Origin of the sequence: Acinetobacter sp. 809848 (assembly GCF_000581275.1) — a bacterium.
In the GTDB taxonomy this organism is placed as follows: Bacteria; Pseudomonadota; Gammaproteobacteria; order Pseudomonadales; family Moraxellaceae; genus Acinetobacter; species Acinetobacter pittii.
Map to the genome: position 1 here is coordinate 57,672 of NZ_JEXG01000005.1, position 57,671 is coordinate 115,342.

52 protein-coding genes (2 of these 52 cut by a window edge) are annotated in these 57,671 nt (G+C 39.6%); 23 read left to right on the forward strand and 29 right to left on the reverse strand.

Going from position 1 to position 57,671, the window contains the following annotated elements; translation table 11 throughout:
• The 3 genes in view from J536_RS08905 to J536_RS08915 are tightly spaced (at most 2 nt apart) and all read right to left on the reverse strand, a layout consistent with a single transcriptional unit that may run on beyond the window.
• Nucleotides 1-625 carry the 5' portion of an amino acid ABC transporter ATP-binding protein gene (locus J536_RS08905; protein WP_001130360.1) on the reverse strand. Its footprint begins 107 nt before the window's first position, so 625 of the gene's 732 nt are visible here — the first part of the coding sequence; its start codon is at nt 623-625; the stop codon falls past the left edge of the window.
• Between the two features lie 2 nt (nt 626-627).
• On the reverse strand, nt 628-1,293 hold the full coding sequence (locus J536_RS08910; protein WP_000418072.1) for an amino acid ABC transporter permease: 666 nt from the start codon (nt 1,291-1,293) through the stop codon (nt 628-630).
• Nucleotides 1,283-1,942: an amino acid ABC transporter permease gene (locus tag J536_RS08915; RefSeq protein ID WP_002114214.1), complete on the reverse strand. Its 660-nt coding sequence runs from the start codon at nt 1,940-1,942 to the stop codon at nt 1,283-1,285. Before J536_RS08915 ends, J536_RS08910 begins: the two co-directional genes overlap by 11 nt.
• A 63-nt stretch (nt 1,943-2,005) precedes the next feature.
• Here J536_RS08915 and J536_RS25010 point away from each other — a divergent pair, with 63 nt between their 5' ends.
• Entirely contained in the window at nt 2,006-2,119 is a 114-nt protein-coding gene (locus J536_RS25010; protein ID WP_080759637.1) for a hypothetical protein, read from the forward strand.
• Nucleotides 2,120-2,214: 95 nt separating this feature from the next.
• On the opposite strand, the gene J536_RS08920 is transcribed toward J536_RS25010, so the two are convergent.
• From J536_RS08920 to J536_RS08930, 3 genes are all read right to left on the reverse strand, one after another.
• A complete protein-coding gene (locus tag J536_RS08920; RefSeq protein WP_005069864.1) occupies nt 2,215-2,499 on the reverse strand; it encodes a GNAT family N-acetyltransferase in 285 nt (94 codons plus the stop codon).
• Between the two features lie 142 nt (nt 2,500-2,641).
• On the reverse strand, nt 2,642-3,601 hold the full coding sequence (locus tag J536_RS08925; protein WP_032062677.1) for a response regulator transcription factor: 960 nt from the start codon (nt 3,599-3,601) through the stop codon (nt 2,642-2,644).
• Complete coding sequence (locus tag J536_RS08930) at nt 3,601-7,053, reverse strand: ATP-binding protein (protein ID WP_032062679.1); 3,453 nt, start codon at nt 7,051-7,053, stop codon at nt 3,601-3,603. The genes J536_RS08925 and J536_RS08930 overlap by 1 nt, the downstream gene beginning before the upstream one ends.
• A gap of 204 nt (nt 7,054-7,257) precedes the next feature.
• Between J536_RS08930 and J536_RS08935 the strand changes: the two genes are divergently transcribed.
• The gene (locus J536_RS08935) at nt 7,258-8,874 is read left to right on the forward strand and encodes a purine-cytosine permease family protein (RefSeq protein WP_032062680.1); all 1,617 of its coding nucleotides are present in this window, start codon (nt 7,258-7,260) and stop codon (nt 8,872-8,874) included.
• A 56-nt stretch (nt 8,875-8,930) separates the two neighbouring features.
• On the opposite strand, the gene J536_RS08940 is transcribed toward J536_RS08935, so the two are convergent.
• Entirely contained in the window at nt 8,931-9,386 is a 456-nt protein-coding gene (locus J536_RS08940; protein WP_000376211.1) for an Lrp/AsnC family transcriptional regulator, read from the reverse strand.
• A 156-nt stretch (nt 9,387-9,542) separates the two neighbouring features.
• Here J536_RS08940 and J536_RS08945 point away from each other — a divergent pair, with 156 nt between their 5' ends.
• The gene (locus J536_RS08945; protein WP_032056392.1) at nt 9,543-10,154 is read left to right on the forward strand and encodes a LysE family translocator; all 612 of its coding nucleotides are present in this window, start codon (nt 9,543-9,545) and stop codon (nt 10,152-10,154) included.
• A gap of 70 nt (nt 10,155-10,224) precedes the next feature.
• Here the strand turns inward: J536_RS08945 and J536_RS08950 are convergent, their stop codons facing one another.
• The gene (locus tag J536_RS08950) at nt 10,225-10,836 is read right to left on the reverse strand and encodes a LexA family protein (protein WP_005069871.1); all 612 of its coding nucleotides are present in this window, start codon (nt 10,834-10,836) and stop codon (nt 10,225-10,227) included.
• Nucleotides 10,837-11,123: 287 nt separating this feature from the next.
• On the opposite strand from J536_RS08950, the gene J536_RS08955 reads away from it, so the two are divergent.
• Nucleotides 11,124-11,357, forward strand: a complete 234-nt coding sequence (locus J536_RS08955) for a hypothetical protein (RefSeq protein WP_002114518.1) — start codon at nt 11,124-11,126, stop codon at nt 11,355-11,357.
• Nucleotides 11,358-11,419: 62 nt separating this feature from the next.
• Here the strand turns inward: J536_RS08955 and J536_RS08960 are convergent, their stop codons facing one another.
• Entirely contained in the window at nt 11,420-12,418 is a 999-nt protein-coding gene (locus tag J536_RS08960; protein ID WP_032062681.1) for a KGG domain-containing protein, read from the reverse strand.
• A gap of 474 nt (nt 12,419-12,892) precedes the next feature.
• On the opposite strand from J536_RS08960, the gene J536_RS08965 reads away from it, so the two are divergent.
• The gene (locus J536_RS08965; protein ID WP_032062682.1) at nt 12,893-13,294 is read left to right on the forward strand and encodes a DUF6367 family protein; all 402 of its coding nucleotides are present in this window, start codon (nt 12,893-12,895) and stop codon (nt 13,292-13,294) included.
• Between the two features lie 139 nt (nt 13,295-13,433).
• Nucleotides 13,434-14,312 (forward strand): SDR family oxidoreductase, encoded by an 879-nt coding sequence (locus J536_RS08970; protein WP_032062683.1) that lies wholly within the window; start codon nt 13,434-13,436, stop codon nt 14,310-14,312.
• 54 nt (nt 14,313-14,366) lie between these two features.
• Here J536_RS08970 and katE read toward each other — a convergent pair whose 3' ends face one another.
• Nucleotides 14,367-16,511 carry a catalase HPII gene (gene katE, locus J536_RS08975; protein ID WP_081404106.1) on the reverse strand — a complete coding sequence of 715 codons (2,145 nt, stop codon included), beginning with the start codon at nt 16,509-16,511 and terminating at the stop codon, nt 14,367-14,369.
• Between the two features lie 41 nt (nt 16,512-16,552).
• On the reverse strand, nt 16,553-17,971 hold the full coding sequence (locus J536_RS08980; protein WP_032034636.1) for an iron-containing redox enzyme family protein: 1,419 nt from the start codon (nt 17,969-17,971) through the stop codon (nt 16,553-16,555).
• A 316-nt stretch (nt 17,972-18,287) separates the two neighbouring features.
• Between J536_RS08980 and J536_RS08985 the strand changes: the two genes are divergently transcribed.
• From J536_RS08985 to surA1, 3 genes are all read left to right on the forward strand, one after another.
• Entirely contained in the window at nt 18,288-18,764 is a 477-nt protein-coding gene (locus J536_RS08985; RefSeq protein WP_032062686.1) for a CinA family protein, read from the forward strand.
• Between the two features lie 279 nt (nt 18,765-19,043).
• Nucleotides 19,044-19,271 carry a hypothetical protein gene (locus tag J536_RS08990; protein WP_032062687.1) on the forward strand — a complete coding sequence of 76 codons (228 nt, stop codon included), beginning with the start codon at nt 19,044-19,046 and terminating at the stop codon, nt 19,269-19,271.
• 115 nt (nt 19,272-19,386) lie between these two features.
• Nucleotides 19,387-19,704, forward strand: a complete 318-nt coding sequence (surA1, locus tag J536_RS08995; protein WP_002114287.1) for a surface antigen protein 1 — start codon at nt 19,387-19,389, stop codon at nt 19,702-19,704.
• An 84-nt stretch (nt 19,705-19,788) separates the two neighbouring features.
• On the opposite strand, the gene J536_RS09000 is transcribed toward surA1, so the two are convergent.
• From J536_RS09000 to J536_RS25850, 3 genes are all read right to left on the reverse strand, one after another.
• Nucleotides 19,789-20,010 carry a hypothetical protein gene (locus tag J536_RS09000; protein WP_002114549.1) on the reverse strand — a complete coding sequence of 74 codons (222 nt, stop codon included), beginning with the start codon at nt 20,008-20,010 and terminating at the stop codon, nt 19,789-19,791.
• A gap of 95 nt (nt 20,011-20,105) precedes the next feature.
• Complete coding sequence (locus J536_RS09005; RefSeq protein WP_005076565.1) at nt 20,106-20,534, reverse strand: hypothetical protein; 429 nt, start codon at nt 20,532-20,534, stop codon at nt 20,106-20,108.
• 265 nt (nt 20,535-20,799) lie between these two features.
• The gene (locus tag J536_RS25850; RefSeq protein ID WP_002114459.1) at nt 20,800-20,946 is read right to left on the reverse strand and encodes a hypothetical protein; all 147 of its coding nucleotides are present in this window, start codon (nt 20,944-20,946) and stop codon (nt 20,800-20,802) included.
• A 905-nt stretch (nt 20,947-21,851) separates the two neighbouring features.
• Here J536_RS25850 and J536_RS26125 point away from each other — a divergent pair.
• The gene (locus J536_RS26125; RefSeq protein WP_016806122.1) at nt 21,852-22,154 is read left to right on the forward strand and encodes a hypothetical protein; all 303 of its coding nucleotides are present in this window, start codon (nt 21,852-21,854) and stop codon (nt 22,152-22,154) included.
• On the opposite strand, the gene J536_RS09015 is transcribed toward J536_RS26125, so the two are convergent.
• Nucleotides 22,147-23,052, reverse strand: coding sequence for a LysR family transcriptional regulator (locus tag J536_RS09015; RefSeq protein WP_032062688.1), 906 nt, complete (start codon nt 23,050-23,052; stop codon nt 22,147-22,149). The genes J536_RS26125 and J536_RS09015 overlap by 8 nt on opposite strands.
• Nucleotides 23,053-23,163: 111 nt before the next feature.
• On the opposite strand from J536_RS09015, the gene J536_RS09020 reads away from it, so the two are divergent.
• Nucleotides 23,164-24,402, forward strand: a complete 1,239-nt coding sequence (locus J536_RS09020) for an SGNH/GDSL hydrolase family protein (RefSeq protein WP_032062689.1) — start codon at nt 23,164-23,166, stop codon at nt 24,400-24,402.
• A 47-nt stretch (nt 24,403-24,449) separates the two neighbouring features.
• Here the strand turns inward: J536_RS09020 and J536_RS09025 are convergent, their stop codons facing one another.
• From J536_RS09025 to J536_RS09045, 5 genes are all read right to left on the reverse strand, one after another.
• Nucleotides 24,450-25,805 (reverse strand): MFS transporter, encoded by a 1,356-nt coding sequence (locus J536_RS09025; protein WP_005802478.1) that lies wholly within the window; start codon nt 25,803-25,805, stop codon nt 24,450-24,452.
• Nucleotides 25,806-25,905: 100 nt separating this feature from the next.
• A complete protein-coding gene (locus tag J536_RS09030; RefSeq protein WP_081404109.1) occupies nt 25,906-27,189 on the reverse strand; it encodes a DcaP family trimeric outer membrane transporter in 1,284 nt (427 codons plus the stop codon).
• A gap of 276 nt (nt 27,190-27,465) precedes the next feature.
• On the reverse strand, nt 27,466-28,137 hold the full coding sequence (locus J536_RS09035) for a class I SAM-dependent methyltransferase (RefSeq protein ID WP_032062693.1): 672 nt from the start codon (nt 28,135-28,137) through the stop codon (nt 27,466-27,468).
• A gap of 71 nt (nt 28,138-28,208) precedes the next feature.
• Nucleotides 28,209-29,903, reverse strand: coding sequence for an AMP-binding protein (locus tag J536_RS09040; RefSeq protein ID WP_032062694.1), 1,695 nt, complete (start codon nt 29,901-29,903; stop codon nt 28,209-28,211).
• A 108-nt stretch (nt 29,904-30,011) separates the two neighbouring features.
• Nucleotides 30,012-30,629: a TetR/AcrR family transcriptional regulator gene (locus J536_RS09045; RefSeq protein WP_002114305.1), complete on the reverse strand. Its 618-nt coding sequence runs from the start codon at nt 30,627-30,629 to the stop codon at nt 30,012-30,014.
• A gap of 144 nt (nt 30,630-30,773) precedes the next feature.
• Between J536_RS09045 and J536_RS09050 the strand changes: the two genes are divergently transcribed.
• The 5 genes from J536_RS09050 to J536_RS09070 are packed head-to-tail and all read left to right on the forward strand — an operon-like array spanning nt 30,774 to nt 37,287.
• On the forward strand, nt 30,774-31,946 hold the full coding sequence (locus tag J536_RS09050) for an isovaleryl-CoA dehydrogenase (protein ID WP_032062695.1): 1,173 nt from the start codon (nt 30,774-30,776) through the stop codon (nt 31,944-31,946).
• A 24-nt stretch (nt 31,947-31,970) separates the two neighbouring features.
• On the forward strand, nt 31,971-33,572 hold the full coding sequence (locus J536_RS09055; RefSeq protein WP_017481557.1) for a carboxyl transferase domain-containing protein: 1,602 nt from the start codon (nt 31,971-31,973) through the stop codon (nt 33,570-33,572).
• A 9-nt stretch (nt 33,573-33,581) separates the two neighbouring features.
• Nucleotides 33,582-34,385: an enoyl-CoA hydratase/isomerase family protein gene (locus J536_RS09060; protein ID WP_032062696.1), complete on the forward strand. Its 804-nt coding sequence runs from the start codon at nt 33,582-33,584 to the stop codon at nt 34,383-34,385.
• An 11-nt stretch (nt 34,386-34,396) separates the two neighbouring features.
• Nucleotides 34,397-36,388 carry an acetyl/propionyl/methylcrotonyl-CoA carboxylase subunit alpha gene (locus J536_RS09065; RefSeq protein ID WP_032062698.1) on the forward strand — a complete coding sequence of 664 codons (1,992 nt, stop codon included), beginning with the start codon at nt 34,397-34,399 and terminating at the stop codon, nt 36,386-36,388.
• Nucleotides 36,385-37,287, forward strand: a complete 903-nt coding sequence (locus J536_RS09070; RefSeq protein ID WP_032062700.1) for a hydroxymethylglutaryl-CoA lyase — start codon at nt 36,385-36,387, stop codon at nt 37,285-37,287. The genes J536_RS09065 and J536_RS09070 overlap by 4 nt, the downstream gene beginning before the upstream one ends.
• Before the next feature lie 249 nt (nt 37,288-37,536).
• On the opposite strand, the gene J536_RS09075 is transcribed toward J536_RS09070, so the two are convergent.
• Complete coding sequence (locus tag J536_RS09075; protein ID WP_005069913.1) at nt 37,537-38,478, reverse strand: LysR family transcriptional regulator; 942 nt, start codon at nt 38,476-38,478, stop codon at nt 37,537-37,539.
• Nucleotides 38,479-38,682: 204 nt separating this feature from the next.
• On the opposite strand from J536_RS09075, the gene J536_RS09080 reads away from it, so the two are divergent.
• Complete coding sequence (locus J536_RS09080) at nt 38,683-42,165, forward strand: indolepyruvate ferredoxin oxidoreductase family protein (protein WP_032062702.1); 3,483 nt, start codon at nt 38,683-38,685, stop codon at nt 42,163-42,165.
• A 60-nt stretch (nt 42,166-42,225) separates the two neighbouring features.
• On the opposite strand, the gene J536_RS09085 is transcribed toward J536_RS09080, so the two are convergent.
• Nucleotides 42,226-43,029 (reverse strand): thioesterase family protein, encoded by an 804-nt coding sequence (locus J536_RS09085; RefSeq protein ID WP_016138545.1) that lies wholly within the window; start codon nt 43,027-43,029, stop codon nt 42,226-42,228.
• A 196-nt stretch (nt 43,030-43,225) separates the two neighbouring features.
• A complete protein-coding gene (locus J536_RS09090; RefSeq protein ID WP_032062703.1) occupies nt 43,226-45,028 on the reverse strand; it encodes an acyl-CoA dehydrogenase C-terminal domain-containing protein in 1,803 nt (600 codons plus the stop codon).
• 305 nt (nt 45,029-45,333) lie between these two features.
• Here J536_RS09090 and J536_RS09095 point away from each other — a divergent pair, with 305 nt between their 5' ends.
• A complete protein-coding gene (locus J536_RS09095) occupies nt 45,334-45,783 on the forward strand; it encodes a PaaI family thioesterase (RefSeq protein WP_081404107.1) in 450 nt (149 codons plus the stop codon).
• A gap of 20 nt (nt 45,784-45,803) precedes the next feature.
• Here J536_RS09095 and J536_RS09100 read toward each other — a convergent pair whose 3' ends face one another.
• From J536_RS09100 to J536_RS09125, 6 genes are read right to left on the reverse strand one after another with little or no spacing between them, the layout of a single operon-like run.
• The gene (locus J536_RS09100; protein ID WP_032062707.1) at nt 45,804-47,021 is read right to left on the reverse strand and encodes an MFS transporter; all 1,218 of its coding nucleotides are present in this window, start codon (nt 47,019-47,021) and stop codon (nt 45,804-45,806) included.
• Between the two features lie 18 nt (nt 47,022-47,039).
• A complete protein-coding gene (gene dcaP / locus J536_RS09105; RefSeq protein ID WP_032062709.1) occupies nt 47,040-48,356 on the reverse strand; it encodes an outer membrane trimeric porin-like protein DcaP in 1,317 nt (438 codons plus the stop codon).
• Nucleotides 48,357-48,392: 36 nt separating this feature from the next.
• Complete coding sequence (locus J536_RS09110; protein ID WP_032062710.1) at nt 48,393-49,046, reverse strand: 3-oxoacid CoA-transferase subunit B; 654 nt, start codon at nt 49,044-49,046, stop codon at nt 48,393-48,395.
• Nucleotides 49,046-49,714: a 3-oxoacid CoA-transferase subunit A gene (locus tag J536_RS09115; RefSeq protein ID WP_000608704.1), complete on the reverse strand. Its 669-nt coding sequence runs from the start codon at nt 49,712-49,714 to the stop codon at nt 49,046-49,048. The genes J536_RS09110 and J536_RS09115 overlap by 1 nt, the downstream gene beginning before the upstream one ends.
• 47 nt (nt 49,715-49,761) lie before the next feature.
• Nucleotides 49,762-51,045, reverse strand: a complete 1,284-nt coding sequence (locus J536_RS09120; protein ID WP_212750230.1) for an MFS transporter — start codon at nt 51,043-51,045, stop codon at nt 49,762-49,764.
• 57 nt (nt 51,046-51,102) lie between these two features.
• Nucleotides 51,103-52,257 (reverse strand): acyl-CoA dehydrogenase family protein, encoded by a 1,155-nt coding sequence (locus J536_RS09125; protein WP_000617391.1) that lies wholly within the window; start codon nt 52,255-52,257, stop codon nt 51,103-51,105.
• 311 nt (nt 52,258-52,568) lie between these two features.
• On the opposite strand from J536_RS09125, the gene J536_RS09130 reads away from it, so the two are divergent.
• The 5 genes from J536_RS09130 to J536_RS09150 form a co-directional block, all read left to right on the forward strand.
• Nucleotides 52,569-53,357, forward strand: a complete 789-nt coding sequence (locus J536_RS09130; RefSeq protein ID WP_032062713.1) for an enoyl-CoA hydratase — start codon at nt 52,569-52,571, stop codon at nt 53,355-53,357.
• A 29-nt stretch (nt 53,358-53,386) separates the two neighbouring features.
• Nucleotides 53,387-54,148, forward strand: a complete 762-nt coding sequence (locus J536_RS09135) for an SDR family oxidoreductase (protein WP_032062715.1) — start codon at nt 53,387-53,389, stop codon at nt 54,146-54,148.
• A gap of 61 nt (nt 54,149-54,209) precedes the next feature.
• A complete protein-coding gene (locus tag J536_RS09140) occupies nt 54,210-55,733 on the forward strand; it encodes a 3-hydroxyacyl-CoA dehydrogenase (protein ID WP_032062717.1) in 1,524 nt (507 codons plus the stop codon).
• Nucleotides 55,734-55,747: 14 nt separating this feature from the next.
• Complete coding sequence (locus J536_RS09145; protein ID WP_032062719.1) at nt 55,748-56,953, forward strand: 3-oxoadipyl-CoA thiolase; 1,206 nt, start codon at nt 55,748-55,750, stop codon at nt 56,951-56,953.
• A 108-nt stretch (nt 56,954-57,061) separates the two neighbouring features.
• Nucleotides 57,062-57,671, forward strand: the 5' portion of a protein-coding gene (locus J536_RS09150) for an IclR family transcriptional regulator (protein WP_009391028.1). The gene runs 233 nt beyond the window's last position; the window shows 610 of its 843 coding nt (coding positions 1-610); the start codon lies at nt 57,062-57,064; its stop codon lies beyond the right edge, outside the window.

The following is a 57,671-nucleotide window of genomic DNA, read 5'->3' on the forward strand; positions in this document are numbered from 1 at the left end:
TAATGCGGTCAGCAACCTTGCGGGCAAAGGACATCTCATGTGTCACAATCAACATGGTCATTCCTTCATTCGCCAATTTGAGTACGACATCGAGCACTTCTCTGACCATTTCTGGGTCAAGCGCAGCGGTAATTTCATCAAGTAAAATGACTTTAGGTTGCATAACTAGCGAACGCACAATAGCGATACGTTGTTTTTGTCCACCTGAAAGCTGGCGTGGATAATCAAGTTTTCGCTCAAATAGCCCCACTCGCTTTAACAACTCATCTGCTACTTGTTCAGCTTCATCACGATGACGTTTTTGTACTTTGAGGGGTCCAAGCAAAATATTGTCAATGACATTCATATGCCCAAATAACTCATAGTTCTGAAAAACCATGCCAATTTTTTGACGAGCGTTAGTCCAGTCCACATCTTTACCGAGTACACCTGAGCCAGTTAAACGAATTTCACCACCCTGAATCGGTTCTAAGCCGTTAATACAGCGCAATAAGGTACTTTTCCCACAGCCCGATGGACCTAAAATAACAACCACCTCTCCTTGTTCTACATCCAGATCAATGCCCTGTAAAATATGACTTTGTGCAAATGATTTCTGTAATTGTTGTATCGATAACAAAGGCATAATTACTCCCAGACCTTTTCTAAATGTGCCGCCAAACGAGATAAGGGATAGCAAATCAGAAAATACAAAATAAAAATAAAGCCATAAATCCAAAGAGAAGCGCTCGGCACGGTCAACAGCGAATTTTCAATAATTTGCTGGCCAACTTTAATGACCTCAACCACACCAATCAGGACTGCCAAAGAGCTGGTTTTCACCATTCGGGTAAATAAGTTAATCGCGCCTGGTGTTACTCGTTTTAGACTTTGCGGAAAAATGACATAGATCAAAGCTTGAACATGAGTTAGTCCGAGCGCATAGGCCGAATCGCGTTGATGTTGGTCAATTGAAGTAATGGCTGCACGAACCAAATCGCCCATTTCTGCCGTACCCCATAAAACAAACACAACAACACACACCCACATTGCTGAAAACTGCCAGTTAAACCATGTCGCAAAGCCGAAATAAAACACGAACAGCAAAACTAAAATTGGAATGATTCGAATGGCTTCTAGATACAGGCGGCACAGCGATTTAACGACTATGTTTTTAGAAGTCATAATGACGCCGAAAACTGTGCCAAAAATTGCAGAGAAAAACACTGAAATAAATGCAATTTTTGCAGTTGCCCAAAGTCCCCACATTAAACGTTCGAGATGACTCGCTTGAAATAGATAATCAAGTTCCATGGCTCACCTTCCGACTTCTGTGCTCCAGATAACTGGTTAAAATAGACACGGGTAATAAAATAATCAGATAAGCCATGATGAGTAAAAACAAAGCTTCTGTGGTTTTATAGTCCATGCCAATTAAGTCTTTGGTGACAAAAAGCAGTTCAACGACAGCAATTGCACTGACCACAGAACTTTCTTTAATTAGAAATAGGCAATTTGCCCCTATTGCCGGAATTGAAATAGCCAGTGCTTGAGGAAAAATGACATATCTAAAAATTTGAATCGGTTGCAGACCAATACTTTTTGCAGAGTCAATCTGCCCTTTAGCAACAGACTGCAAACCTGCTCGGAAGGCTTCAGCCATATAGCTTCCACCTAAAAAGGTCAGTCCGATCACACCACAAGCAAAACCATCGATTTTGATGCCAAGCTTTGGCAAACCGTAATACAAAAAGAACAGTTGAATTAATAAAGGGGTATTTCGAGATAACTCAATATAGAACTGGGCAATTCTATTTAGCACCCGCACGCGATATGTGATTAAAATGCTGCAAATTAGTCCTACAATAATTGCCAAAATAATACTGATAATTGAGATTTTCAGCGTGGTCAAAGTTGCAGAGAAAAATTGCGGCAACACACTATGGATATACTGCCAGTTCAAGGAAAATTCCAAAAATAATATTAAAACGCTATAAATATTTAGCTTTCATCAGCCATTAAATATTTGTGTAACGAGTTTATTTTTTTCCCAATTGGTCTAAAACTATTTTTATTAGATAAGCTTTTCTATAAGTTTGATAAATTCGATCTGGCAATCGAAAACCTTAAAATCAGTTGAAGACAACCGCTTAAAACATATTCACTAAAACAAAGATGAATAAAAAAATCGGACACTAACGCCCGATTCCTATTAAATGATTTTTAATCTATTGCTTACTTTCTAAGTACATCACCAATGCTTGGGTCTTTATCAAAAACCGATTTAGCATATGGGCAAAGCGGAATTACTTTTACGTCTTTTTCACGAACAAAAGCCACCAAAGCATCAAGTAATTGGCGACCTACGCCTTGTCCCCGATAATTTTCATTTACATCTGTAGCGTCAATAATCAGCATGCCTTCGCCTGCCCATGTATAAGTCATTTCACCCGCAACGGTTTCACCATCAAGTAAGCTAAAGCTGCCGTGTTTTGCATCATCTTTTTGTTGAATATTCACAATGAATTCCTCGTATTATGGCTCAAATTTATTTAAAAATGACTTTATATATCTTTATCTATAAGAACAAATTTAAGTGTAAAAAAATAGCCTGTTTTTAGCAGCGAGTCTGTATGCTTTTTAAATACAATCTTCAATTAACTCAATGAAACTCTTGTACCAGACTATTAATATGCGCCACCGCAGCAGTTCGGTTTTCAACACAAAGTTTTTCAAAAACATGCTCTAAATGCTTGTTTATTGTCCGAGGGCTAAGCTCCAAGATTTCTGCAATATCTTTATTGGTTTTGCCCAACAACAACCAGTGCATGACTTCTGCCTCACGTTGAGTCAACTGTGGGCAATATTTCAAAATATCAGCCATTTCCAAAGCTGGCGTAGAAGTTTTTATCTGGATAAGATAATTTTTTGCCACACTTGGTTCAGTTTGCCACGGCATAAGCAATAAAAGCTGTAATTGCTGAGATGGTGTTGAATAAGAACAGCTAGTTAATTTTTTAGGGTCTTTTTCACGCTCTAAGTCTGAAAACCAAGCTTTTAAACCTGCCTCAAAACCCTCTAATTCGGGTAAATATTGATTCAGTAAATCACTGGCTTTTTGGGTTTTCCACACAATTTTACCGTGAACATCTAGCGCAAGAATGGCTGTTTCCGTTGCATCAATGACCTGTTTTTGTTGTTGCAATAATTTGGCATGTGCCAAATGTGTTTTTACCCTTGCTAATACTTCTTCAATATTCAAGGGCTTGGTTACATAGTCCACCCCACCGACCTGAAAACCACGCACAATATGCTCTGTCTCAGACAAACCTGTCATAAAAATAACAGGAATAAACTGCGTAATTGGACTCGCTTTAAGCTGTATGCAACTTTCAAAACCATCCATATGTGGCATATTCCCATCAAGCAAAATCATATCTGGTAAGCATCGGTGGGCAATTTCAATTGCACTTAACCCATCCGTTGTGACAAGCACGTGATAACCGGCTTGATCCAGACTTTCATGTAGCAAGCCTAAATTTTCCGGCACATCATCCACAATCAGAATAACAGCCTGCTCGTTTGGTGAAGCTTGCTGAAAAGAAACATGTTGCGTACTCATTACTTATCCTGAATTAATCGTTGCGCGTGTTTTAAATCAAACTTTTGAATCGCCTGTTCAAGCTGTTCCCATAACTCGTTATGCTCCGGAAAATTTTGACGGCATTGCATTAAAGTCTGTTGAATTCCTCGAATATAACCCTGTCCAATTAAATCATTTAATTGCTGCAAGCTTTGCGGTAAATCGAGCAAATTATTATCTTCTGGTTGTTGGATTGATGTATGAACAGCAGCTTGCTCCTGCTTAAACACGTTTAAATCAAGCGCTTGAACTTCATTATTTTGAAGGTTTGCATCTGATTTGGAATCAATCCACACCAAGCCTAACTTGTCTCCAATTTTACTCAGCAACAAATTGAGGTCGATTGGTTTTAACATAAAGTCTTCACTTAAGACCGCATCTTGTGGATTGACTTCACGCTCACCTGCATTGGCCGAAATAATTAAGATCGGCACATTGGTAATATTATTCTGACGCAATAATCGTGCTGTTTCCCACCCGCCCATCAAAGGCATATTTAAATCCATCAAAATCAGGTTCGGCTGAAAAATAGGTACACGTCTTAAACAGTCAATACCCGACTCGGCTTCTTCAATCATAAATCCCAAAGGTTTGAGAAAATTAGCGACTAAACCTCGGTCCACCGCTTCATTATCAACAACCAAAATTCGTTTTCGTTCGCCTTGATAACCCGTAATTTGATTGGAGTAAACATTAGAAATTGGATGAACTACTTCTTTTGAAGGTAAGTAAAACTTAATCTTAAATTGTGAACCCTGATTGAGCTGGCTACTCACAGATAACTGTCCACCGAGTAAATCGACCAACAATTTTACAATTGGTAGTCCGAGTCCTGTTCCGGTAAATCCGCCTTGCACTACATTACTGCCCCGTTCAAACGGGTTAAAAATTCGTTCTAAATCTGCCTCGGCAATACCACAGCCCGTATCTCTAATTTCAAAATAAGCCGTTTGAAAACGATACTCGACTTTCAAAGTAATTGTGCCGCTCGTCGTAAACTTTAAAGCATTGCCCAGTAAATTGATGAGCACTTGCTCTAAGCGTTTTTTATCGGTACGAACATAGTGCGGTAGGTTCTCTCCAATTTCATAAACAAACTGTAAATTCTTCTGTTCAAACTGTGGCTGAAACATTTGAATAATCTGTTCAATAAAATTTGGAAAATGAACATCCACTACATTTAAAGAAATTTTACCTGTTTCAATGCGTGCTAAATCTAATAAACCGTCAATGAGTGAAGTCAAATGCTGGCCACTACGGCTAATCACCCCGAGCGCCATTTTGCCTTGTTCTGAAAGCTGCTCTTGTTTTTGAAGCAATTGGCTATAGCCCAAAATACTATTTAGAGGTGTTCTTAGTTCGTGGCTAATGCCAATGACATAACGGCTTTTTGCATCATTTGCTCGCTCTGCCGAAATTCTGGCATCTTGCAGGTCTTTTGAAGTGACTTCATGGGCAGCAATTTCATCAATCAATAATGCTGTTTGCTGGTGTGTCTCAATTTCAGCATTACGACGGCTTTCATCGTTTAACACTAACCACCATGCAGCAACACTCATCAATAAAAATAAAATGGTGTAAATTTTGACAAACAGTGTAAATAACTGAGGAACGGCTGCCGCATCAATGGTTTCTAAATAGGTTTTTTCTTGGATATAAACCAGACTTAAACTCACTGCCAAAACAATAGACAGCCCTAAAGTCAGTAATAAATATAAACTGACCCGACTATTTAAACGGCTGGCCCAACGTTCTGGTAAATAGTGCCAGATGGCTTTTTTGAGTTGTACTGACCAACGTGCATCGGGTTTACATAAATCGTGGCAGCGTGCTTCAAGTGAACAGCATAGAGAGCAAATCGTACCGTTATAGGCTGGGCAACCCGCCATATCGGCAAGTTCATAGTCCCTTTCACATACCACACAGTTAGCAACCGAAGTCGCCTGATTTTTTTCAGGCTGGCGTGCGATGTAATATTTCCCTTTGGTTAGGTAAGCAATAACAGGAACGCATAACACAGCACTCCCCAGAGCAATAAAACTCGCCAAACCTTTTGCCATGAGTCCAAAAAAGCCCAAATAACTGAGCATCGATAACACTGAGGCAATCATTAAGGCACCCACACCTACGGGGTTAATGTCATATAAATAAGCACGGCGAAATTCAATTCCTTTCGGGCTTAAACCTAAAGGTTTACAGATAATTAAATCGGCAACAACGGCACCAATCCATGCCAAAGCGATATTGCTATATAGTCCCAAAATGCGTTCAACCGCATGGCTAATTCCCATTTCCATTAAAATAATGGCAATAAACACGTTAAAAAGAAGCCAAACAATTCGCCCCGGATGGCTATGAGTTAAGCGCGCAAAAAAGTTTGACCATGCCAATGAACCAGCGTAGGCATTGGTCATATTAATTTTAATTTGCGCCAAGCAAACCAGTACTAATGTGAGAATTAATGCAAGCTGAGGATTTGGAATAAATTGTTGATAGGCAACCCAATATAGATAAGTCGGATTGTCTAGTTCAGAGACAGGAATAAACAGCTGAAAAGCCAACACCATCAGCAGCATGCCCATTAGAACTTTTAGAAATCCAAAAATAATCCAAGATGGACCACCTAGAAAAACGGCAAAACGCCATGCAGTTCTGTTCTTTTCTTTTTGCGGTAAGAAACGTAAATAGTCGGCTTGCTCACCAATTTGGATCACAAATGAAAAAATAAGAGTGCACGCCGCACCAAAGTAATACAGATTAAAGTCAGTTGAGTTTGAAACCGCCCCAACAAAATGCAGGCTACTACTTAAAATTTGTGGTTGTTTCCAAAGTACAAAAAACCACGGTAACAACAGCAATAAGAGCCAGATTGGTTGTGTGATCGCCTGAACTTTATTAATAAAACCAATGCCTTTGACTACTAAAGGCAAAATCACTAAGGCAGAAATTAAGTAACCAATAACTTGCGGGATACCTAAAGCAAGTTCAAGTGCCATCGCCATAATTGCAGCTTCAAACGCAAGCAAAATAAAGGTAAAGCTCGCATAAATTAGAGATGTAATGGTCGAGCCAATGTAGCCAAAACCTGCACCACGAGTAAGCAGATCAACATCTACATTATATTTTGCAGCGTAATAACTGATCGGCCAACTGGTTAAAAATATAATGGTACATACGACAATTGCTGCCCATACTGCATTGCTAAAGCCATACTGCCAAAGCATGGTTGCCCCAATGGCTTCCATAGCCAAAAAGCTAACGGTCGAAATTGCGGTGTTGGTAACGGTCCAAGGTGACCATTTTCTTACTGAGGTAGGTGCATAGCGGAGCGCATAATCTTCGATGCTTTCATCTGCCACCCAAATATTATATTCACGGCGTGTTTTGATCACACGTTGCGGCGCTTGTTGGGGGCGTGAAGAATCTGACATAACACTCGTATTTGGCAGGTGGCTGTATTAAATCCAGCAATCCTTATGCCAAAAGTCATTTATCATGGCGATTTTCTCGAATACGCACATATACGCAAAATAACGTATTTTCAATTTTTCCCAAAAATCACACACTCAAAAACATCAAAAAACAATGATCAATATTTGTGTTGATTGACCGAAAATGATTGGGAGATTGATGTTATGAGTGTATCTGAACATCCAAATCTGGACACTGTGCAAGGTACAGATTCACAAAAAGCAGTGAATGAAACCTTAGAAGATTATACTTTACGTTATGCTCCACACAGCTTTCGGCGCTGGAGTCCCAAAGTTGTCGCTATTACTGCACTTGGTGGTATTGCCTATCTTGCTGACTTTTCTATTGGCGCCAGTATTGGTATGTCTTACGGAACAACCAATGCTGTTTTCTCCATTTTATTTGCAGCGATTATTATCTTCTTAACTGGCATTCCTTTAGCCTACTACGCAGCGCGCTATAACATCGACCTTGACTTGATTACCCGCGGCGCAGGTTTCGGTTATATCGGCTCAGTCCTGACCAGTATCATTTTCGCCAGTTTTACCTTTATTTTCTTTGCCCTTGAAGGTTCAATCATGGCGCAAGGATTATTGCTCGGTTTAGGTATTCCGCTTTGGGCAGGTTATCTCATCTCAACAGTTATGGTCATACCGCTGGTGATTTACGGTATGAAAGCCTTAAGTAAATTACAAGTCTGGACTACCCCGCTTTGGCTCGTTCTAATGATTGGTCCTGTGGCCTATCTGATTTATCAAGAACCAACCTTAGTCAGCCAGTTTGCAACTTTCACAGGTAACGAAGGTTTTGCAACTGTAGACATGGCTGCAATCATGTTAGGTGCTGGTATATGTTTATCGCTAATCATGCAAATCGGTGAGCAAATTGACTATCTACGCTTCATGCCTGCTAAAACAAAAGAAAATAGCAAAGCATGGTGGGCTGCGGTTATTTCAGCGGGTCCGGGTTGGGTAATTTTAGGGGCGATTAAACAAATTATTGGGGCATTTTTAGGTTTCTATTTACTTACTAAAATACCGGGCGTAAACAGCACTGAACCTGTTCAACAGTTTAATGCAGCGTTTCATGACATGCTTCCGGGCTGGGCAGCTTTAACACTTGCAGTGATTTTGGTAGTTATTTCTCAAATTAAAATTAATGTGACTAATGCTTACTCTGGTTCCCTTGCATGGACAAGTGCCTACACTCGTATTAGCAAACATTATCCTGGTCGTATTGTGTTTGTGATGGTGAACTTGGCAATTGCGCTTGCTTTAATGGAAGGCAACATGTTTGCGGTACTGGGTAAAATCTTAGGGTTCTATTCAAACTTTGCGATTGCTTGGGTTGTGGTTGTTGCAACAGATATTTCAATTAACAAATATGTGTTAAAACTTTCACCGAAAGAACCAGAATACCGCCGTGACATGCTATACAACGTAAACCCTGTCGGTATGGTTGCGTTCCTTGTATCAGCAGGCTTATCAATTGCAGCATTCTTCGGATTACTGGGTAGCTTCTTGGCGCCTTACTCACCGCTTATCGCACTTGTACTTGCCTTTGTATTAACACCAATCATGGGCTTATTAACCAAAGGAAAATACTACATCAAGTCACACGATGACGGTATTAAAGAACCACGTTATGATGCTGAAGGTACTCCTGTAGCAACTGTTTATCACTGCCGCGTATGTGAGCAAGGTTATGAACGTCCAGATATTATGTTCTCTCACAAACATAACGGCACGATCTGTTCTTTGTGTAAAACACTCGATGTTTAAATATTCTTAAAACTAAAAAAGAAGCTTTAAAGCTTCTTTTTTATATCTGATGATTCTTAGCCAATCGGAAATAAACGTTCAGGCACCACATCTTTCATTACAATGGTTGAGATGAGTCGTTGCACACTTGGAATAGCAGATAATTTTTCATCGTACAAACGCTGAAAAGCTGGCAAATCTTTAGCGACCACATGCAGCAAATAGTCTGGCTCACCAAACAAACGCTGCGCTTGAATAATTTGTGGAATATCAATTACGGCATTTTCAAACTTCTCGACTGCCTGTTTATCGCCTTCTTTAAGCGTAATAAAAACAATCGCTGAAAATTCAAATCCAACTAAGTTTGGGTCGAGTTCTGCCCGATAACCTTTGATAGCTCCTGACTCTTCTAAAGCCTTCACTCGTCTATGACAAGGTGAAATGCTCAAACCGACTTTTTCTGCCAATTCAGTAATAGATAATCGGCCATTTAATTGCAATTCAGCAAGAATCTTTTTATCTGTGCGATCCATTTAGAAAAATTTACCCCAAATGAGTGTGATATGAGCAAACATTTAAAAGCACATTCTAAATACATGAGCATATTATTTTCAACAAGCTCGAATAAATAGTGATTTTTTCTAAACCACGAGTGAAACCTTTGGAAAATAGTTTGCCGAGATAAGCATATGGCTTTTAATATTTTTATTGCATTTTGGAGTGTCTCCATTCTTTTTATTATTACGCCAGGGGCAGACTGGGCCTATGCCATTTCCGCAGGGATTAAAGGCAAAGTCGTCGTACCTGCTGTCGCAGGTATGCTGTTTGGGCACTTTATTACGATTTTATTGGTGGCGGCTGGTGTTGGCCTGCTTGTAGCAAATAATCCAACTGCACTCATGATCCTAACAATTGCAGGTTCTGCTTATTTGTTATGGATGGGAATAAACTTATTACTTACCCCTCCTACTCCGAACGAGTCTGGTTCTGAAAAAGCTCAGTCATGGTTGAGCTGGGCAACCAAAGGCGTTTATGTAAGTGGCTTAAACCCGAAAGTTTTTTTGCTCTTTTTAGCACTGCTTCCTCAATTTATTGACACTACTGCTTCATGGACAGTGACAACACAAATTCTTGCCTTCGGTGTTGTCCATATGATTAGCTGCGCGATAATTTACTTAATGGTGGGTTATGGTTCAGAGGCTATTTTGAAAACCAGACCACAAGCAGCACAGTTAGTCGGCCGTTTTTCAGGTGGTTTAATGGTCGTTATCGCAACGTGCTTATTGATTGGGCAAATTTAAAAGTCACTTAGGAAAAAGTTACTGGCCTCGATTTCAGGTCAGTAACTTAAATAATAAATATAAGAAAAAATTATCTCATTCGTTTGAGGTTATAAGTCACGACTCCCCAAATAACCAGTTCTTGCCCCTCTTCAATATAAATATTCTGATAATCAGGATTTTCTGCTTTTAGCCAAACTTTAGGTGGATGAAATTGACTATCAATCATTAAGCGCTTCACAGTGAAATCATTATCGATGAGTGCAATCACAATATCACCCGATTTAGCGGGAATGCTACGGTCCACAATAAGCGGATCATTAATATCAATTCCAGCATCTAACATGGATAAAGAGTTGGCTTTGACAATAAACGTGGCATTTTCATTTCTAATTAAATATTCATTTAAATCGAGTGCTTGCTCAATATCATCTTGCGCAGGCGAAGGAAAACCTGCCGCAACACGTTCAGTTGCCAAAGGAATATGGTAGATTTTATCGTTATTCGGGTGGACCTGTTGGACATTAAGTTTTGAGTTAAAGTCGGTCAAGTTATTGGTTTTGACATTATTCAGTAACCAATTTTTGATAAAGTTAACTTGAGACTCAGGAACACGAATGACTTTGGTGGGTTCATTGAACTGTGCTTTACGTCCGGCATTTTCTCGTGCACCGCCATGCTCGAACTCTTTTTTCTTTGGCATATTGCCTCCATTCCACTGTTCAAATCCTACACAAACAATGTAACTTGAAAAAGTTACATTTTCAAGTTGACGAAATATTTTTTTTGCATAACAATAAATCTCATGATCAGATTTTAATCCATTTTGCTTTTAACAGGGATGTTTTAACCAAAATGGCAATTTGAAGAAAATCAAAACCTATTTCGAAATAGTCGTTATCGCTGACTGTTTTTTTGATTTTTATCAAATGAGATTCTGAACACTTAACATTCTGGTTAAATTCAGTTTTTGGTATGGAGACATGCGAAATGAAAAATCAACGTGATGCGGTTTTAGGTTATGCAAATGAGCAACATGCTTACTATATTCGCCTAATTGAAAATGATGCGGTTTTAGGTGAAAGCTACGGATTATTTTGTGAAAATCCAGATAGCGAAGCAGCCGAAAGTATTATGACGACACTTTTTTTGAAAAAATCTTTTTGGTTAAACGGTTCTGAATACCTTGATATTGTAAAAGGCCTACAACCTCTCCCTCAGTAAATACAGTAAGTAAGCTAAAAACAAAGGAGGCAAAAGCCTCCTTTGTTTTTAAAACATTCTGCTTAAGACGTAAAACGTCCGTAGGCATCACGTTTTTGATTACGAGAGTTTTGACCACGGCCATCATAATCATCGTCGTCATCACGGCTGCGACCACGACCTCGTCCGCCTGAGCGGCCACCGCGATCGTCATCATCATCGTCATCACGGCTGCGGCCACGGCCTCGTCCGCCTGAACGGCCTCCGCGATCATCATCATCGTCGTCATCACGACTGCGACCACGACCTCGTCCACCTGAGCGACCACCGCGATCGTCATCATCATCGTCATCGCGACTGCGGCCACGACCTCGTCCACCTGAGCGGCCACGATCGTCATCCTCATCGTCATCGCGGCTACGACCTCGGCCTCGTCCGCCTGAACGGCCGCGATCGTCATCTTCATCGTCGTCATCATAACGGCTGCGACCACGACCTCGGCCACCTGAACGGCCACCGCGATCATCGTCATCATCATCGTCACGGCTGCGACCACGACCTCGTCCGCCTGAACGGCCACCGCGATCGTCGTCATCATCATCATCACGGCTGCGACCACGACCTCGTCCGCTTGAACGGCCACCGCGATCATCGTCATCATCGTCGTCATCACGGCTGCGACCTCGGCCTCGTCCGCTTGAACGGCCACCGCGATCATCGTCATCATCGTCGTCGTAACGGCTTCGACCTCGACCGCCTGAGCGGCCACCGCGATCGTCATCATTGTCGTCATCATCACGACCGCGGCCACGACCATTACGGCCATCATTTTTATGGCTTAATGCACCCGCTTCACGCGCTTCTTCAGACGTAAATTCATGAGCGTTACCACTTGCATGGGCTGCTCGGCCAGCTTCACGAGCTTCTTCAGAGGTAAACTCATGTGCATTACCACTCGCGTGAGCAGCTCGCCCACCTTTGCTGGCTATTTCTCGTACTCTTTCAGGATCCATACTTGCAAATCCACGATTTGAAGTACCTGTTCTATTGTTATCATCATCTTCATATCTAGTATTAGCCATAGTTATATCTTCCTATATTTAATTATAGTCACTACCGCTTTTAGTTAACGGATTTAATAACAATAGAATATCTATAATATTTTCCCACTCAAGTGATGTATCAATCCTTTTAAATGTATATCAATCAAAAAATGAAATTTCTTATAAACACATTATTTTTAAAATATTTTAAAAATTTTAATTATTAATAATTTTACTCTTTAAATATTGGATATACTCATTATTACCTAAGGGCACACTACAATATATTTTTACAAACACAGTTAAAATAATTTAACTGATAACAAAAAATTTCAAAACGTACAAAACAGTAAACTAACACAACACCAGATCTATTGAGAAAATAACAAGCAAACAATTTTTTTAATTAAAAAACAATAACATATATCATTACATTTTCAGAATTAATTTACTTGAGAGATTAATATGAATATTTAAAACTAATTTTAATAAGATGGTTTGAGTAACTTAACTATGCAATTAAAAAATCAACAGTCAGCTCTGCAATATATCCATATTTCTATCCCTGAAATTTTACTAGGACATATTAAGTCCAAAAACTCATGGCAGGACTATGACAAAGAATGGAGCTATAGATTAGACCCACCTCATGCAAGTCATCCCTTCCAAAGAGACTTATATATTATTAAGTCAGAAAATATAGAACATGAAGATATAAAACTGTTGCTAGATAATATAGCTATTAAAAATAATAAAAATTCAGAAAATATAGATGGAGCAAAAGAAATTATTAAAAAAATATTAGATTTATCTAATAATATACCGATAGAAAACTGGTTAGAGGATACAGGAAATAGATCTATTATTGAAAGCATGATTGATAAAAACAAAATCAAGTTAATCGATATTATTTAGCCCTCAAATATAAAATATTTTTTTACATCCTTACAAATAAAATAACAAAGACAACTTATTAAAAAATTCATTTTACTCACATTTACGCGGTAACAGCTCACTATATGAAAATTAGATATTACAACCGAGGTATTTAAAAATGGAAAACTCAACAAACCAGTATCCAACATCTGCCCCCGCACAAGTTCAATCTCATCAACCAGGTGATCAGGAAAAAATGCACCCTGAACCTGAGATAATAAAAAGTACCCATAAAGGTAGCGATAAGCTAAAAGATAAAGTTGCCGTTATTAGTGGTGGCGATAGCGGTATAGGTCGTTCTGTCGCAGTATTGTTTGCTCGTGAGGGCGCTGATATTGCGATACTTTATCTCGAAGAAGATCAAGATGCCGAAATCACTAAACTACTCGTTGAAAGAGAAGGACAACATTGCCTTTTATTAAAAGGTGATATTTCTGACCCAGATGTTGCAAAACTTGATATTGATAAAGTTCTACAACATTACGGCAAAATTAATATTTTAGTGAATAACGCTGGTGTGCAATATCAACAAAAAGAAATTGAAAGTATTAGTAATGAGCAATTAGAAAAGACATTTAAAACTAATATTTTCCCAATGTTTTATCTTACTAAAGAAGCCATTCCTTATATGGAAGAAGGCGACAGTATTATTAATACAACCAGTATTACCAGCTATCAAGGCCATGATGAGCTCATTGATTATGCAAGTACCAAAGGTGCGATTACAACTTTTACGCGTAGCTTATCGAACAATTTAATGAAACAGAAAAAAGGAATTCGGGTAAATGGTGTTGCACCAGGACCCATCTGGACACCATTAATTCCAAGCAGTTTCGATGCAGAAACCGTTAAAGAATTTGGTAAAGATACCCCAATGGGAAGAATGGGACAACCAAGTGAAGTTGCTCCCGCCTATCTTTTTCTTGCCTCAGATGATGCAAGTTATATTACAGGTCAGGTCATTCATGTAAATGGTGGTCAAATCGTAAATGGTTAATTCCTAAAATATAAAAAAGCCCTGAAAGTTAAAACTTTCAGGGCTTTTTGTTTTTTAAGCTGGTATGTGGGCAGCTATTGGTTCTCGTGACCAAACACGATGAGCCATAATCAGGTTTTTGAACTTTTCAGCAATCGGCTGGAATTCATCCCCAACTAGAGTGCCTTCATCGGGAACTAAACCTAGCGGTTCAAGTAAATCAGATTTATTACCTAAAAATGCAATTGGTTTTAAATGCTTGTAGGCTTCTAATAGATAATGGCGAGTCACTCCGTCTTGCATGACGACATTTAAGTTATCGCCATCAGGAATAATCACTGCATCATATGCAATTGACGGTTCAGCCATCTGCATGCCATCAGCCGTAATAATACTGTCTTGATGATCTTTTACAGGAGCTAAGCTTGGCGCTAATAAATGAAGAGTCACCCCTTCTTTAATTGCCCAGTTTTTCATCGCTTCTAATGCATCAGATTTCACTAAATTATGAATAAGTACTGCAACTTTTCGACCTTGAATATCTTGGGGCGGGAAAGCCAAGAAAGATAATTTCGCCGATTTTTCAACTGCGGTTTTTTTATAATCTAGCGTCAAATCAGGCACTTCAATTCCTAAATTAGCACCTACTTGTCGTGCTAAGTCGAGATCAATATTTGCTAAAATTTGTTGAACTTGACGCTCACGGATGTGTTTTCGTTGCACTTTACTTAACTCAAAAGTATAGGCATCGACCACATGCTTTTGCTCATGAGGGGCAAGGCTCTTGTAGTAAAGGCGCGGTTGTGAAAAATGATCAGAAAAAGTCTCGCTTCTTTGACGAAGTTTATGTCCGCTAATCTGTTCAGGATAGCTTTCAAAACCACCATTTGAAGCAGCAGGTGGCGTTTCGGCTGGCCAATCATTATCAATTGAGTTGGGTTGATATGAAGCCTGCCCTTTATGAATCGTATGCTGGTGAATACCATCACGTTGATTATTGTGGAATGGGCACACAGGTTTATTGATCGGAATTTGATGGAAGTTTGGTCCACCTAAACGGCTTAACTGTGTATCGGTATATGAAAATAGACGTGCTTGTAGAAGCGGGTCATTTGTAAAGTCAATTCCTGGCACAATATGTCCCGGACAGAAAGCCACCTGCTCTGTTTCTGCAAAGAAGTTATCTACATTTCTGTTTAAAACAAATCGGCCAATTGGTGTCACTGGAACCAACTCTTCAGGAATAATTTTTGTCGGGTCCAATAAGTCGAAGTCAAAGTTCATCTCGTCTTCTTCTTCAACAATTTGTACACCGAGTTCCCATTCAGGATAAACCCCATTTTCAATGGCTTCATAAAGATCGCGACGGTGGAAATCTGGATCTTTACCAGCAAGCTTTTGAGCTTCATCCCAAACTAACGCACTTAAACCTTGTTTAGGGGTCCAGTGGAATTTCACAAAATGTGATTTTCCTTCGGCATTAATGAGTCGGAATGTATGAACCCCAAACCCTTGGATTGAGCGTAAATTACGTGGAATTGCACGGTCTGACATAGCCCAAATCACCGCGTGTGCTGACTCAGGTACTAAAGACACAAAATCCCAAAAAGTATCGTGTGCAGTTGCTCCTGTTGGTATTTCTGTATCTGGTTCAGGTTTTACTGCATGAACAAAGTCTGGAAACTTAATCCCATCTTGCACAAAAAACACAGGCGCATTGTTGCCCACTAAATCAAAATTACCCTCTTGGGTATAAAACTTAATGGCGAAACCACGAATATCACGGACCGTATCAGCAGAACCACGTGGTCCCTGCACTGTTGAGAAGCGTACAAAAATTGGAGTTTGAATGGTTGGGTCAGTCAAAAAACCAGCTTTTGTTAAACGCTCATTTCCTTCATAAGCCTGAAAGTAACCATGAGCGCCCACGCCACGTGCATGCACAATACGCTCAGGAATACGTTCATGGTCAAAATGAGTGATCTTTTCTCGTAAAATAAAATCTTCTAATAGCGTCGAACCACGAATACCTGCTCTTAAACTATTCTGGTTATCAGCAATTTTAACCCCTTGATTTGTGGTTAATGCTTCATTGGTTGCATCGTCTCTGACTGAGTCTAATTGTTCAGTTTTTTGGGTAGTATTGGCTTTATTTGCAGCATCAGCACCAGCCATTTCACTTGTTTTATTTGTTGATTTAACATTATCAGTCATGTTCATTACCTATGTTTTAAAGTTAAACGTGGGGTGAATTAAAAACTTCAAGAGTTAGTTTTGTTAAAGGAACTTAAATATGGAAAAAGGAGCTCGACATATTTACGTGTGCTCCAAAGCCCAATGCTTTTATGGTGTGAATCTGGAGCCAAAAACGGAGTCAGCTTGCATATTTTTATGGCAAGATCAGGTGTATGACGTATACGCTCTTGGAGCGCATCAAGTTCGCCATCAGAAATATAGCTAAATAGATAATCTTGGATGCGCTGGCTATTCTTTAATTCCCTGCTATAAGCCAAGAAGTTAGAAGAATGATCACTACCTGCAATCCAGTCATGAATAATTTGTCGTTCTACAGGGTTAAATACCCCAAACATTTTTCCATTTTCTTCATTAATCATCCGCCAGAACACACTCTGCTCAGGGTCGGTATTAAATTTAATCCATTTGTGATCAATAAGATGTGTAACCAAGCCTTTAACGTCTTCTGGGTTTGATAACCATTGGTTAATGGTTTTACATCCAAACTGTCTAGTTTCGTTATGAATAAGCTGCCCCACGAGCGCTTTTCTTTTTAAAATTTTAAGGACTAAATCTTCAAGATTTAAATTTTTAATAATTTTTGAAGAAGAAACACCATGATTATTAAGAGCAAAACCACGTTTTAATTTATTAAAGAAAGCCTCTTTATCTCTGTATTTATCATAAATATTTTCTATAACTTTAATTGCTTTATCTGCATGTCCGTTATCAATATTATCGATAGTGATGTGCAAATTAAAATATTTAGAATCAATACCCAGTTCTGCAAGCTCATAATTACTGATGAGTAGATGCAGTGGTAATTGCTCATAACCTAAATTGAAGCCGACAATTTCGGGAATAAACTCAGGTGGAGCATAGCCAAGCGCCAGCTGAATCACGGCATTATGATAGTATTCATCCTCTAAAAGCAGATCAAAACTATCAAGCCCCAGACTACGTAATAAGTCATCATAAATACAGACATGATTTGCTTTCGGCTCACCAAGTCCCAGCTCTTCTAGATAAGTAATAATAAGGTCATGAAAAACCGGATCGTTCCAGTAGTGAACTGAGCTATAGAGCCATGCACCGTCGACCTTTTTAGTTGGAGAGACCTTAATCAAAAATTCAAATGCCTGTCCGACATTCTGGAAATACTCTCTCTCACCCCCACTTTGTCTACGGTTTAGATAAGCCTGAAATAACTCACAATTTTGTTTATTGTCATTTTCACACCATTCTTTAACTGTATTTATAGTTGCAGGAAAATCAATTTCCTTTTGATCTATTTTATCTATTTCTTCATTAAGAAAATCTCTTGCTTTCTTCTCTTTTTCAAAACTAGAAATATCAGGATCAAGGAAAAAAACAAATAATTCGTAATAGTTCTGTTGATTATCTTGTAATAAGTCTAATAATCTTTTTTTCACTACAACAGGCATTTCTATTCTCCTTTAGTGAGATATAAATTACCATACTTTAACTGAACAATAATCCCAGCCTATCTTTGTTATATTACGTTATTAAGAAACAACTCATAATTTTAAAAACTTTATATTTCAATAACATAAAAAATAACACAAACTTACATTCTCACCTTTAGAATAATTTAACTATATGTTTTTATAAAAAATATATAAACAATAAACTATATTTACAATTAACTTACCTTTAAAATTATAAAGACTAAAAACTTAACAAAAAGAAATTAAAAATAATCTTATAAATAAATTAAAAACAATTGTAAGGAGAATACAAATGTTTAACTCATGTTGTAAATTACTAGCACAAGAAAAAATTAAAATCGCTTTTTTTGAAAGTGCTTCGGCAGGTTATTTAGCTTATCGCTTTTCTTTGAGTCCCTATTCAGGTGATATTCTTATTGGTAGCTTGGTCAGCTACGACCTACGTGTCAAAGAAAATACACTTCATATTTCACCAGAACTCATTGAAAAATATACGCCTGAGTCGATGCAAGTCACTGTAGAGATGATCAAAAAAGGTAAAGAACTCTTGAATGCCGATCTTTATATTGCCTGTACCGGGTTATTAAAAAAAGGAGGTTCTGAAACTCAAGAAAAACCTGTAGGTACCTTTTTTTATTCCATTTATTATAAAGATAATTTTTATAATTTCAGACGTATATTTAAAGGATTACCCTATCTTAAACTTAGACAACTGCTTTATTACATTACTCAAGATATAGAATATATAATATTAGATAATAAAAAATAGCTTTCCTTCATAAAAGATAACAAATACATATTTAGAAATGATCATAGCTTTTATTTAACCTCTATGTACCCAAATGTAATTTTAACTATATTCATATTAATTATGTTTAATGATTAAAACTACATTTTATAGAAATCAAGGTTTTATTTAATTTTTAAATTTACATTTAAATATAGGGTAACACCCCAAAGCTATACATTAAAAAATTTCATGTTTAAATGAATCTATCTGAAGCTCTCAGATAAAACACACATCATAAATGATATGAGGTAATTAAAGATGAGCACTACTAATAATCAAGGCAATCAACGCGATAATCAACAGCAACAACAACAGCAAAACGACAACCGTAACAACCAGCAGCAACAAGGCAACCAGCAGCAAAACGATCAACAGCAACAAAACAATCAGCAACAACAGCAAAATGACAACCGCCGTCAACAACAAGGTTCGAATCAAAAAGATTCAGGCCAACAAAACTCAAATAACAACAATCAGCAACGCTAATCCGTTGCTGACTTAAATGTCATTTGATGCGGTCATTCATTTTATTTAGGAAGGTGCCCTCACCTTCCTAAATTTAACATAAGCATAAAATTAAATAAGAGATGAGGAAAAACTGATGACAGATCAAAATACAGACCATGCTCAACTAGTAGCTGGCGACCATAATTATTCTGACTCTCGCTGGCGAGAAAGTTATCTTACTCGACCTTATTATCAAGAAGCTCAATTAACTACGCCAGATCTGGATTATGATCGTGATTTTTCTGCAGCTTATGAACTAGGTCATCGTGCCCGTTCAGAATCTAAAGAAGGAACTCAGTTTGAAGAGATGGAAGGTAGCTTGCAACAAAAATGGGAAGAGCTCAAAGCTGAGTCCCGATTAAAATGGGAACATGCAAAACAAGCCATTAAAGATGCATGGGATGACATGTAACATCCTTAATTGGTCCAAAGCATATAGCTTATTTCCTATTGGCCCTGGGAAATAAGCTTTTTTATTATTTGAAATATTTATAAATTAGAAAAATGGCGGCATATTAAAATTATTACTAAGATATTGATTGGCTTGGTGCGGATCATCAAAAATTTCTTTTTTAAATTGTACATCTGGCGTTGTAGATAGTGTATGTGTTGGCTTGATCGTAACTTCTACGACATATCTGTTTTGTTCTTGCTTAGCTTTCACACCATAAATTTCAGAGTCATTAATGCAAGTTCCATCAGTAAAATATACAAACATACCGCCACCTTATCTCTTAACTAAAGTTACTGGTTTTTCCCATTTATTTAACGTAAAAGCCTAACAATAAACTTGAGCCGTACGTAAACAAAATATCAATTTTGGTTTTTCTTAAAATATTCAATAATTTCTTCCCCGTTATTCACGGGAGTTTCTTTACCTGCATATGTTTCTTCATAAGCATATGCAGGTAATGCAACTTTATCGCGAATTGGCGGTAACTTTTCTTGGCCACCTGTGGTAATACGCTCAATAAAACCTGCAAGCCACAATACAAATTCTTGTGTGTTTTTACTCTTCGGAATAATACTTAAATCCAATTTAATTTTAGATTCCTGAAGAGGCTTAATCAGCAATTCAGCAAAATCAATATAATTGTATAAAAGTTTAAGTTTTGTCCCCTTAATCTCATGTCTAAGCTCAATCATTAAATTGTTAAGATCTTCCATAGGATCATCTACAAACCCTTTTTTTTCCTTAACATTTTGATAGATTTTCTCAGCTATTTTTAAGTACTGGGGCATATCCTTACCTTTAAAAATTGTTTTCACTAAAATGAATTTTGGATGAATATAAGTAATTTATTGTGTTTATTTTATTAATTTTTTGAAACTATAATTTACTGAGGAAACAATTCAATAACAACAAATTAATATAAAGGCTATAACACACTAATTTATTGATTAATTTTATATTTTTATATAATTGCTTTTTTTATTATGTTACATATTTTATAGAAAATAACGATAAGAAAACCCACATAAATGTAGGTTTTCTTAAGTGAAATAATTATGAGTTTTTATCCATTTGTTGAGTAGTTGCTGGGTCATTCGAGCCATGTGTTCCATCATCATCTGTTGAATTTCGATCTTGGCAGGCACTCATACCCATTGCGATTGCAACTACCATACTCACTGCACAAAAAATTCTTAACATTGAGGTCACCCTTATAAATCTTAAGATGTAGGCTTATGAATAACATTATCTTATGTTGGCCTACCGCTGTGGTTCTCTTAAGTTTTGTAGGTTGTGCAAGCTTTTGTAAAAATCTAAATAATATAAATGTTAAAAAATTACTTTTCTTGCAATTGATATTTTAATTAAAATTTGGCAACGGCTATTTATTTAATTACATGATATTCATAAAATCAAAATTTCCCGCTCTTTTTTGACTTATGTTGAAATAAGTCATTACTTGCAAACACTATATAAATAAACAATTAATAAATATTTGATATATAAACATTAAAAATTATTTTTTAACCTCTATTGAACCATTATTCAATATTTTCAATTCTAAATAACTCATTATTTTATTAATGAAAATTTAAAAATATTAATATTTGTTTATATAAACCAATCTTTTATTTTTGCAATTGACCCGCTTTAAGGCTCAGCTTATGATGCTCCGGCTGACCTATTTTGTCAGTCGGTTTTAGCAGACCGTCTACCTAAGCGCACTAAAAACAAGTTTTTTGGTGTGTAGCCCCTCGTGCCTTTGACGGAGGAACGGGAGTGGGACACCTTCGGGTGTGCTGGTTTCTTAGGTATCAGTCTGCTAACCCTCTTTCGTTTCACCACCATAATTAATAGCAGTGATTGGGCGCAACTTCTTTCATCAAGGAGTCTCTAATGACTATTATTTTATATCGTGTTTTTTCTTCTACTCTTCATCACGTTATCGACTTAACTGAAACTATTTTCAAGAAAATATCCTACAGTTTTATGTTTCTGCTTTCCTATCTTTTCAGAGTAAATATTTCCATATTTAACGCTCGATAAAGACTAGAAAATTTCTATAAACATGACTTAACGATAACAACAACCAATGAAGAGCAATAATGATGTTTTTTTTATATCGTATTGTTTTAATCTGCACCCTATTAATAAGTTCTATAAGTTTATTAGGTTGCAGGTCTATCAGTAAAAATGAATTTAATACACATTGTGTTTGGGCAGGTCGTGCACTTTCACAATGCAACTGTATTTATAACTCTTTAGAAAAACATTATTCGCCGCAGTTTGTAGAGAACTTACCCAAAGTAAGCTTACAAAATATTAATGCGAATATGCACTTTGTGGAAACTATGAATGAAACTATGCACCAATGTCAGTTAAGCGCAAGAAAAGACTCCATTAACTAACTTTTGTATGCTCTACCAAGAAATCTAAAAAAGCCCTTACGCGCTTAGGGACATATTTATCGTGTCCTATCCAAACAGCATGAAATTCTTCTGAAGCCTTGATATTCCAGTCTTCAAGGATTTTGACCAACTGTTTTTGTTCTAAAGCTTTTTTGACTTGGAATTGGTTAAGCTGTGCAATACCAGCACCTGCAAGCGCTAACTGTAAGATGGCTTCTCCATGATTTACCCGTAAAACCTTAGTGGGAGCAAGTGTGATTTCTTGATCGTCTTTTTTAAAAAGCCACGTTTTATTTTGACGTTGGTAACTTACGTCTAAAAGCTGATGTTCGTATAACTCTTCTGGATGCTGCGGACAACCATTCTTTTCAATATAGTTAGGTGAACATAAATAATGCTTCTGAGTGCTTCCAAGTGAGCGAGCAACCAAATTTGAGCTTTTCAAAGGTCCTGTGCGAATTGCGATATCAATTCTTTGCTCAACTAAATTAATGACTTCATCACTCAAATGAGCCTCTAATTCAATTTGTGGATAGCACTCGTTAAATAGAGAAATACAAGGCAATAAAAAGTGTGTCCAATATGAAAAACTGGTATGGATTCTAATTCGCCCTTGTGGCATATGATTTGCCGTAACTGATTGTTCTAGTTCATCCAGATTATTAAGTATTTGAATACCTTGCTCATAAAATTGGCATCCTTCACTGGTGAGTTGAAACTGACGTGTTGAACGGTTAAGCAGTCTAACTCCAAGCCTTTTTTCTAAGCGTGAAATTAACTTACTCACCGCAGACGGCGTCATGTCACAAGCTCTTGCGACTGCTGAAAAGCTTCCTAACTCGACCACTCGAATAAAAATTGCTAACTCACCAGACCGATTAATATCAAAATATGACATAACAAAATCTATTTATGAATTTCATTCACAAATCTTATTCCGCTTATGTTGCTATAACAAGCCAGTAATTTGTTTCAAGATAACTTTAATTTCTTTTAAAGAGTTCACGAGATGAAACTTTATCAACCCGCCCTATTCTCTCTCGTTTTATTTACGAGCTTTGCACAAGCAGAAGTACAAAAGAGCCAGTGGGTTACCACTTGGGCAGCTAGTCCACAAAAAGTCTGGAATAAATATTTCGTTTTCCCGACCAATATTCCAGATCAAATATCGAATCAGACCATTAAACAAATTAGTCAAATTAGTTTAGGTGGGGAAGCAGTTAGGCTCGTTTTTACAAATCAATATGGTGATCAACCGCTTTATATTGATAAAACTACTGTGGGGTTAGTCAAAGGACAAAGTCTTAAATCAAAGAGTGCTTATCCAGTTTATTTCTCTGGAAAGCTTAAAGCACAAATTTTACCAGGCAAACAACTGATAAGTGATCCAATCCCGCTTCCTGTTCCAGATCATGCACAGTTAATGGTAAATACCTTTATTCAAAAGCCCACTACATTTAAAACTTTTCATTGGGATGCGAAACAAACTAGTTGGCTCATTACGGGCAACCAGACTGCGAACCTAAATACGCCTAGCAGTGCCAAAACCACAACTGCACGATTATTATTATCGGCTATCGAAGTAAAACCAAAGCGTAAAGCACATGTTGTTGCAGTCATTGGAGACTCCATTACCGATGGAGCAACTGCAACTTTAGACGCAAATGCAAGATGGACCGACTTTTTAGCTAAGCGCTTATCACCACATCAAGTCGCGGTCATTAATAGTGGAATTTCAGGGAATCGATTACTTACAAACGGTATGGGTGACAGTGCTTTAGAACGCTTACAAAAAGAAGTATTTCAATATTCAGGTGTGAAAACATTAATTATTCTGGTGGGTATTAATGATATTTCATGGCCCGGTACTGCTTTTGCACCTAAACAACAAATACCGACTTTTGAAGCACTTACTCAAGGTTATAAACGTGTTGTAGATGAAGCACATCGCCAAGGTATTCAAGTGATTGGAGCAACCTTATTACCATTTTCAGGAGCTTTACCAAATACTCCTCTTGATAACTACTATCAACCGAATAAAGATGAATTACGTCAGCGCATTAATCACTGGATCAGAACCAGCCATACATTTGACGGCGTACTTGATCTTGAGCGAGGTTTAAAAGACCCTAAGCATCCTGACCGATTAAATCCAATTTATGATTCGGGAGATCATTTACATCCGAATGACCGTGGGAATCAACAAATGGCAAATCTGGTTGATGTAAACCAGTTACTCCATAATTAATGTCTAGATACAGGTAGGAATTTGCTTCCTACCTGTATCAATATGGATTAATTCCCCTCTAACTCGACATTAAGTTTTGGTGTAATAGGCTGTTTTTCAGCGGCATATCGTCTTAAAACCATGACGGCGAAAAGCGCTAAAATTGCAGGAATTGCGATCATCACAAAGTTCATCTTATGTGGTAACTCTAAACCCAATAACAGGCCCGTTAAGATAGGTCCAACAATAGCCCCAATTCGACCTACACCAGAGGCACAGCCAATCCCAGTAGAACGCACACTTAGTGGATAATATTGTGCAACATAGCTATAAAGAAGAATTGAAGTACCAATCGTTGCAGCTCCTGCAACGGTCACCAAACCATATAAAACATAGGCGGGTGACTTAAAGCCTAAACCGACTAAAGCTAAAACTCCCGCCAGTAGCATTCCCATAATTACCGGTTTTAAATGGAATTTATCAGACAAAATACCGCCGCCGATTGAACCGATCATTGCGCCAACATTTAGAGCAAGCAAGAACAAAATACTCTTTCCGAGTGAATAACCTGCTGCCAGCATGAGTTTTGGTAACCAGCTACTTAAGGCATACACCATGAGCAAGCACATAAAGAACACGAGCCAAAACATGAGTGTATTGAAAGCACGGCCTTGTTGAAATAATCCCTTTACAGAACTACCTGTTGGAACATTATCTTCATTAAGCACTAATTGCGTAGTGATCGTTAGGTTTTGTTCAGGCGAAATTTTTTGAATAATGCGCTGTGCTTGCTCAGTCTTACCCGTCTTAACTAAAAAGGTTAAAGACTCAGGTAAAAACTTCCAAATGACAGGTAATAAAAATAATGGAATACCGGCAATTAAAAACATAATTTGCCACCCCTGACTTTCAACCAAATAACTACCGATCAATGCTGAAAGTATTCCCCCAATTGCATAACCACTAAACATACTTCCCACCAAAGTACTTCTTATACGTTTAGGCGCATATTCTGATGTAAGTGCAACTAAATTTGGCATAACCCCACCAATGCCTAGTCCCGCCAAGAACCGAAGTACCCCAAACTCAAGTGGGCTTGATGCAAAAGCACCTAAAAAGGTAAAACCACTAAAAAAAGTCACACAGATTAAAATTACCTTTTTACGGCCTATTTTGTCTGCCAATGTTCCAAAGAACATTGCCCCAAACATCATTCCGCATAGTGCTGTACTTGCTAACATCCCCGCCTGTACAGCTGTTAACGACCACTCTTGCATTAGCAAAGGCAGTACCACGCCATAAATCACCAGATCATAACCATCAAAAATAATAATTAATAAACACCAAAGTAAAATACTCCAGTGAAAAGGGGTAAATCTGGCCTGATCAATAACTTCATTTACATTTAATTTAGATGTTGTCATTTACTCACCTCCTTTGTGAGATAAATTCATATTCAATTTTTTAAAACGACATACTGCACCCTAAAGAAAAAACAAATTATTCAAGGTTTTATTGAATAAATTAAAAGTCATAACTCGCCATCATATTGAAGCGGTTATCAATCCCGTTACGTCCATCAAAAGTTTCTCGTTCGCCATACACATATTCGACGCCCAAGGTAATTGGTTTGTATGGGTTATAAAGTGCATTCACCCAGCCCTGCCAAAGCTCTTTATTTTGGGTAGTGCTATTACGTTGTAATTCGGCAAAACGGTTATCATCTTTGGCTTTCATATAGCCATAAGCTAATGTTGAACGAATTTGCGGTGTAAATTGATGAGTAATACCTAAAGAAACGGTGTCAAATTCATTGCTATGCATATTGTTTTGATCATCTATTGCATAGCCACTGTTACTCCATAGCAGGAAACGCCCATCTCCTTTGACATGGTAATAATCGGCTTTGAGTAATGTATCGGGCGTAATTTGGTATTTACCGCCCAAGCCTACGCCCCAAGCGACTTCCTCATCATGATTAGTTCTCTTTTCGGCAACAAAACTACGTCCCGACAACATCGAGCCATTGGCAAATTTATGATTTAAGCGCCCTACCAAGGCTGGTAAACGCATTTTATTGTCAGGATCTGAGGTCACAGTGTATTTCGGATCTTCAACCGATATTGCAAAACTTGTATTTGCCGTTAAGTTATCGCTATAGCGTACGAGCGGTGATCTTAATAATGCACTGCCTACAAATGTGCCCGCATCAATCGTTTCCGGATAATATTCGGGTGCAATAAATGTTGACCACGTTTGACCGATAAGCCATTTATCAAAAGTTAAATAAGCATGGCGTATCCGAAACTGATCACGAGTGGCTGCCCCAAAGAAGTCCATTTCTAACTTTCCACCCACATCACCCGCGGCCGTCGGGGTTTTAAAATTCAACCCGAAACGTGTCACATTAACCGTACTGTGCAACTGGTCTTTTTGTGCAGATTCTTCCGGCGTGTTTTCAAGTGGAACACCGCTAATATTGTTATACATAGTAGATGCGCCCTTCATTTGATAAGAAGCATCTGCCCGTATATAACCATATAAGTTAAATTCTGCACCAGACTTGGTTAAACCTTGCTGTATTAGTGATACAGCTTGAGGAGTCGCTGAATTTGCTAGTTCCACTCGTCCTTGCGATAAAGATTTTTGCGCCTGCATATTGGCTTGTAACATAGCCCGAAGTTCTTTCACTTCTTGGCGAAGTTGTGCTATTTCAGGATCTGTTTGACCTGCCAAAGCGGAAGACATAAACAGGGTCACAGAAACAGCCAACAGGCTTTTTTGAACCGTTGTATTTAAAACTTTCATCATGAAATTTTCCTTTTGATCTTTAATTCGACTTAAAGATCTCGACATCCTTTTTGTTATGTACCTATCTAAAATAAGTGCTTAAAATTTGTCTTTCTTTCACAAGAAAAACCTTCGATCATATTTTTTAGACAAAACCTCCCTAAAGCGGCCTGAAAACCACTTTTAATTTGTTTTAAGTAAAGCTAAATCTTCTAATTCTTTTCAGTTTTTATATTCTCTTCCTCATTGAGAATATGCAGGTTTTATATCCGTATTAACGCTTTCCCAAATCCATTATTTTTTTGCAATAAACCCTTGATACGTCAAAATTTGCGTATAAGGATGCACACTTTCAAAACCAGTTTTTTCTAAAAGTTTTATATATCCTTCAGTGGTTAGGCTAAAAAAGTCTTGCGCCATACGCTCTAACATTTTTTGACATTGTTCTTCTGTTAAGCCTTGTGCCAAACATAAATAACGTAAAGCTTGAAGATGCTGTGGATTTACACACGTCATTAAATCGTAGGTCAGTAAAATCGCTTTTTCTTTTAAGCGATCATAAATACCCTTAAAAAAAACAGGTTTTATGTCATCTGCAATAAAATGAGCCACGAGAATAGAAAGTGCAGCATCAAAGCAATTCTCAAGAGGTAAAGCTGACGTTTCACCGTGAACAAAGGTGACTTGAGAAGATTTATCTAAAAGTTCAACCTGTTCCTGAGCTTTTTGCAGCATAGTCAAAGATGGATCAACTGCTGTAAATTTCCAGTTTGGATGACGTTTAAGTAAATATTCGAGTTCATACCCCGTGCCACAGCCCACAATTAAAATATGAGCATTTGGCGGCAACACCGATTGCAAAATGGCATCCACCTGTTGATGGATCACCTCATAACCCGGAATTAATTTACGAATATGTTCGTCATATCCTTCGACTACTTTTGGGCTATTAAAGTCTTTTGCCATTTTGTTTATCCTCTATTTAAGCTGCCTTTCAACTTATAGTTTGCTGCACTTTGACCTGACTTTCGACTTCTTTAATCAAAGACATTTCCAGTTAAGTTAAGTTCAGCTCGCATAATTTCCTGCAATTTAAACTTTTGTGCTTTGCCTGAAGCTGTCATTGGAAACTCATTAAAGAATCGGACATAGCGCGGCACTTTATTATGAGAAATGTGCTCTTTGCAGAATTGGCGAATGCTGTCTTCATCAATTTGATGATGCTCATGCAAAATAATACAAGCACAAAGTTCTTCACCATATCTGGCATCTGGTAAGCCTATGACTTGTACATCGCTTACATCGGGATGAGTGTATAAGAAGTCTTCAATTTCTTTTGGAAAGAGATTTTCCCCACCACGAATCACCACATCTTTAATACGGCCTTTAATTTTAATAAAACCGTCTTGATCCATTTCGGCAATATCACCTGTATGCATCCAGCCAGCAGCATCAATCACTTCACGGGTCTTTTCTTCTTCGCCCCAATAACCCGCCATTACTGAATAACCGCGAACGCATAGCTCACCCAAAGTTCCTTGCGGAACAATCTGCCCTTCTAAATCGACAATTTTAATTTCAACATGCGGATGAACATGTCCAACTGTACTTACCCGTTTATCAATCGAATCATTTACCGAGCTTTGTACACTCACTGGCGAGGTTTCGGTCATGCCATAACAAATGGTGATTTCAGACATATGCATGCGGTCTATAACACGCTGCATAATTTCACGTGGACAAGGACTACCTGCCATAATGCCTGTTCTTAAACTCGACAGATCAAACTCATTAAACTGCTCATGCTCTAAGGTTGCAATAAACATGGTTGGCACGCCATAAGCTGCCGTACAACGTTCTTGATGAATCGCTTTTAAAGTTTCTAAAGGATTAAATACCGCCGATGGATAAACCATGGTTGAACCATGCGTAACGCAGGCTAAATTCCCCATCACCATGCCAAAACAATGAAACAATGGCACAGAAATACACACTTTATCTTGAGGGGTTAAACGAATACCTTCCCCCACAAAATAGCCATTATTTAAAATATTATGGTGGGTCAACATGGTCCCTTTAGGGTTACCTGTTGTACCTGAAGTAAATTGAATATTAATGGTTTCATCAAACTGAAGTTGCTTGGTTAATAGTTTTAACTCTTCTAACTGTTCTGATGTTGGCGTAGTGACCAAATCACTAAAGCGATGAATACCTGTATGTTGCTGATCATCAATTTTAATGACAAATTTTAAATGTGGTAGTCGCGCTGAACTGAGCACCTTGTCAGTACAAGTGGTTAACTCAGGGGCAATTTTTGTGAGTAGTTCTTGGTAATCAGTCGTTTTGAATTGAGAAGCAATAATCAATCCTTTGCATGAGACTTTATTCAACACATATTCAAGTTCATGGCTCTTATAAGCTGTATTGAGATTGACTAAAATAATCCCTGCTTTAAAAGCTGCAAATTGGGTTACCGTCCATTCCACACAATTAGGTGACCAGATCGCTAAGCGATCTCCTTTTTTTAATCCCAATTTTAAAAGGCTACAAGCAAAAGCGTTTACTTCATCTTGTAAAGCTTTATAGGTTAATCGTCTGTTTTGATGAAAACTAACGATTGCTTCCTTTTCAGTATATTGCCGACAAGCCTGATCAAATTGTTCACCAATGGTCATACCCAATAAGGGCTGCGTGCTTGGTCCCGAGGCGTAGCTTAACCGTTCTTGTTGCATTGAATCATTCTCCTTGATTCTTTTATTCTCTTCTTACCTGATCTAATTGTTGTTACTGCAACTACTTTTCCAAACTACTTATTTTGTGTTGTTTATCGTATATATGCCCTATTTCCTCTGCACAGCATCTACACAAAAGTCAGCAATCTGTTTTGAAAAATAGTCTTTATGCGCATGATCAAACTTTGTATTTTGAGCTGGGTCTAGAGGTTCAACCACCACATAGGTCATGGCACCGACAACACATAGTGCTGCTGTATTTAAATCATCCAAGACAAACTCACCACTTGCATTTCCATCCGCAAGTATTTTTTTAATACTTTGTTTAATCAATTGCTTCACACGAAAACGCTCATGTTCAACCGTTGAATCGACGGGTTCAAACATGAGTGAATATGCAAGCTGAGGACTATTCAGTGCCCGTTTTACAAAGGTTGCCACAGCCTTATGTAATTTCTGCTTTGCCGATAAGTCACTTTCAGTAATCGAATCAATCACCAATAGTTCCGTATTAATGGCTTCGGACAAAACCTCAATCAGCACTTGGCTTTTATTATCAAAGTAGCGATAAACCAGACCACTAGATACACCCGCTTGCTCTGCAATTGTTTGTATTTGCGCGTCTTTAAATCCTCCCTCTGAAATTAACTTTCTGGCTGAACTCAAAATCGACTTACGATTTTGTTCCATCCGCTCTTGCATTAAAGATGATCGTTTATAGCTCATAATTTATTCTCTAACAAATAAAATGAATTGTAAATCATTTTATGAATCAGTATTCACTTTTTTAAAAAATCATTGTATGGTAATTATCAAATACCCACAAAATATTTTATGGACAACAAATATAACCAATAGGATGAAGATATCATGAACCTACGCAGCTTGAATTTCGGTCTAGATGAAACTTTAATTGCGCTTCAAGATTCAGTGGCAGCATTTTGTGCAAAGGAAATTGCACCAATTGCCCAACAAGTTGATCAAGACAACAAATTCCCTGCACATCTCTGGAAAAAATTCGGAGATATGGGCCTTTTAGGCATGACGGTTTCTGAAGAATATGGCGGTGCCAATATGGGTTATTTAGCTCATATTGTTGCCATGCAAGAAATTTCGCGTGCTTCGGCAGCCATTGGTCTTTCTTATGGAGCTCATTCTAATTTATGTGTAAACCAAATTAACCGTAACGGTAACGAGCAGCAAAAACAAAAGTATTTACCAAAACTGATTTCCGGTGAATATGTGGGTGCCCTTGCGATGTCTGAACCGAATGCGGGTTCTGATGTCGTCAGCATGAAATTACGTGCAGAGCAAAAAGGTGATCACTTCATTTTAAATGGTTCAAAAATGTGGATCACTAACGGCGGTGATGCAGATGTACTCGTGGTTTACGCTAAAACTGACCCACAAGCTGGCGCAAAAGGCATGACCGCTTTCTTAATTGAAAAAGGCATGAAAGGCTTTAGTCATGGCAACCATTTAGACAAACTCGGTATGCGTGGCTCTAACACTTACCCGCTGTTCTTTGACAATGTAGAAGTACCTGCTGAAAACGTACTCGGCGGTGTCGGTAACGGTACAAAAGTACTCATGAGTGGTTTGGACTATGAACGTGCAGTTTTAAGTGCCGGACCTTTAGGCATTATGGATGCTTGTTTAGATGTCGTGATTCCATACTTGCACCAACGTGAACAGTTTGGCCAAGCTTTAGGTGAATTCCAGCTTATGCAAGGCAAACTTGCCGATATGTATTCAACTTGGTTGGCATGTAAAGCCCTCGTCTATGCTGTTGGTACTGCCTGCGATAAAGCGGATCATGACCGTAGTCTACGTAAAGATGCTGCAAGTGCCATTTTATATGCTGCCGAAAAAGCAACATGGATGGCGGGTGAAGCAATCCAGAGTTTAGGCGGCAACGGTTATATCAATGAATTCCCTGCTGGCCGTTTATGGCGCGACGCAAAACTTTATGAAATTGGTGCAGGAACTTCTGAAATTCGCCGCATGCTGATTGGCCGCGAACTCTTTAATGAAACCAAATAATAATTATAAATAAGGACGCATCTTATGAACCAATTACAAAGCAAGATTAATGTTCGAAGTGAAGACTTCAAAACAAACCAGCAAGCCATGCAAACATTGGTCACAGATCTAAAACAAGTTGCCCAGCGTATTGCTTTAGGCGGCGGTGAAAATGCCCGTCAAAAACATTTGGCTCGAGGCAAACTTTTACCCCGTGAACGTATTGACCAACTGATTGATGTCGGCACGGCATTTTTAGAAATTGGTCAATTGGCAGCGTACAACGTTTATGAAGATGATGTTCCTGCCGCAGGTGTGATTGCAGGTGTTGGTCAAGTCAACGGCATCACTTGCATGATCGTTGCCAACGATGCAACAGTAAAAGGTGGAACATACTATCCCCTTACGGTTAAAAAGCATTTACGCGCACAAGAAATTGCTGAACAAAATCACTTGCCTTGTATTTATTTGGTGGATTCAGGCGGTGCTTATTTGCCAATGCAAGATGAAGTTTTCCCAGACCGTGATCACTTCGGGCGTATTTTCTATAATCAGGCACGTATGTCGAGCCTAGGGATTGCCCAAATTGCTGTAGTAATGGGTAGCTGTACCGCTGGCGGTGCCTATGTACCTGCCATGTCTGATGAAACCATTATTGTCCGTAATCAAGGTACGATTTTCTTAGGTGGCCCTCCTCTTGTAAAAGCTGCGACTGGCGAAGTCGTGAGTAGTGAAGACTTAGGTGGTGGTGATGTGCATACACGGCTTTCGGGTGTAGCTGACCATTTAGCTGAAAATGATGAACATGCGATTGCGATTGCACGAAACATTGTTGCTAACTTAAATAAAAAGCCAAACGACTTAAATAAACAAGTTGATGAACCATTGTTTGATGCATCAGAACTCTATGGCGTAGTTCCAAGTGATGCACGTAAACCTTTTGATGTACGTGAAGTGATTGCCCGTATTGTAGACGGTTCTCGTTTTGATGAGTTTAAAGCACGTTTTGGTTCAACACTGATTACTGGTTTTGCTTCACTCTATGGTATGCCAGTCGGCATTATTGCCAATAACGGAATTTTATTTTCCGAGTCAGCACAAAAAGGCGCGCACTTCATTGAGCTATGCACACAGCGCAATATTCCATTGTTATTCCTACAAAACATTACTGGGTTTATGGTTGGTCGCCAGTATGAAAATGAAGGGATTGCAAAAAACGGCGCTAAATTGGTGATGGCAGTTGCAACCGCAAATGTACCAAAACTCACCCTAATTATTGGTGGTTCATTTGGTGCAGGTAACTACGGTATGTGTGGCCGTGCTTATTCACCACGCTTTTTATGGACTTGGCCGAACTCTCGTATTTCTGTGATGGGGGGTGAACAAGCAGCGAGCGTACTTTCGACTTTAAAACGAGATCAAATTGAGCAAAAAGGTGCCGAGTGGTCAGCGCAAGAAGAAGACGAATTCAAACAACCAATTCGTGAACAATATGAGCGTCAAGGCCATCCTTACTATGCTTCTGCCCGCCTTTGGGACGACGGTGTAATTGATCCAGCTCAAACTCGTCAGGTACTTGGTTTAAGCCTTGCTGCGGCCATGAACGCCCCAATCCAGCCAACCAAATTTGGCGTGTTCCGCATGTAAGAGGTGTATATGAGCTATCAATTTTTACAACTCGAACAACAAGGTCAGGTTGCCTATGTTTGGCTGAACCGCCCTGAATTGCACAATGCTTTTAATACGACAGTCATTGAAGAATTGCATACTTGCTTTAAGCAAATTAATACACGTGATGACATTCGTGTTGTAGTTTTAGCGGGTCGCGGCAAAAGCTTTTCGGCAGGTGCCGACCTCAACTGGATGAAACAGGCGGGTCAGGCATCCTCAGCTGAAAATGAAGCAGATGCATTAAAACTTGCGCAAATGTTGGATGCACTTGCAACGTTAAAACAACCGACTATTGCTCGTGTGCATGGCATTGCCTTTGGCGGCGGTATGGGGTTGGCATCGGCATGTGATATTTGCATTGCCAGCACGGATGCCAAGTTTGCAACATCTGAGGTTCGTTTAGGGCTTGCCCCATCTACCATTAGTCCCTATGTGATCCGTGCAATCGGCGCAAGACAAGCCTCTCGTTACTTCTTAACTGCCGAGCGAATTTCAGCACGTGATGCTAAGCATATTGGTTTAGCACACGAAGTAGCAGATGCTGAAGACTTAGATAAAAAAGTTCAAGAAATTGTTGATGCTCTATTACTCGGTGGCCCGCACGCTCAAGCGGCTTCAAAACAACTCATTCAAATGGTGAGTAACCAGACCATGAGTAATGACTTGCTGCAACAGACAGCACATCATATTGCTCAAGTTCGTCAAGGCAGTGAGGCAAAAGAAGGTCTAAGTGCCTTTTTAAATAAACAACAGTCTGCGTGGGTTTCTAACTCGAATAACAACAATTAAGGACGATCATCATGTTTGAAAAGATTTTAATTGCGAACCGTGGCGAGATTGCCTGCCGCGTAATTCGTACAGCTAAAAAATTAGGTATTAGAACGGTTGCCGTTTACTCAGATGCAGACGCAAATGCACAACATGTCAAACTTGCAGATGAAGCGATTTATATTGGTCAGTCCCCTGCAACGCAAAGTTATTTACAGGTTGACCGTATTATTCAAGCAGCGATTGATACAGGTAGCCAAGCGGTTCACCCGGGCTACGGCTTTCTTTCAGAAAATGACCAGTTTGCACTCGCTTGCCAACAACACAATATTTGCTTTATTGGGCCACCAGTGGATGCCATTTTAGCGATGGGCTTAAAAGCGACCTCGAAAGCTTTAATGGAAAAAGCAGGCGTTCCTTTAACACCGGGTTATCACGGAACCAACCAAGATGCTGACTTTTTAAAACAACAGGCAGACCGAATTGGCTATCCTGTTTTAATTAAAGCCAGTGCTGGCGGCGGTGGTAAGGGCATGAGTCTGGTTGAACGCAGTGAAGACTTTCTGCATGCCTTAGCTTCTTGTAAACGTGAAGCCAAATCGAGTTTTGGTAATGATGACGTCTTGATTGAGCGTTATGTGATTCAACCTCGCCATATTGAAGTGCAAGTATTTGGTGACACGCATGGCAACTACGTGTATTTGTTTGAACGCGATTGTTCGGTACAACGCCGTCACCAAAAAGTGTTAGAAGAAGCCCCAGCTCCACAGATGCCAAGCGAAAAGTTAGATGCAATGCGCCAAGCTGCAATTGATGCTGCACGAGCGGTAAATTATGTCGGTGCAGGTACGGTTGAGTTTATTGTGGAACAAGACGGTACGGCGTATTTCATGGAAATGAATACCCGTCTACAAGTCGAGCACCCAGTGACTGAAATGATTACAGGTGAAGACTTGGTCGAGTGGCAACTTCGTGTGGCGTATGGTGAACCTTTACCTAAATTACAAAACCAACTCCAAATTAACGGACATGCGCTCGAAGCACGGATCTATGCCGAAGAACCAGAAAAAGGCTTTTTACCTGCCATTGGTAAAATTGACTATTTGCGTTACCCAACCCAAAACCAATATGTGCGTGTAGACAGCGGTATTGTTGAAGGCGATGAAATCACGACCTATTACGACCCAATGATTGCCAAACTCATTGTATGGGGTAAAAACCGTGAAGCTGCGCTCATTCAAATGCAAAATGCTTTAAGCCAATTCCATGTAGATGGCTTAGGTAACAACATCGCTTTTCTTGAAAAGATTGTACGCAGTGAATCATTTAAACAAGCCAAGCTTGATACCAACCTGATTCAGCGTGAACAAAACTTCTTGTTTAGCCCTGAAGAGATCAAACCTGAACTGGTGGTAGCAGCGGCATTTATTGAGTTTCTAAGTAAACTTAATAACAACAGCTCAAGCCAAAAACAGCTTTGGCAAGCTCAACCACTTTGGCGTTTAAATATTGCTTATCAGCACAGTATTAAACTGAACTATTTAAACCAAAATATCCAAATCAAGTTTGCCTCACATGAACATGGCTTCACCGCAGAATATAACGGGCAAAGCTACCCTATTTCTGGGCAATTGATTGATGCGCATACGGCATCTATTCAAATTGGTGGATCTAAGCAAAAGCTGTCTTTTAACCAAAGTCAGCAAGGCATTACATTGTTCCAAAATGGGCAAAGCTATAAGTTTGCTTATATTCGCCAAGATTTTAATCAAGCAGATAGCCAAGCCGATGAAGGTCACCTAAAAGCACCAATGCCAGGTGTGGTCACGCAAGTACTGGTGAGCGCAAATCATAGCGTTAAAAAAGACGATATTTTAATGACGCTTGAAGCAATGAAAATGGAATATACCATCCGTGCCCCTAAAGATGGCGTGATTGTAGACTCCTATTTCCAAGTCGGCGATCAGGTCAAAGCTGGCGATGAGCTTGTGGAATTTCAGCCTGCTCAGGAGGAAGTTGCATGAGTGAGTTTGTCAAAATCGTGGAGGTCGGTCCCAGAGATGGCCTCCAAAACGAAAAGCAGGCTTTAACCGTCGAACAGCGTTTAAATTTTATTAATGACCTGATTAATGCAGGCCTAAAATCGATTGAAGTGGGTTCATGCGTTTCAGCAAAATGGGTGCCGCAAATGGCTCAAAGTGACGAGCTATTTAAGCAATTACCCCAAACAGCCGATGTGCAATTTAGCCTGCTCACTCCAAATATTAAAGGTTTTGAAACGGCTCAAGCGGTAGGATGCAAAGAGGTTGCGGTGTTTACCGCAGTTTCTGAAAGCTTTACCCGTAAAAATATTAACTGCTCAATTGACGAAAGCTTTGAGAAGTTTAGCGATGTCATGAGCGCGGCAAAAGCCCATAACATCCGTGTGCGAGGTTATGTCTCTTGTATTGTCGATTGTCCCTATGAAGGCGCAATTGCCCCTGAACAAGTCGTAAAAGTTGTTAAACGACTCTATGACATGGGCTGCTATGAAGTATCTTTAGGTGAAACTATTGGAACCGCAACGCCTGATCGCGTTCAAAAGGTTTGGCAAGCATGCCTTGCTGAACTCGACAGCAAGGTTTTGGCAGGACATTTCCATAACACCTACGGCATGGCGATTGCCAATATATATCAGTCTTTACAGCAAGGCATTCGTGTTTTTGACTCGTCTCTTGCAGGACTTGGTGGTTGCCCTTATGCCAAAGGGGCTTCTGGTAATGTATCGACCGAAGATTTGTTTTATTTGCTGTCACACATGGGATTTGAAACTGGCATCGACTTAGAGCAACTGATGCAAGCCAGCCAAAATATTAGCAATGTATTAAACCGAAAAAGCTTGTCGAATTATGCAAATGCTTATTGGCAAACCAAGTGTGCCTAACCATAAATTAAAGTAGGTCAGCATCTGGTATAAGGCTTAATATAAGGCAAAGTACCAGATCATCCTATCTAATCTTTATCTCATTCTGTTCAGGAATTGGGACTAAATCCCTCATGCAATTTTTTAAAATCTATTATTTATCTGTGTATTAAATGCCTCTTTCAAAAGAAGCATTCTCTACCCTATTTTTATTCTAATCCGTATTATTCTTCATCCTTTTCTATCTTAGTCCTTAAAAAAATTATCTCATTATTTATAAAAATAAGATGCATCCATTTCAATTCTTGGGGAAATATATTCTTCCACCCAATCTAACCATGCGCGTGTTTTGGCATCGATAAAATGGCGTGAAGGCAACAAGGTATAAACTCCGATGTCGGGTGAACGCCACTCTGGCAAGATATGACATAATCTTCCATTTTGAACCGCATCTAAAGCCGAAAACATCGGTAATAACGCGATGCCCATATCCTGTTGCACCACATCTAACAATAACTCAGGATTATCTGCAATGAGTTGTCCACCAATGTCGATTTGGTAAGACTCACCACTTGTATTTAATAAGTGCCAATCTGGTGTAATAGATGGGTTTACCAAGCGTAAACAGGCATGGTTTTTTAAGTCTTCTGGGGACTTCGGCATACCATGCTTTTCTAAATAAGCAGGTGAAGCACATAAAACAGAAAAGATAGTGCCAATTCTGCGTGCGACAAAACGAGAGTCTGTTAATGATTCAGTGAGATAAAGACTGACATCTACCCCTTTTGCCAACAAGTCTGGAACGTACTGTGATGTCGTATATTCCACAGTTAGTTCAGGGTAATGCTTACAAAACTCGGCCATCACTGGAAAAACATAATGATGTCCAAAGCTTCCCATGCTTAATACACGTAAACGCCCTTTCGGTTTAGATGCCGTTCCGGTTACTTCAGATTCTGCTTCATCCACCATTGAAATGACTTGGCGACAGCGCTCTGCGTAAGTCGCACCAATATCGGTCAGTGCCTGCTGGCGCGTTGAGCGTTGTATTAATTTTGTACCTAAGCGTGTTTCTAGCTCGCTGATAAGACGTGAAACCTGTGCTGTGGTCAGATCCATCTGCTCAGCTGCTGCTGTGAAACTCCCGCTATCAATCACTTTCAGGAATGCATGCATTGCATGCAATAGTCCACCATCGAGATTTTTGCGCATAACGTAAATATGTTTTCCTAAATTACGGATTGTTGCACCAGTTTAGATCAACCACAATGACTAAATGTACATACATTGGCACTAATTCTTTTTAAGAAGAGGAACCGATCTTTTTTTATTTCGTATGTCACTTGCTCCAAATATTCAACTGGATGTTGAAAAAAGAAAGTAGTCCGAGCTACTAAAAATTCTAAGGAGATATAAATGAATATAGCTACAAAAGTCACTCCAAATATTATTGCAACAAAGGATGTGTCACTTGAAGATAAATATGTAAGTGATAACGGTACAGCATATATGACCGGCATTCAGGCGCTTGTTCGTTTGCCTCTAGCCCAAACTCGCCGTGACGCGATGAATGGTTATCATACTGCTGGTTTTATTTCTGGTTATCGCGGTTCTCCTGTTGGTAACTATGATAGTTTCCTTTGGCAAGTTCAAGGATTACTTAAATCCCATAATGTTGTATTTCAACCTGGTGTAAACGAAGACTTGGCTGCTACCGCAATTTGGGGTACCCAACAAGTTAACCTTTCAGGCCAAGGCAAATATGATGGAGTGTCTTCTTGGTGGTATGGTAAAGGCCCGGGTGTTGACCGTTCAGGCGACGTACTCCGCCATGCTAACTTAGCTGGTACCTCTGAACGTGGTGGTGTGGTTGCTTTATTTGGTGATGACCACTCATGTAAATCTTCTACAATTCCTCACCAGTCCGAACATGTCATGATTGGTTGTGGCATTCCAATTTTCTACCCAACATCCGTTCAACAAATTTTAGACTTTGGTGTTCACGCTATTGCAGTTTCACGTTTTTCTGGCCTTTGGTCTTCAATGAAGCTGGTGAGTGAAATTGTAGAGACTTCTGCTTCTGTTCATGTCGACCTAGACCGTGTTACTCCGGTTATACCAGAAGATGTCAATTTCCCAGAGGGTGGTGTCAATATTCGTTGGCCAGACCACGGCATTCAGCAAGAAGAACGTCTTTATAAATATCGCTTACCTGCTGTTTTGGCCTATGCCCGCGCCAACAAAATCAACACAGTTACATGGCCTTGTGAAAATGCCCGTATCGGTATTGCTGCAAGTGGTAAAGGTTATTTAGATACCATTGAAGCCTTACGCATTTTAGGTATTGAAGATGAAACTGCCCAACAGCTTGGGTTACGTGTTTATCAAGTTGGTCTGATTTGGCCTTTAGAACCTCAAGGTGTTCGTGAGTTTGCCGAAGGCTTGCAAGAACTGATCGTTATTGAAGAAAAACGTCCAATTATTGAAACACAAATTAAAGATGAGCTGTACTCACTGCCTGATGGCAAACGTCCACATGTGATTGGTAAAGCAACTGATGGCAAAGGTGAATGGAGTACTTCTATTGAAGAAGCTCCGCTCATTGGTCACTATGAGTATCAGCCTGAACCGATTGCAAAAATGTTGGCTGCTCGCTTCTTAAAACTTGATATTCCAGAAAACTTAAAAGCACAAATCCAAAGCAGAATCGACTTACTGCTAAAAGCAGAGCAAGAATCAAAACGTGTAATTGATCTTGCAGAACGTAAACCATATTTCTGTAGTGGTTGCCCACATAACTCTTCAACAGTCGTCCCTGAAGGTAGCCGTGCACTAGGTGGTATTGGTTGTCACTATATTGCAGTTTCACTTGACCGCGGTACCGAAACATTCTCTCAAATGGGCGGTGAAGGTGTAAGTTGGGTGGGTGCATCACCATTTACCAACGAAAAACACATTTTTGCTAACCTTGGTGATGGAACTTACTTCCACTCAGGTTACTTAGCAATTCGTCAGTCTATCGCTGCAAAAACCAATATTACCTACAAAATCCTCTATAACGATGCAGTCGCTATGACAGGTGGTCAGCATGTAGATGGTCATTTGAGCGTTGCGCAGTTAACTCGTCAGCTTGCTGCTGAAGGTATAAAAAAACAAGTCATCGTAACTGATGAAGTTAAACTATTAAACGAAGAAGACGGCATTGCACCGGGTGTCGAAATTCGCCACCGTAATGAACTCGATACAGTTCAACGTGAGCTTCGTGAAGTTACAGGTGTCACCGCTTTAATTTATGTACAAACATGTGCCAGCGAAAAACGCCGTCGTCGTAAACGTGATGCCTACCCTGATCCGGCTGAGCGTTTATACATTAATAGTGACATTTGCGAAGGTTGTGGCGACTGTTCGAAAAAATCAAACTGCTTATCTATTGAGCCAGTAGAGACTGCTTTAGGCACTAAGCGTCAAATTAACCAAAGTAGCTGTAATAAAGACTTCACTTGTGCCGAAGGGTTCTGCCCAAGCTTTGTGACTGTTCATACACGTGATATGAAACGTCCGGCTAAATTTGAAGGTATTGGTGCAGGCTGGCCAACATCACCAGTTATTCCTCAGTTATATGATGTTCCAAGTCGTATTATGGTTGGCGGTATCGGTGGTACAGGTGTTGTGACTATTGGCGCACTTCTTGGTATGGCAGCTCATCTAGAAGGTAAAGCCACACGTGTTATGGACATGGCTGGACTTGCCCAAAAAGGTGGTACGGTTTATTCATACGTACAACTTGCAGCAAGTGATGAACAAATTTCTTCTACGAAAATTCCAGCGGGCCAATGTGAATTATTGATTGGTGCAGATGCGGTAGTCGCTGGTGGTAGTGCTGCTCTATCTCGCTTAAAAGATGATGCTTTGGTTATTGTGAATGAAGACAGCACCCCTACGTCTGAATTTATCAAATCTCGTGACTGGTATGCACCTATTACTGATTTAATTGATCGTCTTCGTGGTCGTGTTCGTCAAGGTCAACTGGTTTCTCTGCCAGCGGCTCGTATTGCAACACAACTCTTAGGTGATTCAATTTATACCAATCAGTTATTACTCGGTATGGCATGGCAATCTGGTCGCATTCCGCTATTACGTGAAAGTATTGAAAAAGCAATTCGCCTAAATGGTACGGCTGTTGAAAAGAATATCGAAGCTTTCCGCGTGGGTTGTCATCTTGCAAGTGACCCAACTTTAGCTGCTCGTTTACTTGCAGCAATGCCAAAAACCAAAACTCCGCAAACTTTAGCTGAACTTGTTGAAGACCGTTCTGCTCGTTTAACAGACTACTGGAATGAAGCTTATGCAGCTAAATACCGTACACTTGTAGAGCTAGCAGCTAAAAAATTACCAGAAGAGTTAACAGGTACAATTGCAACTCAGCTTTATAGAGTCATGGCGTATAAAGATGAATATGAAGTTGCACGTCTATTAACAGGTAAAAGCTTCAAAGAATCGATTGAAACCCAGTTCGGTAAAGGCTTACGTTTAACGTATCATCTTGCTCCACCAGCGTTACTCGGTGGTCTGAAAAATGTTCGTAAACGTGCGTTTGGTTACTGGATGCGCTTCCCAATGATGATGCTTGCTCGCTTACAATGGCTTCGTGAAACTTTCCTTGACCCATTTGCACGTCAAGAAGAACGTCAACACGAACAAGCATGGCGTGACCGCTACATCGCATTTGTTGAAGCACTTGTTGAAGCACCAGACAATCATAACTTGGCAGTGGCTGAGCAAATTGCAAAATTACCAGCAGAAGTTCGTGGTTATGGTCATATCAAAATGAAAGCAATGGACGCAGCAAAACAACGTTGGGATGAACTTACACCAACACTTCTAAAAGTCCGTAACTAAAATTAAATCTCAAAATAAAAAAGTCATCCATAGGGATGACTTTTTTATTGGCTCAAAAATTTATTTAGTCATTTTACGTAAAGTCAAAATTTGCTCGCTTCGCCCAAATGGACCATACACATCATGTAAAACTGCACTGGTTAAACCAATACCATCTGAGCCATATTGCTGAACGGTTTCCAAACCTAGCCATTTACCTTGCGGATAACGGTGCATGTGAACTTGCAAATCAAGATTTGGAAAACCCCAAGTAAATTCGCCTTCTTGTCTTGGGACAATGCCGTTTGCTGTATCTATCATGCCAATCAAATGGGCAAAATCTGTGGTCGGCTGCCCTTCAACCATTTCTTTATCATTATTGAGCCAAACAATGCCTTTACCCGCACGATGCTGATCATCAGTTTTAGTGACTAGCGTTTGAATAAAACCACCCGGCCATCTTTTCATACCTGTCCATTCTGTAAAGGTATCTGGATGATGAACTGGCTGATCTTCAAGCCCAGCAATATCGGAACTGTCTTGAGTACACATGCGCCATGCCCTAGCCACAATGCAGGTTTTACCTTGTGCTTGCATTTCAGCTTCAATCAGTTCAATGGTTTTACCAGCACGAATGACATGTGTCTTAATCGTAAACTCACCAAAAGCAATCAATCCAAAAATATCAAAACTAATTCGACCAATTCGCATATCTTGTCGTGGTGAAAATTGCTCTAACTCTGCTGCGATTACACCACTTGCGGGCGCCATGTGCTGTTCATGAGGGTTCCAAGCCCCTTGTGCATGGACAGTTGAGCAATAATGAGCAATGACTTCACCTTGAGGACCAATTGTTCTATTCAGTAATTGATAATAAGCATTCATGATTTTCTTTCCGTAGTCCTTATCCAACATCAATATTTGATGAAAATTCACGTTTTAATGCTTATGTTAACCCTCTATTTCATTGGCTCAACTGGTTTTTCCTACCAAAAACTGATGAGTCTAAAATTACAAATTTAATCACTAGGTAAAATTTCGCATGTCAATTTCACCCAGCGATTCTAGAACTTACCATTCACTAAAAAGCAAAAGCATCTTGATCAAGCTCCATCACAGATTCAGCTCCAGACTCAATAGAAGCAGCATGACTCTGTGTACGATGCAAAAGCTTTTGATAGAAAAACTTAGCAGTAGTTAATTTTGCTTTATAAAAAGCTTCCTCTTGTGTACCCGATTCTAATTTTTCATGGGCAACTTGTGCCATTCGAGCCCACAAATACGCGAACACGATGTAACTAGAAAAATAAAGATAATCTACTGAAGCGGCCCCTATTTCTTCAGGGTTGTGCTTGGCTTTCTCTGCAATCGATTTGGTCAGTGACAGCCATTGCTGCTTAAGCTCAGCTAATTTTTCTAGATAAGGTTTCAGCACTTCATTGGATTGGTGCTGGCTAATAAACTGATCAATTAAATCAGTCATGTTCTTTAAAAGTTTGCCTTCCGACTTTAGAACTTTACGTGCAAGCAGATCTAAAGACTGAATTTCGGTCGTTCCTTCATACAATGTTGAGATACGCGCATCACGTACAATTTGCTCCATTCCATGCTCAACAATAAAGCCATGACCGCCAAATACTTGAACGCCATGCTTGGCAGACTCATTACCTGACTCGGTTAAAAAAGCTTTAGCAATTGGCGTTAAAAAAGCCAGTAATTCATCGGAGTGTTTTTGCTGCTCCTGATCATTTGAGCTTTCGACAATATCGACATGTTGAGCCAGAAAATAAGCCAGCGCACGTCCACCTTCAGACAAAGCTTTTTGTGTCATTAACATCGAACGTACAGCAGGATGCACAATAATTGGGTCGGCATTTTTCTCAGGATATTTAGGACCAGATAACGAACGCATAGCGAGTCGCTCTTTGGCATAACTTAATGCGCCCTGAAATGAAATTTCAGAAGCAGCAAGCCCTTGTACTGCAGTTCCAATTCGTGCGGTATTCATAAAGGTAAACATACAATTGAGCCCGCGATTTTCAGGACCAATCAAATAGCCTTTGGCACCATCAAAATTCAGTACACAGGTGGCATTTCCATGAATCCCCATTTTATGTTCAATCGCACTACAAACAACTTTATTACGGTCTTCTAGATTACCTTCATCGTCTACATTAAATTTAGGCACAATAAATAAAGAAATACCTTTGGTCCCTGCAGGTGCCTGAGGCAAACGGGCTAAAACAATATGAATAATATTTTCTGAAAGGTCATGCTCACCCGCCGAGATAAAAATCTTTTCACCCGTAATGGAGTAACTACCGTCCGGATTTGGTTCTGCTTTAGTTCTAATTAACCCAAGGTCCGAACCCGCATGTGATTCGGTTAAACACATGGTTCCCGTCCAGACACCACTAATGAGCTTAGCCAAAAACTTCTGTTTTTGTTGCTCGGTGCCATGGTGCTCAATCGTTCTCATTGCCCCATGAGACAAGCCCGGATACATCGCCCAAGCCCAATTAGAACCACATAACATTTCAGAAATCGCAATCCGCAGCAATGTCGGCAAGCCCTGCCCACCATATTCCGGATCGGCCGTTAACGAGGTAAAACCTAGCTCAGCATATTTTTGGTAGGCTTCTTTAAAACCTTTCGGGGTTGTGACTACGCCTTGATTTAAATGACAGCCTTCCTGATCACCATTTTGGTTAATCGGCGCCAACTCATTTTCACAAAAATCTGCTGCTGCTTCTAAATATTGATCAATTAATTCTCGATTTACGCTTTCCTGATAGTTGCTTAAACCTTGATAGTTCTGTTCTGTTTGAAGCATTTCATGCAGTACAAATTGCATATCACGCAATGGAGCTTTGTATAAAGGCATCGTTTTTTTCCTTTCACTTCACTGCCTGTGTCATGGGGCAGATATCGTTTTTTCCTTGATAGACTTTTATTGTTTCAATCTCACCAAAATATCAAAAAATTTCTTATAGCAAAATATATTTTCACTAATTTAATAAAATTATCGTAACTTAGCCATAGGAATAAAATATAAATATATGTTTTAAATACAAATATAAGATAAAAAGTTATTAGTCTCGTTTTAATTAGAATAAATTTATATTTTGTATTGCAAAATTTTATTCCGTAAAAAATCAATTTATAGTATGGTGATTAGATTGCTTAATCATGCAAGGACGATTTATGGAAAGCCCGAAATACACAGGTCTTGAATTTTTAACCGCTTTAAAAAATGGTGAAGTTTCTCCATCACCTATGGCTCACACCATACCAATGGAACTCGTTGAAGTTTCCGAAGGTAAAGCAACTTATAAAGTTACTCCTCGCAAAGAACATAAAAATATTCAAGGCGGTGTACACGGCGGCTTTTGCGCCACAGCTTTAGATACAGCAACAGGCAGCGCAGCTCATACATTACTTGAACATGGCGTTGGTTATGGAACCATTGATTTAAATGTAAAAATGATCCGCCCCATGCAGGTTGATACTTCGTACTATGCGACAGCCGAGTTGATTAACGCAGGCCGTAACATTATTAGTACCCAAGGAAAAATCGTAGATGAGGACGGCAAAGTGTATGCTTTTGCTTCGGCAACCTTAATGATTATTCGCAAATAATAAAATATCTAAGCTCCTGTTTATGGAGCTTTTTCTTGGTTTGCAATCTTATTCATTTCATAAAAATCTAAGCGATCAATTATAAAACTTAATATTGCCATCGCTAAACCTAAGGCTGCACACGCTTCCCATCCCCAGTGTTTCCATGCATATACCGCAATAAAAGAACCTAAAGCAGCCCCACCAAAATATAAGGTCATATAAATTGAATTAATACGAGAACGGGCCTCGGCCGAGATTCGGTAGACCAGATTTTGGTTGAGTACATGAAATGCTGACAAACCGAAGTACGCCATGATCACACCAACAGCGTAGGCCACCAGAGACTGCTGAGCAAAAAATAGTGGTATCCATGCACTCATTAATAACCCCATGCAAATCACTGCAATTTTATTTTCAAGACCTGCTGCAATTTTCTTACCTGCCCAAGGAGTCGCAAATACGCCAGCCAAGCCCACAATTCCAAATAAACCAATCTGGAAATCGTTAAAGTGATAAGGCTCATTCGCCAAAATAAAAGTCATGGTAGTAAAAATGAGGGCCAAAATACCAAAGCCAATTCCCCCTGCCAAACCACGGCGTAGTAAATGAGGCTGATGAACAGCTAATGAAAATAGTGAACCATAGATCTGTAGAATATTAAGTTGATGGGATTTTCGCGCAACTGGTAACTTTACCCACATTACCCAAGCAAACACCAAAATGACAATTCCGCTAATTAAATAAACCGCATGCCAAGACCAGACTGTAGAAAGTAAGCCTGCAATAGAGCGCGCCAATAATATTCCCAAGAACAAACCACTCATGAGAGTGCCTACAACTTGAGGGCTTTTTTTCGGGCTGGCTAAACCTGCGGCGAAAGGAACCAACACTTGAGTCGCAATCGAAAAGAATGTCGCTAAAAAGGTAAAGCCATATAAAACTGGCAAGGTTTGACTTAAGGATAACCCTACTTGTGCAAGCCCCGTACAACACATGAGCAAGCAAATATAACTGCGCTTTTCAAAAAAGTCGCCTAAGGGAACCAATATAAAAAGGCCAACTGCATATGACAGTTGGCTAATCACAATAGTTAAGGCGACTTGATCGGCATTAACTTTTAATGCTTCAGCAATCGAATAGATTAAGGGCTGGTTATAATAGTTTGAACCCGCACAAATTCCACATGTCATTGCCATGATAAAAATAAAGCTTTTTGACAGTATATTTTCTGCATTGGGCTCAACTATTGTTTTCATCTTTAACTACGTCCCATTTTAGAATTTATACATCGATACAAAGTTTACACGTGATACATCAGCGGTTCTGCCATCAAACACTTCTCGTTTGCCTTGATGATATTCGATCCCAATATCCATTTGCTCAATTGGTGAATAGAAAACGTTAGCTGCGTAATCCGTTAAACGCTTGTTGGCGTCTGGGTTGAGTTTGGCATAAGCCGTGTCGTCATCATAATCAAACATTGAAGCCGATAAGTTTGCACGCCATTGCTCATTAAATTTATATGAATAACCAATATTGATGCTATTCAACTTATTCATAACCAAATCTGTTTTGTCTTCGCTTAAAGAAAAATCACCCGCGGCATTTAAACTTGCTGAATTTGCCAATCCACTTTGAGTGGTGTACGGCATAAATTTTTGATCACCGACAATATATTGATAATTTGCTTGTACCGATTGCTGAGGCGTTAATTGATATTTTAAGCCGCCTCCAGCGCCCCAGCTTACTTTCTTAACTGTGGCGGTTGCGACATCTGTAGACTTTTCATTAATAAAGCCTTGCGCAAGTGCTGTTAAAGGACCTTGTTTAAAGGTATAGCGACCCGTTAAAGTTGGAAATGCCGAGACTCTCGAACCTGTATATTCCAAAGCTACTTTTAAATCATTATTGGCATCAATTTTCCAGTCATAGCGAATTTGAGGAGTCCGCGTATAGGAAGTTCCTACAAATTGCGTGTAATCAACAGCTTCGGTACGAGTTTCCATGTTAGACATGAGTGACCATGTTTGACCAAAGGTCCAGTCTTTATAGGTAAAAAATGCATGACGGATACGGAATTTACCATCTCCCGTTCCCATGTTAGAGCTATCAAAGAAATCGGCTTCAATATTTCCTGTAACTGTTTTATTTGGGCTATTAAAATAAACACCGAGTCGACTAGCATTAATCATGGCATCAGAGCGCGCATGATTTGAACGCTTTTCACTTTCAAAAGGTGTTCGGTACAAACTGCTGGTCGTTCTACCCCCTGAGTCAGGTGATGATTTAAAATCAACCGCTGCATCAATACGGGCAATACCGTAAACCTTCACATTATCTGTCCAAGTGACCCACGAAGGAGCAACAGGCTTCTCTGTTACAGTGGCTTTAGTTCTTTCAATATTTTCTTCAATTTTTACCTGTTTGACCTGTAAATTATTTTGAGTTTGTTTCTGAGCAGCAAGTTCTGCTTTTAATTTTTGCAGCTCAGTTTCTAGCAAATTAATTCTTTGTTCTGTCGTATCTGAAGAATTTGCAAAAATAGTCCCTGAAGCCGCAGCGCAAGCTGCAGCTAATATTAATTTTTTCATCTTTTAATCCTTAAAGAAGCGTTTTTCCGTGTGTATTTAGGCTACACGTGCATCGATTAGTTCACAGTCTGTGACTGCCTGTAGCTCATCAAAAGTTAAGCCTTCCACCATTTCTGTGACATAAGCTTTTTGGTCTTTGAGTTCAATAATGCATAAATCGGTATAAATACGATCTACACACTGCTCACCCGTCATTGGATAGCTCAGTTCTTTTACAATTTTGGACTCACCTTTTTTAGTGACATGTTCCATATAGACATAAATCGTTTTTGCGCCGACCGCCAAGTCCATAGCACCGCCGACTGCTGGTACATCATCCGCTTTACCGGTATGCCAGTTTGCTAAGTCTCCATTTACCGCAACTTGGAATGCACCAATCACACAAATGTCCAGATGGCCACCACGCATAATGTCAAACGAGTCGCCATGATGCATAAAACATCCACCATCTAATAAAGTGACAAGTTCCTTTCCGGCATTTACCAAGTCTTCATCTTCCTCACCCAGTTGTGGCGGTGGGCCAAAAGCTAAAACACCATTTTCCGAATGTAAAAAGATTTCTTTGTCTTTAGGCAAAAATTTAGCAACGTTGGTCGGCAAGCCAATTCCTAAATTGACATATGAACCTTCCGGAATGTCATTAGCAATGAGCTTGGCAATATCTTCACGAGAACGTTTTTGAACTGACATTAGATATCTCCTACTTTTACAACGTGCTGAACAAAAATTCCCGGTGTAATAATGCACTCTGGGTCAAGCGTTCCTAGCTCTACGGTGTCATTCACTTGAACAATCGTGGTCTTGGCGGCTTTTGCCATGATCGGCCCAAAATTGCGGGCTGCTTTGCGGTAAGTTAAATTGCCCCAGCGGTCGGCTTTATCGGCATAAATCAGTGCAAAATCAGCTTCAAGTGGATATTCAAGCACATAATTTTTACCGTTAATGGTTCGGGTCTCTTTACCCTCGGCAACTTTGGTACCATAACCAGTCGGCGTAAAAATAGCCCCTAAACCAGCCCCTGCGGCCTGAATCCGACAAGCCAAATTACCTTGTGGAACTAGTTCTAACTCAATTTTTCCCGCTCTATATAAGTCTTGAAAAACGGTTGACCCAGCAGATTTCGGAAATGAACAAATCATTTTTTTTACACAGCCAGCAATAATGAGCTTGGTTAGACCACGGTCACCAGAAGCCGCATTATTATTTACAACGGTGAGTTCTTTTTTTCCTAAATCGATTAAGGCTTCAATTAATTCAGCAGGTTGCCCAGTCACACCAAACCCACCTGTCATGATGGTTGCACCATCAGGAATAGCTTTTAAAATCGGTTCAATGTCACTGGTGATTTTATTTATCATCTCACTTGTCCCTTTTCATCCTTAATTTAAGGTGACAGATTGATCTGTCACTCTGCCTTTTGCGGGTTAAATAGTCGGTCTTTAATAAATAACAATGGGATTACACCGCAGATAAAATAAGCTGCAGCCATCACCAAAAGCCCTAAGCCAATAGAACCGTTTTGCGATAGAAAACCAATTGTTAATGGAGAGAAAATAGAAAGTACTTTGCCAATGTTATAAGCACCACCCACTGCCGAGCCTCGAATAGAAGTCGGGAAGCTTTCTGTCATATATGTGGCATTAATGGCGTACGGAATACCGTAAAGGAAACCGAAGAACAGCATCATCCATAAAATATTGGTTGGTGTATTTAAATAGACAATGACCGGAATAAATAAAGCTGTACCAATGGTTCCGAAAGCGAATACAGCGCGGCGCCCTAATTTGTCGGCAACGATCCCTGCGATCACTTTGGCAAACATCATAATCAGGAAGGTACCGACCATATACATGGCCATTTCTTTAAACTTGATGCCTAGATCAGACTCTAAATAAGCCGGTAACCAGTTACTTACGCCGTAATAACCAAACTGCAATGCACCAGTACTAATAATCCAAAGCACAAACATGGTGCCATGTTTCTTATCTCTTAAAATCTCAAGATATGGATTTTGGCGTTTTTTAGGTTGGTTACTTTGAGCGACTTCTAGCGCTTTTAGTTGACGGGCTTTTTTCCATGACTCAGGTTCAGGTACACAAAATTGCATTAAAACTGACAACACCACAGGCGCAATTGCAATCCAGTAAAGGAAACGCCAACCATGTTCAGGAATAATATGTCCAGCTAGTAAGGTCGCGAGTAAAGAACCTAAGGTGTACCCCGTCATGAGAGTAGCCAAAACGGTCGAGCGATGTTTGGTTGGCACCATTTCAGACATTAAAATATTACAGGCAATATAAAGTGCGCCTAAACCCATCGCTCCAAATGTTCTTAAAACTGCAAATTGCATATAAGAATCAGTAAAACCCAGCGCACTGGTTAAAACTGAAGAATAAGCAATAAAGAACACAATAATGCGAACTCGCCCAAAACGGTCACACGCCCAGCCGCCAATCAGACCACCCACAGCGGAACCGAAAAGCGTTAAGCTGCCTAGCGTTCCAGCTTGTACACCCGTCAAATGAAATTCTGTTTTAAGACTGGTCAGGCTCAATGCCAAAAAACCTAAGTCTGCCCCATCACACAACAATGTTAAAAAAGCGAATATAAATGCGGTAATCCAAATCTTTTTTGGTGTTTGGATAGCTTCACTGCTAGCCGTATTTTGGGTAACTGTTTCTGTTGTCATGTCCATATCCTCAGAAGGAACATGAGGCATCCAATGCCTCATGGCATTTGTTTTTTATTAGGCTGTAGCTTCCCTAATCATGTTTTTAGCAATAATAATTTGTTGAACTTGCGTGGTTCCTTCATATAAGCGGAACAAACGCACATCACGATAAAAACGCTCAATGGCATATTCACTGATATAGCCCGCACCACCGTGAATCTGTACACAGCGGTCAGCAACACGTCCGCACATTTCGGTTGCAAACATTTTTGCGCAAGAAGCTTCCGTGCTAATGTTTTCGCCATTATCACGGCGGCGAGCCGCATCTAGGACCATACATTTAGCTGCATAAATCTCGGCTTTAGAGTCGGCAAGCATGGCTTGAATCAGCTGAAAATTTGCAATAGGTTGACCAAACTGCTTACGCTCAATCGCATAGTGCAGTGCGTCGTTTAACATGCGTTCGGCAACACCCACGCTATAGGCACCAATGTGCAAACGCCCTTTATCCAGCACTTTCATGGCCGTTTTAAAACCAACACCTTCTACGCCACCAATCAATGCAGAAGCAGGCACACGGCAATTTTCAAAAATCACATCACAAGTGTGTGAACCCTTTTGCCCCATTTTTTGGTCAATTTTGCCCAACGTAATGCCCGGTGTATTGGCCTCGACTAAAAAAGCTGAAATGCCACCCGACCCTTTAATTTCAGGATTGGTTCGCGCCATTACGGTAAAAGTTGCAGCATGGGGTGCATTGGTAATAAAACGTTTGGTGCCGTTTAACACATAAAAGTCGCCATCTTTTACTGCACTGGTTTTTAAAGAGGCAGCGTCAGAGCCAGATTCAGGTTCGGTTAAACAGAATGAACCAATAATTTCGCCACTTGCGTAACGTGGTAAATATTTTTGCTTTTGCTCTTCTGTGCCATCAATCAAAATTGCACTTGAGCCAATACCGTTATTAGTACCAATTAAAGAGCGAAAAGCTGGTGAAGTTTGTCCAAGTTCAAATGCAACTCTGACTTCTTCTTCCATGGTGATGCCTAAGCCACCATATTCTTCGGGAATTGTGAGCCCGAACAAGCCTAGCTCACGCATTTGCTGCACAATGTCATCTGGAATTTTGTCTTTCTCTACCACTTCGTTTTCACGAGGGATCAATTCATTTTTTACAAAATCTCGAATTGTTGAAAGTAACTGCTCCAACATCCCTTCATCACGGATCATCTGTGATCTCCCTTTTTATGTATTTCCATCGCACCCATCAGCCATCTCCAGCTTGTCTGGATACCATGTTTTAAATCTTGTTTACTGCGGATGTGTTTCATAGTACGAGAACGAAAATACAAATTTCAAGCTTTTTTGAAAATTAATTTCGTTAAACGAAATTTAAAAATACACCATTACGAAATATCAAACACTTAGCTTATTTAATAAATCATAATTGCTCTAATGGACTAAATAAGACTTGAAATAAATTCCAAAATAAGCATCATAAAAGGAGTATAGTTTTGATGTGCGAAACAAGGAATTCAAAAATGAGTGTATCAATAGGGAATAATTTCGTAGAAGTCGACTTTTCTATTCAAAAAATAGCGATTGTAAAAATAAACCGACCTGAAGCAAAAAATGCATTGAATACAGAGGTTCGCAAACAACTAGCACAAGCTTTTACCGAATTAAGTTTTAACGATGAGATCAATGCGGTTGTGCTCACAGGTGGTGAAGAGGTCTTTGCCGCAGGTGCAGATCTAAAAGAAATGGCAACCGCAACTTCAACAGAAATGTTATTGCGCCATACCGAACGTTATTGGAATGCGATTGCTCAGTGTCCTAAACCCGTGATTGCTGCTGTAAATGGCTATGCATTAGGTGGTGGCTGTGAACTTGCAATGCATGCTGACATTATTATTGCAGGTAAAGGCGCAACCTTTGGCCAACCAGAAATTAAAGTCGGTTTAATGCCGGGTGCTGGTGGTACACAACGTTTATTTCGTGCTGTGGGTAAATTCCATGCCATGCGCATGATTATGACGGGTGCCATGGTAAAAGCCGAAGAAGCTTATATCATCGGTCTTGTTTCACAAGTCACAGAAGATGACCAAACCATTCCAACTGCGATTCAAATGGCACAAAGCCTCGCAAAAATGCCTCCTATTGCCCTGCAACAAATTAAAGAAGTTGCACTAATGAGCGAAGACGTTCCATTAAATGCAGGCTTAACGCTAGAACGAAAAGCATTCCAGTTACTGTTTTCTACCGAAGATAAAAATGAAGGCGTTCAAGCTTTTATCGAAAAGCGTAAGCCGTCTTATCAAGGTAAATAATTTAAAACCATAATAACAAAGGAATGAAAATGACCAGAAAAGTATTGATTAGTGCAGGTGGTTCAGGGATTGGACGATGCATTGCTGAAATCTTTTTAAACAATCAGGATGAAGTTTTTGTTTGCGATATTAATGCTAAAAGCCTAGAACAATTTCAACAAGATTATCCAAATTTGCATATCTACACATGTGATTTAGCTGATCATGAACAAATTAAACTGATGTTTAGCCAAGCAATTCAGAAGCTTGGCAGTATTGATATTTTAGTCAATAACACAGGCATTTCAGGTCCGACCGTTGCAGCAGATGAACTAAGTTTTGAAGATTGGAATACGGTCATTAATTTAAATCTGAATAGCACTTTTTTAATTACCCAGTTAGCCATTCCCTATTTAAAGAAAGCACAAGCAGGCGTGATTATTAATATGTCGTCTATTGCCGGCCGCTTAGGCTATCCATATCGATTGGCCTATTCCACTTCAAAATGGGGGCTGATCGGTTTTACCAAAACGCTCTCTATGGAACTCGGTGCAGATAATATTCGAGTTAACGCTATTCTTCCGGGTGCAGTCGATGGTGATCGGGTTCAACGCGTATTACAGGCCCGTGCCGATGTAGCGCATACCTCACTTGAAGAAGTGACTCAAAATGCACTGAAAAATCAGTCGCTCAAATATTTTGTCAATCCAAAGCATATTGCAGATTTATGCCTATTTTTAGCGTCAGACAGTGGTCGCTCAATTTCAGGGCAAATCTTACCCATTGATGGTGATAAACAATGCTTAAGCTAAATCACCCAACCCTATTTTTCCGTTTAATTTCAAATATAGATTAATCATCAGGATGATCGACATGACTTATGATATTAAAAGCATGGCTGTGATTGGTGTAGGTGTCATGGGCAGTGGTATTGCTCAAATTGCTGCACAGTCAGGTCATACCACTTATTTATATGATGCCAAAGAAGGCGCCGCAGAACAGGCTAAAGAAAAACTGGCTGCTACATTTCAAAAGTTAGTCGATAAAAATAAGATTACATCTGAGCAAGCAGTAGTGGCAAACAACCATTTAATTGTTGCTCATCAAATTGAAGATTTAAAAAATTGCGACCTGATTGTAGAAGCAATTGTTGAACGTCTTGATATCAAACAAAGCTTGATGCAGCAACTTGAAAATATTGTTTCGGATAATACTATTTTAGCCTCAAACACCTCTTCTCTTTCTATTACAGCGATTGCGGCAAATTGCAAGAAGCCTGAGCGTGTTGTGGGTTATCACTTTTTTAATCCCGTTCCACTCATGAAAGTGGTCGAAGTCATTCGTGGTTTAAAAACAGACCCACTTATTATTGATGCTTTAAACGATTTATCTCGTGCATTTGGTCACCGCCCTGTTGTAGCGAAGGACACCCCTGGATTTATTATTAATCACGCGGGCCGGGCTTATGGCACCGAAGCGCTCAAAATTTTAAATGAAAATGTCTGTGATATTAGTGAAATTGACCGAATTTTACGTGACGGCGTTGGTTTTAGAATGGGTCCTTTTGAATTACTCGATTTAACTGGCCTTGATGTCTCGCATCCAGTTATGGAGTCGATTTATCATCAGTACTATGAAGAAGCCCGCTATAAACCAAACCCACTGACTAAGCAAATGCTAGATGCCAAGCAACTTGGACGTAAAGTCAATCAAGGTTTTTATAATTATGAAACCGGTTCAAAAACAGGTGAACAACCTGCCAAATTTGTAGAGCGTTTAGCGCAATATCCAAAAGTTTGGATTGCGGCCGATTTCTTAGATGATAAAAAACAGCTCGAAGATTATTTAACTCAGCAAAATATTGCCTTAGACACTCAGCCGGAACCACAAACAGATAGCTTATGTTTACTCGCTTGTTATGGTGAAGATACAACTCAAGCGGCTACTCGCCTTGGGGTTAATCCAGAACAAGCTGTTGCTATAGACATGCTTTATGGCATTGCAAAGCATCGAACCTTAATGCCTTCACTTATTACCAAACCTGAATACCGACAAGCCGCTCACTCTATTTTCAATCTAGATGGAAACCTGGTGAGTATGATTGCTGAAAGTATTGGCTTTGTTGCACAGCGCGTTTTAGCCATGGTCATTAATTTAGGCTGTGATATTGCCCAGCAAAATGTTGCCACTGTAGATGACATTAATGCCGCGGTACGTCTTGGCTTAGGCTATCCATTTGGCACAATCGAATGGGGCGATCAAGTCGGTAGCGAAAAAATCTTACTCATTCTAAACCGTATAACCGCACTTACACATGATCCGCGTTACCGCCCTAGCCCGTGGTTACAGCGTCGTGTCGCACTTCGTTTACCTCTTACTTTTACTCACGAGTCTTGAAAAGGAATTTCTCAATGTTAAATGCATATATCTATGATGGTTTACGTAGTCCATTTGGCCGTCATGCAGGTGAACTTGCCTCAATTCGCCCTGATGATTTAGCCGCAACTGTCATTCAAAAACTACTAGAAAAAACTGGTGTTCCGGGTGCTGATATTGAAGATGTGATTTTAGGCGACACCAACCAAGCGGGTGAAGATAGCCGTAATGTGGCACGAAATGCGCTATTACTTGCAGGTTTACCTGTTACTGTACCGGGCCAGACGGTAAACCGCCTATGTGCTAGTGGTTTAGGTGCTGTGATTGACTCAGCACGTGCCATTACTTGTGGTGAAGGCGAACTCTATATCGCAGGTGGTGTAGAAAGTATGTCTCGCGCACCTTTTGTGATGGGTAAAGCCGAAAGTGCTTATAGCCGTGATGCAAAAATTTATGACACCACCATTGGATCTCGTTTTCCAAATAAAAAAATTATTGCTCAGTACGGCGGTCATTCAATGCCTGAAACGGGTGATAACGTTGCAGCCGACTTTGGTATTAGCCGCGAACAAGCTGATTTTTTTGCAGCTCAATCACAAGCCAAATATCAAAAAGCCAAAGAAGAAGGTTTCTTTACCGATGAAATTACGCCAATTGAGGTTTTCCAAGGCAAAAAATTGCCACCTAAACTCGTTTCAGAAGATGAACACCCTCGCCCAAGTTCAACTGTTGAAGCACTTACAAAGTTAAAACCGCTCTTTGAAGGTGGCGTGGTCACTGCGGGTAATGCCTCAGGTATTAATGATGGTGCAGCAGCACTATTGATTGGTTCAGAAGCGGCAGGTCAAAAATATGGCTTAAAACCAATGGCTAAAATTTTGTCAGCAGCAGCAGCGGGTATTGAACCACGTATTATGGGTGCAGGTCCGATCGAAGCCATTAAAAAAGCTGTTGCGCGTGCGGGACTTACTTTAGATGACATGGATATTATTGAAATTAATGAAGCCTTTGCTTCACAGGTTTTATCTTGTTTAAAAGGCTTGAATGTTGATTTTAATGACCCGCGTGTGAACCCAAATGGTGGTGCAATTGCGGTTGGTCATCCACTTGGTGCATCTGGCGCTCGTCTTAGCTTAACAGTAGCTCGCGAGTTAATCCGCCGTAAAAAGAAATATGCCGTGGTGAGCCTATGTATTGGTGTAGGTCAAGGTCTTGCAATGGTGATTGAAAACGTTTCATAACCATGAACCAGATATCCATTCATCACAACAGCGCAGTGATGAATGGATTTATTTTGCAGAGCGAAATATAATGGCAAAACTATTGCTTTAATTATATTTGAGGATCGAATGTCTCAAAACACGGAAACTGAAAAACCAATAAATTTTGATGAGATACGTTTAGATCCTATTTCGCATATACATCGGGAAAACAACCCGCAATTTATTGCTTCTTTAGCACGCGGTTTAGAACTTTTAAGATGCTTTTCCGCAAATAATCAGGTGCTTGGCAACCAAGAATTAGCAAAAATGACAGGTTTACCTAAACCGACAATTGCACGTATTACCAATACCCTTGTGTCATTAGGCTATTTAAAACAATTGCCTAACTCAACCAAATACACATTAGACATTGGTGTTTTATCTTTAGGATATGCAGCATTATCTAACATCTCAATTCGTAATATTGCTCATCAATATATGGAAGAATTGAGTCAGTATGTTCAGGCCCCTGTGGCAATGGCAACGCGTGACCGCTTAAATATGGTGTATATCGATGTTGTGCAAATTGAAACAGCCTTAAATATGCGCCGTCCAATTGGTTCGACTTTACCACTGCATAGCAGTTCTATGGGACGAGCATGCTTGGCTGCGACTCCTGAACGTGAGCGTAACTTTCTACTTGATGCGTTGAAACAAAAGAACCCCGAAAACTGGCCAGCCATAAAACGCTCTTTAG

Excerpts from the sequence above, each read along its gene's own strand:
- J536_RS08910 (WP_000418072.1), bottom strand. The coding sequence starts at position 1,293 with ATGGAACTTGATTATCTATTTCAAGCGAGTCATCTCGAACGTTTAATG.
- J536_RS08925 (WP_032062677.1), bottom strand. The coding sequence starts at position 3,601 with ATGAGTACGCAACATGTTTCTTTTCAGCAAGCTTCACCAAACGAGCAG.
- J536_RS08930 (WP_032062679.1), bottom strand. The coding sequence starts at position 7,053 with ATGTCAGATTCTTCACGCCCCCAACAAGCGCCGCAACGTGTGATCAAA.
- J536_RS08935 (WP_032062680.1), top strand. The coding sequence starts at position 7,258 with ATGAGTGTATCTGAACATCCAAATCTGGACACTGTGCAAGGTACAGAT.
- J536_RS08940 (WP_000376211.1), bottom strand. The coding sequence starts at position 9,386 with ATGGATCGCACAGATAAAAAGATTCTTGCTGAATTGCAATTAAATGGC.
- J536_RS08945 (WP_032056392.1), top strand. The coding sequence starts at position 9,543 with ATGGCTTTTAATATTTTTATTGCATTTTGGAGTGTCTCCATTCTTTTT.
- J536_RS08950 (WP_005069871.1), bottom strand. The coding sequence starts at position 10,836 with ATGCCAAAGAAAAAAGAGTTCGAGCATGGCGGTGCACGAGAAAATGCC.
- J536_RS08955 (WP_002114518.1), top strand. The coding sequence starts at position 11,124 with ATGAAAAATCAACGTGATGCGGTTTTAGGTTATGCAAATGAGCAACAT.
- J536_RS08960 (WP_032062681.1), bottom strand. The coding sequence starts at position 12,418 with ATGGCTAATACTAGATATGAAGATGATGATAACAATAGAACAGGTACT.
- J536_RS08965 (WP_032062682.1), top strand. The coding sequence starts at position 12,893 with ATGCAATTAAAAAATCAACAGTCAGCTCTGCAATATATCCATATTTCT.
- J536_RS08970 (WP_032062683.1), top strand. The coding sequence starts at position 13,434 with ATGGAAAACTCAACAAACCAGTATCCAACATCTGCCCCCGCACAAGTT.
- katE (WP_081404106.1), bottom strand. The coding sequence starts at position 16,511 with ATGAACATGACTGATAATGTTAAATCAACAAATAAAACAAGTGAAATG.
- J536_RS08980 (WP_032034636.1), bottom strand. The coding sequence starts at position 17,971 with ATGCCTGTTGTAGTGAAAAAAAGATTATTAGACTTATTACAAGATAAT.
- J536_RS08985 (WP_032062686.1), top strand. The coding sequence starts at position 18,288 with ATGTTTAACTCATGTTGTAAATTACTAGCACAAGAAAAAATTAAAATC.
- J536_RS08990 (WP_032062687.1), top strand. The coding sequence starts at position 19,044 with ATGAGCACTACTAATAATCAAGGCAATCAACGCGATAATCAACAGCAA.
- surA1 (WP_002114287.1), top strand. The coding sequence starts at position 19,387 with ATGACAGATCAAAATACAGACCATGCTCAACTAGTAGCTGGCGACCAT.
- J536_RS09000 (WP_002114549.1), bottom strand. The coding sequence starts at position 20,010 with ATGTTTGTATATTTTACTGATGGAACTTGCATTAATGACTCTGAAATT.
- J536_RS09005 (WP_005076565.1), bottom strand. The coding sequence starts at position 20,534 with ATGCCCCAGTACTTAAAAATAGCTGAGAAAATCTATCAAAATGTTAAG.
- J536_RS25850 (WP_002114459.1), bottom strand. The coding sequence starts at position 20,946 with ATGTTAAGAATTTTTTGTGCAGTGAGTATGGTAGTTGCAATCGCAATG.
- J536_RS26125 (WP_016806122.1), top strand. The coding sequence starts at position 21,852 with ATGATGTTTTTTTTATATCGTATTGTTTTAATCTGCACCCTATTAATA.
- J536_RS09015 (WP_032062688.1), bottom strand. The coding sequence starts at position 23,052 with ATGTCATATTTTGATATTAATCGGTCTGGTGAGTTAGCAATTTTTATT.
- J536_RS09020 (WP_032062689.1), top strand. The coding sequence starts at position 23,164 with ATGAAACTTTATCAACCCGCCCTATTCTCTCTCGTTTTATTTACGAGC.
- J536_RS09025 (WP_005802478.1), bottom strand. The coding sequence starts at position 25,805 with ATGACAACATCTAAATTAAATGTAAATGAAGTTATTGATCAGGCCAGA.
- J536_RS09030 (WP_081404109.1), bottom strand. The coding sequence starts at position 27,189 with ATGAAAGTTTTAAATACAACGGTTCAAAAAAGCCTGTTGGCTGTTTCT.
- J536_RS09035 (WP_032062693.1), bottom strand. The coding sequence starts at position 28,137 with ATGGCAAAAGACTTTAATAGCCCAAAAGTAGTCGAAGGATATGACGAA.
- J536_RS09040 (WP_032062694.1), bottom strand. The coding sequence starts at position 29,903 with ATGCAACAAGAACGGTTAAGCTACGCCTCGGGACCAAGCACGCAGCCC.
- J536_RS09045 (WP_002114305.1), bottom strand. The coding sequence starts at position 30,629 with ATGAGCTATAAACGATCATCTTTAATGCAAGAGCGGATGGAACAAAAT.
- J536_RS09050 (WP_032062695.1), top strand. The coding sequence starts at position 30,774 with ATGAACCTACGCAGCTTGAATTTCGGTCTAGATGAAACTTTAATTGCG.
- J536_RS09055 (WP_017481557.1), top strand. The coding sequence starts at position 31,971 with ATGAACCAATTACAAAGCAAGATTAATGTTCGAAGTGAAGACTTCAAA.
- J536_RS09060 (WP_032062696.1), top strand. The coding sequence starts at position 33,582 with ATGAGCTATCAATTTTTACAACTCGAACAACAAGGTCAGGTTGCCTAT.
- J536_RS09065 (WP_032062698.1), top strand. The coding sequence starts at position 34,397 with ATGTTTGAAAAGATTTTAATTGCGAACCGTGGCGAGATTGCCTGCCGC.
- J536_RS09070 (WP_032062700.1), top strand. The coding sequence starts at position 36,385 with ATGAGTGAGTTTGTCAAAATCGTGGAGGTCGGTCCCAGAGATGGCCTC.
- J536_RS09075 (WP_005069913.1), bottom strand. The coding sequence starts at position 38,478 with ATGCGCAAAAATCTCGATGGTGGACTATTGCATGCAATGCATGCATTC.
- J536_RS09080 (WP_032062702.1), top strand. The coding sequence starts at position 38,683 with ATGAATATAGCTACAAAAGTCACTCCAAATATTATTGCAACAAAGGAT.
- J536_RS09085 (WP_016138545.1), bottom strand. The coding sequence starts at position 43,029 with ATGAATGCTTATTATCAATTACTGAATAGAACAATTGGTCCTCAAGGT.
- J536_RS09090 (WP_032062703.1), bottom strand. The coding sequence starts at position 45,028 with ATGCCTTTATACAAAGCTCCATTGCGTGATATGCAATTTGTACTGCAT.
- J536_RS09095 (WP_081404107.1), top strand. The coding sequence starts at position 45,334 with ATGCAAGGACGATTTATGGAAAGCCCGAAATACACAGGTCTTGAATTT.
- J536_RS09100 (WP_032062707.1), bottom strand. The coding sequence starts at position 47,021 with ATGAAAACAATAGTTGAGCCCAATGCAGAAAATATACTGTCAAAAAGC.
- dcaP (WP_032062709.1), bottom strand. The coding sequence starts at position 48,356 with ATGAAAAAATTAATATTAGCTGCAGCTTGCGCTGCGGCTTCAGGGACT.
- J536_RS09110 (WP_032062710.1), bottom strand. The coding sequence starts at position 49,046 with ATGTCAGTTCAAAAACGTTCTCGTGAAGATATTGCCAAGCTCATTGCT.
- J536_RS09115 (WP_000608704.1), bottom strand. The coding sequence starts at position 49,714 with ATGATAAATAAAATCACCAGTGACATTGAACCGATTTTAAAAGCTATT.
- J536_RS09120 (WP_212750230.1), bottom strand. The coding sequence starts at position 51,045 with ATGACAACAGAAACAGTTACCCAAAATACGGCTAGCAGTGAAGCTATC.
- J536_RS09125 (WP_000617391.1), bottom strand. The coding sequence starts at position 52,257 with ATGATCCGTGATGAAGGGATGTTGGAGCAGTTACTTTCAACAATTCGA.
- J536_RS09130 (WP_032062713.1), top strand. The coding sequence starts at position 52,569 with ATGAGTGTATCAATAGGGAATAATTTCGTAGAAGTCGACTTTTCTATT.
- J536_RS09135 (WP_032062715.1), top strand. The coding sequence starts at position 53,387 with ATGACCAGAAAAGTATTGATTAGTGCAGGTGGTTCAGGGATTGGACGA.
- J536_RS09140 (WP_032062717.1), top strand. The coding sequence starts at position 54,210 with ATGACTTATGATATTAAAAGCATGGCTGTGATTGGTGTAGGTGTCATG.
- J536_RS09145 (WP_032062719.1), top strand. The coding sequence starts at position 55,748 with ATGTTAAATGCATATATCTATGATGGTTTACGTAGTCCATTTGGCCGT.